At 44.6% G+C, this 57,671-nt stretch carries 54 protein-coding genes, 1 tRNA gene and 1 riboswitch (2 of these 56 cut by a window edge); of the genes, 12 read left to right on the plus strand and 43 right to left on the minus strand.

Annotation, left to right across the window (positions count from 1 at the left end; genetic code table 11):
• From cobS to DEHRE_RS07810, 3 genes are all read right to left on the minus strand, one after another.
• Positions 1–250: the 5' portion of an adenosylcobinamide-GDP ribazoletransferase gene (gene cobS / locus DEHRE_RS07800; protein ID WP_025205768.1), read on the minus strand. 524 nt of this gene lie to the left of the window's left edge; the window shows 250 of its 774 coding nt (coding positions 1–250); the start codon lies at positions 248–250; its stop codon lies off the left edge, out of view.
• Positions 234–788, minus strand: a complete 555-nt coding sequence (locus tag DEHRE_RS07805) for a bifunctional adenosylcobinamide kinase/adenosylcobinamide-phosphate guanylyltransferase (protein ID WP_025205769.1) — start codon at positions 786–788, stop codon at positions 234–236. Before DEHRE_RS07805 ends, cobS begins: the two co-directional genes overlap by 17 nt.
• Before the next feature lie 106 nt (positions 789–894).
• On the minus strand, positions 895–2,265 hold the full coding sequence (locus tag DEHRE_RS07810) for a cobyrinic acid a,c-diamide synthase CobB (protein ID WP_025205771.1): 1,371 nt from the start codon (positions 2,263–2,265) through the stop codon (positions 895–897).
• Between the two features lie 216 nt (positions 2,266–2,481).
• Positions 2,482–2,657, minus strand: a riboswitch (cobalamin riboswitch).
• 141 nt (positions 2,658–2,798) lie between these two features.
• Between DEHRE_RS07810 and DEHRE_RS07815 the strand changes: the two genes are divergently transcribed.
• The 3 genes from DEHRE_RS07815 (at position 2,799) to DEHRE_RS07825 (ending at position 6,402) form a co-directional block, all read left to right on the plus strand.
• Complete coding sequence (locus DEHRE_RS07815; RefSeq protein ID WP_025205773.1) at positions 2,799–3,785, plus strand: ABC transporter ATP-binding protein; 987 nt, start codon at positions 2,799–2,801, stop codon at positions 3,783–3,785.
• A 19-nt stretch (positions 3,786–3,804) separates the two neighbouring features.
• Complete coding sequence (locus DEHRE_RS07820; RefSeq protein ID WP_019226313.1) at positions 3,805–4,584, plus strand: ABC transporter permease; 780 nt, start codon at positions 3,805–3,807, stop codon at positions 4,582–4,584.
• Between the two features lie 261 nt (positions 4,585–4,845).
• Complete coding sequence (locus DEHRE_RS07825; RefSeq protein WP_019226312.1) at positions 4,846–6,402, plus strand: ABC-F family ATP-binding cassette domain-containing protein; 1,557 nt, start codon at positions 4,846–4,848, stop codon at positions 6,400–6,402.
• A gap of 286 nt (positions 6,403–6,688) precedes the next feature.
• Here DEHRE_RS07825 and DEHRE_RS07830 read toward each other — a convergent pair whose 3' ends face one another.
• From DEHRE_RS07830 to DEHRE_RS15635, 3 genes are all read right to left on the minus strand, one after another.
• Positions 6,689–7,129, minus strand: a complete 441-nt coding sequence (locus DEHRE_RS07830; RefSeq protein WP_019226311.1) for a putative toxin-antitoxin system toxin component, PIN family — start codon at positions 7,127–7,129, stop codon at positions 6,689–6,691.
• Positions 7,113–7,376, minus strand: coding sequence for an AbrB/MazE/SpoVT family DNA-binding domain-containing protein (locus DEHRE_RS07835; RefSeq protein WP_019226310.1), 264 nt, complete (start codon positions 7,374–7,376; stop codon positions 7,113–7,115). The genes DEHRE_RS07830 and DEHRE_RS07835 overlap by 17 nt, the downstream gene beginning before the upstream one ends.
• 613 nt (positions 7,377–7,989) lie before the next feature.
• Positions 7,990–8,154 carry an RHS repeat-associated core domain-containing protein gene (locus tag DEHRE_RS15635; protein WP_083221888.1) on the minus strand — a complete coding sequence of 55 codons (165 nt, stop codon included), beginning with the start codon at positions 8,152–8,154 and terminating at the stop codon, positions 7,990–7,992.
• A 221-nt stretch (positions 8,155–8,375) separates the two neighbouring features.
• Between DEHRE_RS15635 and DEHRE_RS07840 the strand changes: the two genes are divergently transcribed.
• Positions 8,376–8,603 (plus strand): hypothetical protein, encoded by a 228-nt coding sequence (locus DEHRE_RS07840; RefSeq protein ID WP_019226309.1) that lies wholly within the window; start codon positions 8,376–8,378, stop codon positions 8,601–8,603.
• A gap of 238 nt (positions 8,604–8,841) precedes the next feature.
• On the opposite strand, the gene DEHRE_RS07845 is transcribed toward DEHRE_RS07840, so the two are convergent.
• The 3 genes from DEHRE_RS07845 to DEHRE_RS07855 all read right to left on the minus strand — a co-directional run bounded on the left by DEHRE_RS07845 (position 8,842) and on the right by DEHRE_RS07855 (position 12,283).
• On the minus strand, positions 8,842–9,726 hold the full coding sequence (locus DEHRE_RS07845; RefSeq protein WP_019226308.1) for an ion transporter: 885 nt from the start codon (positions 9,724–9,726) through the stop codon (positions 8,842–8,844).
• 365 nt (positions 9,727–10,091) lie between these two features.
• Positions 10,092–11,297 carry an LUD domain-containing protein gene (locus DEHRE_RS07850; protein ID WP_019226307.1) on the minus strand — a complete coding sequence of 402 codons (1,206 nt, stop codon included), beginning with the start codon at positions 11,295–11,297 and terminating at the stop codon, positions 10,092–10,094.
• Complete coding sequence (locus tag DEHRE_RS07855; RefSeq protein WP_019226306.1) at positions 11,297–12,283, minus strand: (Fe-S)-binding protein; 987 nt, start codon at positions 12,281–12,283, stop codon at positions 11,297–11,299. The genes DEHRE_RS07850 and DEHRE_RS07855 overlap by 1 nt, the downstream gene beginning before the upstream one ends.
• Positions 12,284–12,516: 233 nt before the next feature.
• Here DEHRE_RS07855 and DEHRE_RS07860 point away from each other — a divergent pair, with 233 nt between their 5' ends.
• A complete protein-coding gene (locus DEHRE_RS07860; RefSeq protein ID WP_019226305.1) occupies positions 12,517–13,359 on the plus strand; it encodes a prohibitin family protein in 843 nt (280 codons plus the stop codon).
• Between the two features lie 148 nt (positions 13,360–13,507).
• Here DEHRE_RS07860 and DEHRE_RS07865 read toward each other — a convergent pair whose 3' ends face one another.
• The 4 genes from DEHRE_RS07865 to DEHRE_RS07880 form a co-directional block, all read right to left on the minus strand.
• The gene (locus tag DEHRE_RS07865) at positions 13,508–14,311 is read right to left on the minus strand and encodes a TIGR00266 family protein (RefSeq protein WP_019226304.1); all 804 of its coding nucleotides are present in this window, start codon (positions 14,309–14,311) and stop codon (positions 13,508–13,510) included.
• Positions 14,312–14,426: 115 nt separating this feature from the next.
• Entirely contained in the window at positions 14,427–23,072 is an 8,646-nt protein-coding gene (locus DEHRE_RS07870) for a glycoside hydrolase family 94 protein (RefSeq protein ID WP_019226303.1), read from the minus strand.
• A 376-nt stretch (positions 23,073–23,448) separates the two neighbouring features.
• Positions 23,449–25,758, minus strand: coding sequence for a DNA translocase FtsK (locus DEHRE_RS07875; RefSeq protein ID WP_019226302.1), 2,310 nt, complete (start codon positions 25,756–25,758; stop codon positions 23,449–23,451).
• A gap of 37 nt (positions 25,759–25,795) precedes the next feature.
• Complete coding sequence (locus tag DEHRE_RS07880; RefSeq protein ID WP_025205777.1) at positions 25,796–26,629, minus strand: PHP domain-containing protein; 834 nt, start codon at positions 26,627–26,629, stop codon at positions 25,796–25,798.
• A gap of 220 nt (positions 26,630–26,849) precedes the next feature.
• Here DEHRE_RS07880 and DEHRE_RS07885 point away from each other — a divergent pair.
• Positions 26,850–26,923 (plus strand) — tRNA-Trp (locus DEHRE_RS07885).
• Between the two features lie 165 nt (positions 26,924–27,088).
• Here the strand turns inward: DEHRE_RS07885 and DEHRE_RS07890 are convergent.
• Positions 27,089–27,316, minus strand: coding sequence for a hypothetical protein (locus tag DEHRE_RS07890; protein ID WP_019226300.1), 228 nt, complete (start codon positions 27,314–27,316; stop codon positions 27,089–27,091).
• A gap of 239 nt (positions 27,317–27,555) precedes the next feature.
• Here DEHRE_RS07890 and DEHRE_RS07895 point away from each other — a divergent pair, with 239 nt between their 5' ends.
• Positions 27,556–28,068, plus strand: coding sequence for a DoxX family membrane protein (locus DEHRE_RS07895; RefSeq protein WP_025205778.1), 513 nt, complete (start codon positions 27,556–27,558; stop codon positions 28,066–28,068).
• 99 nt (positions 28,069–28,167) lie between these two features.
• Here the strand turns inward: DEHRE_RS07895 and DEHRE_RS07900 are convergent, their stop codons facing one another.
• Complete coding sequence (locus DEHRE_RS07900) at positions 28,168–28,641, minus strand: MGMT family protein (RefSeq protein ID WP_025205779.1); 474 nt, start codon at positions 28,639–28,641, stop codon at positions 28,168–28,170.
• 182 nt (positions 28,642–28,823) lie between these two features.
• Between DEHRE_RS07900 and DEHRE_RS07905 the strand changes: the two genes are divergently transcribed.
• Genes DEHRE_RS07905 through DEHRE_RS07915 form a run of 3 tightly spaced genes read left to right on the plus strand, consistent with a single transcriptional unit; the run spans position 28,824 to position 30,872 of the window.
• Positions 28,824–29,318 (plus strand): DUF6323 family protein, encoded by a 495-nt coding sequence (locus DEHRE_RS07905; RefSeq protein ID WP_025205780.1) that lies wholly within the window; start codon positions 28,824–28,826, stop codon positions 29,316–29,318.
• Entirely contained in the window at positions 29,312–29,548 is a 237-nt protein-coding gene (locus DEHRE_RS07910) for a hypothetical protein (RefSeq protein WP_025205781.1), read from the plus strand. The genes DEHRE_RS07905 and DEHRE_RS07910 overlap by 7 nt, the downstream gene beginning before the upstream one ends.
• Positions 29,535–30,872: a DUF6179 domain-containing protein gene (locus DEHRE_RS07915; RefSeq protein WP_051408103.1), complete on the plus strand. Its 1,338-nt coding sequence runs from the start codon at positions 29,535–29,537 to the stop codon at positions 30,870–30,872. Before DEHRE_RS07910 ends, DEHRE_RS07915 begins: the two co-directional genes overlap by 14 nt.
• Positions 30,873–31,577: 705 nt before the next feature.
• Here the strand turns inward: DEHRE_RS07915 and DEHRE_RS07920 are convergent.
• The 20 genes from DEHRE_RS07920 to DEHRE_RS15290 form a co-directional block, all read right to left on the minus strand.
• A complete protein-coding gene (locus tag DEHRE_RS07920) occupies positions 31,578–31,892 on the minus strand; it encodes a TFIIB-type zinc ribbon-containing protein (RefSeq protein ID WP_019226295.1) in 315 nt (104 codons plus the stop codon).
• A 46-nt stretch (positions 31,893–31,938) separates the two neighbouring features.
• Entirely contained in the window at positions 31,939–32,481 is a 543-nt protein-coding gene (locus tag DEHRE_RS07925; RefSeq protein ID WP_025205783.1) for a nitroreductase family protein, read from the minus strand.
• A 96-nt stretch (positions 32,482–32,577) separates the two neighbouring features.
• Positions 32,578–34,533, minus strand: a complete 1,956-nt coding sequence (locus tag DEHRE_RS07930; RefSeq protein WP_019226293.1) for an LTA synthase family protein — start codon at positions 34,531–34,533, stop codon at positions 32,578–32,580.
• Positions 34,496–35,485, minus strand: coding sequence for a hydrogenase expression/formation protein HypE (gene hypE / locus DEHRE_RS07935; protein WP_019226292.1), 990 nt, complete (start codon positions 35,483–35,485; stop codon positions 34,496–34,498). The genes DEHRE_RS07930 and hypE overlap by 38 nt, the downstream gene beginning before the upstream one ends.
• 168 nt (positions 35,486–35,653) lie before the next feature.
• Complete coding sequence (gene hypD, locus DEHRE_RS07940) at positions 35,654–36,700, minus strand: hydrogenase formation protein HypD (protein WP_019226291.1); 1,047 nt, start codon at positions 36,698–36,700, stop codon at positions 35,654–35,656.
• Positions 36,690–36,914: a HypC/HybG/HupF family hydrogenase formation chaperone gene (locus DEHRE_RS07945; RefSeq protein ID WP_015042845.1), complete on the minus strand. Its 225-nt coding sequence runs from the start codon at positions 36,912–36,914 to the stop codon at positions 36,690–36,692. The genes hypD and DEHRE_RS07945 overlap by 11 nt, the downstream gene beginning before the upstream one ends.
• A gap of 140 nt (positions 36,915–37,054) precedes the next feature.
• On the minus strand, positions 37,055–37,705 hold the full coding sequence (gene hypB, locus DEHRE_RS07950) for a hydrogenase nickel incorporation protein HypB (protein WP_019226290.1): 651 nt from the start codon (positions 37,703–37,705) through the stop codon (positions 37,055–37,057).
• Positions 37,706–37,720: 15 nt separating this feature from the next.
• Positions 37,721–38,068 (minus strand): hydrogenase maturation nickel metallochaperone HypA, encoded by a 348-nt coding sequence (gene hypA / locus DEHRE_RS07955; protein WP_019226289.1) that lies wholly within the window; start codon positions 38,066–38,068, stop codon positions 37,721–37,723.
• The gene (locus tag DEHRE_RS07960; RefSeq protein ID WP_019226288.1) at positions 38,061–38,483 is read right to left on the minus strand and encodes a 4Fe-4S binding protein; all 423 of its coding nucleotides are present in this window, start codon (positions 38,481–38,483) and stop codon (positions 38,061–38,063) included. The genes hypA and DEHRE_RS07960 overlap by 8 nt, the downstream gene beginning before the upstream one ends.
• A gap of 10 nt (positions 38,484–38,493) precedes the next feature.
• A complete protein-coding gene (locus DEHRE_RS07965; protein ID WP_019226287.1) occupies positions 38,494–39,573 on the minus strand; it encodes a hydrogenase large subunit in 1,080 nt (359 codons plus the stop codon).
• A 15-nt stretch (positions 39,574–39,588) separates the two neighbouring features.
• Positions 39,589–39,951, minus strand: coding sequence for an NADH-quinone oxidoreductase subunit C (locus DEHRE_RS07970; protein ID WP_019226286.1), 363 nt, complete (start codon positions 39,949–39,951; stop codon positions 39,589–39,591).
• Positions 39,952–40,389 carry an NADH-quinone oxidoreductase subunit B family protein gene (locus tag DEHRE_RS07975; RefSeq protein WP_025205784.1) on the minus strand — a complete coding sequence of 146 codons (438 nt, stop codon included), beginning with the start codon at positions 40,387–40,389 and terminating at the stop codon, positions 39,952–39,954.
• A 30-nt stretch (positions 40,390–40,419) separates the two neighbouring features.
• A complete protein-coding gene (locus tag DEHRE_RS07980; protein WP_025205785.1) occupies positions 40,420–41,277 on the minus strand; it encodes a respiratory chain complex I subunit 1 family protein in 858 nt (285 codons plus the stop codon).
• Complete coding sequence (locus DEHRE_RS07985; RefSeq protein ID WP_019226284.1) at positions 41,274–43,166, minus strand: NADH-quinone oxidoreductase subunit 5 family protein; 1,893 nt, start codon at positions 43,164–43,166, stop codon at positions 41,274–41,276. Before DEHRE_RS07985 ends, DEHRE_RS07980 begins: the two co-directional genes overlap by 4 nt.
• Before the next feature lie 428 nt (positions 43,167–43,594).
• Positions 43,595–44,764, minus strand: a complete 1,170-nt coding sequence (locus DEHRE_RS07990) for a pyridoxal phosphate-dependent aminotransferase (RefSeq protein WP_019226283.1) — start codon at positions 44,762–44,764, stop codon at positions 43,595–43,597.
• A gap of 98 nt (positions 44,765–44,862) precedes the next feature.
• Entirely contained in the window at positions 44,863–47,403 is a 2,541-nt protein-coding gene (locus DEHRE_RS07995) for an ABC transporter permease (RefSeq protein ID WP_019226282.1), read from the minus strand.
• On the minus strand, positions 47,400–48,077 hold the full coding sequence (locus DEHRE_RS08000) for an ABC transporter ATP-binding protein (RefSeq protein WP_015042856.1): 678 nt from the start codon (positions 48,075–48,077) through the stop codon (positions 47,400–47,402). The genes DEHRE_RS07995 and DEHRE_RS08000 overlap by 4 nt, the downstream gene beginning before the upstream one ends.
• A 109-nt stretch (positions 48,078–48,186) precedes the next feature.
• Complete coding sequence (locus DEHRE_RS08005; protein WP_019226281.1) at positions 48,187–49,104, minus strand: sensor histidine kinase; 918 nt, start codon at positions 49,102–49,104, stop codon at positions 48,187–48,189.
• A gap of 1 nt (position 49,105) precedes the next feature.
• Positions 49,106–49,783, minus strand: coding sequence for a response regulator transcription factor (locus DEHRE_RS08010; RefSeq protein WP_019226280.1), 678 nt, complete (start codon positions 49,781–49,783; stop codon positions 49,106–49,108).
• Positions 49,784–49,831: 48 nt separating this feature from the next.
• On the minus strand, positions 49,832–50,101 hold the full coding sequence (locus DEHRE_RS15290) for an alpha/beta hydrolase (RefSeq protein WP_345787673.1): 270 nt from the start codon (positions 50,099–50,101) through the stop codon (positions 49,832–49,834).
• 506 nt (positions 50,102–50,607) lie between these two features.
• On the opposite strand from DEHRE_RS15290, the gene DEHRE_RS08020 reads away from it, so the two are divergent.
• Entirely contained in the window at positions 50,608–50,835 is a 228-nt protein-coding gene (locus DEHRE_RS08020; protein WP_019226278.1) for a helix-turn-helix transcriptional regulator, read from the plus strand.
• A complete protein-coding gene (locus tag DEHRE_RS08025) occupies positions 50,828–51,127 on the plus strand; it encodes a hypothetical protein (protein ID WP_019226277.1) in 300 nt (99 codons plus the stop codon). Before DEHRE_RS08020 ends, DEHRE_RS08025 begins: the two co-directional genes overlap by 8 nt.
• A gap of 170 nt (positions 51,128–51,297) precedes the next feature.
• Here the strand turns inward: DEHRE_RS08025 and DEHRE_RS08030 are convergent, their stop codons facing one another.
• The 8 genes from DEHRE_RS08030 to DEHRE_RS08065 all read right to left on the minus strand — a co-directional run.
• The gene (locus DEHRE_RS08030) at positions 51,298–51,558 is read right to left on the minus strand and encodes a hypothetical protein (protein WP_019226276.1); all 261 of its coding nucleotides are present in this window, start codon (positions 51,556–51,558) and stop codon (positions 51,298–51,300) included.
• 5 nt (positions 51,559–51,563) lie between these two features.
• Positions 51,564–52,475, minus strand: coding sequence for an Lcl domain-containing protein (locus tag DEHRE_RS08035; RefSeq protein WP_019226275.1), 912 nt, complete (start codon positions 52,473–52,475; stop codon positions 51,564–51,566).
• A gap of 357 nt (positions 52,476–52,832) precedes the next feature.
• Positions 52,833–53,546, minus strand: coding sequence for an SDR family NAD(P)-dependent oxidoreductase (locus DEHRE_RS08040; protein WP_019226274.1), 714 nt, complete (start codon positions 53,544–53,546; stop codon positions 52,833–52,835).
• 205 nt (positions 53,547–53,751) lie between these two features.
• Positions 53,752–54,516, minus strand: a complete 765-nt coding sequence (locus tag DEHRE_RS08045) for an ABC transporter permease (protein WP_019226273.1) — start codon at positions 54,514–54,516, stop codon at positions 53,752–53,754.
• Positions 54,513–55,430: an ABC transporter ATP-binding protein gene (locus tag DEHRE_RS08050; RefSeq protein ID WP_019226272.1), complete on the minus strand. Its 918-nt coding sequence runs from the start codon at positions 55,428–55,430 to the stop codon at positions 54,513–54,515. The genes DEHRE_RS08045 and DEHRE_RS08050 overlap by 4 nt, the downstream gene beginning before the upstream one ends.
• Positions 55,430–55,630 (minus strand): PLDc N-terminal domain-containing protein, encoded by a 201-nt coding sequence (locus DEHRE_RS08055; protein WP_019226271.1) that lies wholly within the window; start codon positions 55,628–55,630, stop codon positions 55,430–55,432. The genes DEHRE_RS08050 and DEHRE_RS08055 overlap by 1 nt, the downstream gene beginning before the upstream one ends.
• Complete coding sequence (locus DEHRE_RS08060; RefSeq protein ID WP_019226270.1) at positions 55,630–56,748, minus strand: helix-turn-helix domain-containing protein; 1,119 nt, start codon at positions 56,746–56,748, stop codon at positions 55,630–55,632. Before DEHRE_RS08060 ends, DEHRE_RS08055 begins: the two co-directional genes overlap by 1 nt.
• Before the next feature lie 244 nt (positions 56,749–56,992).
• Positions 56,993–57,671 carry the 3' end of an elongation factor G gene (locus DEHRE_RS08065; protein WP_019226269.1) on the minus strand. Its footprint extends 1,301 nt past the window's final position, so the window shows 679 of its 1,980 coding nt (coding positions 1,302–1,980); its start codon lies off the right edge, out of view; it ends in the stop codon at positions 56,993–56,995.

A 57,671-nucleotide genomic window follows, 5' to 3' on the forward strand; every position in this document is an offset into this window, starting at 1 on the left:
CGTCGAGGTGAATTCCGCCAGTAATCATGACGTTAATAAACACAGCTGCAGCAGCAAAGAAGACTGAACTGAGCTCGAAATATTGGAACACTAGAAACAAAAGATCAAGAATAAAGGCAATGACAGCCCCGACCACAGGAAAGAAGATAAAAGAATAACGCATATTCTTCTCGTTCCAGTCGATTTGAGGCATCGGAATCTTAGAATACATCGAAAAGGCTGCAACAAACGATTCAAACAAGATTTTCATAACCGGAAAGCTCCTTCATTCCTTTATGGATAAGCGGGATTGCGCAGACTGATTCAATCACTACATCTGCAGCAGCGGCAATTGCTGAATTTATTTCAGCCAGTACACGGATATAGCCGGCTGTAAAATCATCATAGGTTTTGAAATCCTCAAATATCGTACTGGTTACGATAACGGTGTTCGGTACGGTCACCGATAGCAACCGGATATCATTGATGATGCAGTCAATGGTATCCTGCGGGCTGCGCTCCTGCAGATACATTTCGTTGGCAATCAGGTTGCCCATGCACTCGAGTAAAGCGGTATGGCAGCCGCTGAGAACAGGGATCTTATCGAAAAGTCCGTAAGAAAACTCAAAGGTATCGAACCCTTTGCCGTCCCGCATTCGACGGTGCTTGACCACCCGGCTGCAGCACTCTTCATCTGAGGCAGCCATTGTTGCAATATAGGCCATTTTTCCTTTATTCAAACTGACAGCTAAGTTTTCTGCTATTTCAGACTTTCCGCTGGCAACGCCTCCGCTGACCAAAGCCAACATTTACTCACCGCCTCTTTCCTTTCACAAAAATATCCCTTTATCTATTATTATCTATCATCTATCGATCATCAAGCGATTCAAACTTTTCCAGCTTATACACGCCTGACTAACCCATCCTAGCGGTTCGAAAGCTACCGCATTTCCGGATAAACGAACGGGCAAACTCCGGATTCCCCCAGAGATGAAGGTGGGGATAGCCGGCAACGAGGTTCTCATCGGCATGGATGCAGTCCCACGTTTTGCTGCCGGATGAATTTACTGCCGTAAAATTGCTGCCGTTGGCCGTCGAATCAGAGTAATGAAATTCATGCGCATTGATCTTGCCGCCTTTGTCGCACAGCAAGTTGTCCTTTTGCGCCGTCAGTGTAATATAACCGAAACGGTTCAGTTTATCCGTCAGTACAGCATCCCCTTCTAAATATCCTGCCATTGGATAAGGTTTGCCGTCCTTGTCAGCAATACGTTCCAATAAATACATGAACCCGCCGCACTCAGCTATACAGGGAGTATTATTGGAGAGAACATGCCTGATGCTTGCCAGCATCGATGTATTCCTGGCCAGCTGTCCGGTATATAATTCCGGATAACCGCCGCCGAGAATCAGTCCGTCACATTCCGGTACAGCTTGATCATCAAGCGGACTAAAATACTGCAGTTCCGCTCCCAATGTTTCCAAAAGGTCGAGGCTGTCCTGGTAATAAAAACAAAAGGCTTTATCTCTGGCTACGGCGATTTTGACAGCAGAGATTTTCTCGATCGCGGCCTCATGATAGTCTATTTCCGCGGCCCTGCCTGCAATACGCAGCAGCTGTTTCAGATCGATGGATTCTCTGGCCTGTATGGCCAGTAATTTCATTTTTTGCTGCAGGTCTTCCACTTCCGATGCTGTAATTAATCCAAGATGCCTGCTTTCCAGCGCGCATTCTTTGAGCTTCGGAAAGTAACCGACCACCTGGATATCCGTCTCTTTTTCGATCATTTCCTTATACTGCGGGTATAGGGAAGGTGTAAGATTATTCAGAATAACGCCCTTGATCCCGTTGTCCGGTCTAAAATGGCAGAATCCTTGGATCAAGGCTGCAATTGAGATTGCTGAACCGGCACAATTGGCAATAAGGATAACAGGCGTTTGCGTTACTGCAGCCAAATGGTAAGAACTTGCCACGGTACTGCCAATGCCTAGCCCGTCATAATAACCCATTACTCCTTCTAAAACAGCGATTTGCGACTGTTCGGAATTCTTGACCAGCAAATACCGGCATACCTCTTCCGATAGCATAAACAAATCCAGATTCCGTGATTTTGTCCCAATGACTTCGGTATGAAACATCGGATCAATATAGTCCGGCCCACATTTAAACGCAGCAGGATTAACTCCTTGCTCCAGAAGGGCTTGTAATACCGCACAAGTAATTGTGGTCTTGCCGCTGCTGCTGCCTGCAGCCGCAAACATAATACGTGGAATAACTGCTTTCATGACTTGTTCTCCATTTCTATTGAAGCTATCAAAGCTGAGATGGCCCGTAGACATCGCCGCTCCTTGCCATCCTTGGCATCGCGGCATTCGTCCATCCATGAACATCAAAAAACCTCTCTAACCGGCGGTTGGAAGAGGTTTTACTTACACAATCTGCAAACAGTCTAAAACACTTCTGCACGATTCGTATGCTACACCTTTCATCCTCCGTGAAAACAGTGCAAAATGGCTCAGGCAGGTCTTCCGACTCGGTTTCAAAGCAAATTCAGCCTTCCCATTGTAAACAGTGGCAACTTTGAATCTGCTCCACCTTACGGCGGCGGGACCGTACAGGCATTTCACCTGTTTCCCTATTATTGCAAAATTATGCAACCTAAGCGATTACATTATACCAGAAGACATACAGTGTGTCCACCCATAATCTGCGGATAACCCTCTCCCTACCTGATATTTTCTCAGATGCTGCCTTGCTCTTCTGCCCCCCTTTTGATACGCTATGAAAAAGGAACAGCAATTCACGGAGGTACCTCTTCATGTCTTATTCTCTTCCAACCGATATCATTTCAGCCAGAAACCTGACCAAACGATTCGGAGATTTCACTGCCGTTAATGCAATCTCTTTTACTGTCCGGCAGGGAGAGTGTTTTGGACTTCTTGGTCCAAACGGCGCCGGCAAAACGTCCCTGGCCAGAATGGTCTTTGGCTTGTCACCCAGAACTGAGGGCCGCCTGACTGTTTTTAATCAGGATATTTCGGATCATTCCCGGGAAATTAAAGCACGTCTCGGTGTTGTTGCCCAGGAAGACAACCTTGACCCGGAACTGACGGTTCTGGAAAACCTGCTGGTCTACGCCTCCTATTACCGTCTGCCGCGTAGTATAGCCAGGGAACGGGCTTTTGAAATCCTGGACTTTATGGATCTTCGAAGTAAAGCCAATGCGGTCGTCGACGAGCTGTCCGGCGGCATGAAACGACGTCTGACAATTGGACGAGCGCTGATCAACCGTCCGGAGCTATTGATTCTCGATGAGCCAACCACCGGGCTTGATCCGTACGCCCGCCATATGGTCTGGCAGCGTCTGCGGCAGTTAAAAGAAAGCGGTACGACCGTGCTGCTGACAACGCACTATCTTGAAGAAGCCAGTCATCTCTGCGACCGACTGATCATCATCAATCAGGGCAAAATCCTCGAGCAAGGTGTACCGGAAGATCTTATTGATAAGCATGTCGGGCAATATGCGCTGGAACTCGGGGTAAGTCCGGATATGCAAAATAAGCTCCTGCACTGGAGCTCTGAGTGGCTGAAATCTTTTCAACAAATTGGTGATGATCTGGTCCTCTATTCTGATAACGGACCAGCCATGGCTGACGACCTGAATCAAAGAATTGCCGGTGAACACCTTCCTGTCAGCTATCAGCGCCTGAGACCGACGAATCTTGAAGATGTTTTTCTGAAACTGACCGGCGAAACGCTTCATGGTGTCCGTGGCGGGTTTGAGAAATCATATGAAGAGCGCTGATGATATGGAGGATAAGAGGATGAAAATAGTTAAACCTGATCTTAATCCAATACTGACTTTCAAGGTATTTCTGCGGAATCTGAAAGTTTTCGGCAAAACCTGGAAAGCCAATTTGATGTTTAATTTTCTGGAGCCGCTGCTTTATCTCTGGGCCATGGGCTTTGGTCTGGGCGTTTATATTACGCAGATCAACGGGCTTTCCTACCTTGATTTTCTGGCTCCGGGGCTGATCGCATCTTCAGCGATGTTTGCTGTGACTTATGAAATGACCTACAACAGCTATACCCGGATGTCCCAGGAGAAAATATTTCACAGCATGGTTGTTACGCCGGTAAGCATGGACGACATCGTCCTCGGCGAAATCCTGTATGGCACATTCAAAGGCGTTCTTTACGGTGCGGTTTTCTTTATTGTCGTCGCTTTGTTCGGCATTGTCCACTCCCTGTATGCCCTGCTCATCTTTGTCCCACTGATCCTCATGTCCGTCATTTTCTCCAATCTCTCTTTAATTTGGACGAGTCTCGCTCCCAATTATGACTCTTTCGGCTATTTCTTCACGCTGCTGATTTCTCCAATGTTCCTGTTTGCCGGGATCTTTTTCCCGATTGAAAGTCTGCCCGCCGCCATTCGTTTTCTTCCGTGGCTGACGCCGCTGTACCATGCCGTTGAAACGGTGCGTCCACTGGTCCTGGGACAGGTTACTCCGGCAATCACCGGCCATATCATCTGGCTCTTAGCCGTTACGCTGCTGACGCTGCCTTTCCCGCTGGTCATGGTTAAAAAGAAGCTTATTCAATAAACGAACTCTTTTTGGATTTTGGGGATCTAGACGGCTGCAACTTTCCATAAATACAGGCATATTTCTGACTTGCTCTCCTTAGGCAGATTTGATAATCTAATAAAGATATTGACCGCTATCACCTTGTCACCTCTAAAATGCATGGTAACCGCTGAGGAAAATCTTTGTATGCCAAGGTGAAGAAATGAGCAATACTGGCGGTTTTGCGATTGACTAATCGTATTTATTTACTAATTTATGTAAAAAGGAAGATAAGAAAACATGAGTATTCTGACTGTTAAAAACTTGAGCCACGGCTTTGGCGACCGAGCCATTTTTCAAAATGTATCTTTCCGCCTGCTGAAGGGCGAGCATATCGGCTTGATCGGGGCGAATGGCGAGGGGAAATCTACATTTATGAACATCATTACGCGCCAACTCGAGCCTGATGAAGGCCAGATTGAATGGTCTAAACGAGTCAGAGTCGGTTATCTTGACCAGCATACGGTTCTGGCCAAAGGAGCAACAATCCGCGATGTTCTTAAGGATGCTTTTCAGTATCTTTTTGCACTGGAAGCTGAGATGCTGGCGATTTGTGATAAAATGGGCGACGCTTCATCCGAGGAGCTGGAAGTTCTGCTCGAAGATATGGGCTTGATTCAGGAAACCTTGAACAACAATGATTTTTATATTGTCGATGCCAAGGTCGAGGAGACCGCCCGCGGCTTGGGCCTGCAGGATATCGGTCTCGATAAGGACGTAGATGACTTAAGCGGCGGTCAGAGGACCAAAGTGCTTTTGGCTAAACTTCTGCTGGAGAAGCCGGATATTCTGCTTTTGGATGAGCCGACAAACTATCTCGACGAACAGCACATTGAATGGCTGAAGCGCTACCTGCTAGCCTATGAGAATGCATTTATCCTGATCTCACACGACATGGAATTTTTAAACAGCGTCATCAATCTGATTTATCATATGGACAACCTGCAACTGAACCGTTATGTCGGAGACTATCAGAATTTCCAGAATTCCTACGAAACGAAAAGATTACAGCTCGAAGCGGCCTATAAAAAACAGCAGCAGGAAATCTCCGACCTGGAGGATTTTGTCGCGCGCAACAAGGCCAGAGTCTCTACCCGGAATATGGCGATGTCCCGCCAGAAAAAGCTCGATAAAATGGACCGGATCGAACTGGCCAAGGACAAACCCAAACCGGTATTCAACTTTAAAGAAGCCAGGACTTCCGGCAAGCTCGTGTTTCAAACCTCTGATCTGGTGATCGGCTATAACGAACCGCTCTCCCGTCCGATCAATATTTCCCTGGAACGCGGCCAGAAGGTTGCTTTGACCGGCGCCAACGGAATCGGCAAAACCACACTCTTAAAGAGCATTATCGGTGAAATTCCTTCCCTTTCAGGCCAGGCTGAACTTGGAGACTATCTCTTCCCCGGCTACTTTGAACAAGAAATCAAGGATGCAAATTATAAGACCTGTATCGAAGAATTCTGGTCGGACTTCCCCGGCTATACGCAGTACGAAGTGCGGGCAGCGCTGGCCAAATGCGGTTTAACGACGAAACATATCGAAAGCAAAGTCCTGGTCTTGAGTGGCGGTGAGCAGGCCAAAGTACGGCTCTGCAAGCTGATTAATAAAGAAACGAATTTTCTGCTGCTCGACGAGCCGACCAACCATCTCGATGTCGAAGCCAAGCAGGAGCTGAAACGGGCGCTTCAGACCTATAAAGGCAGCCTGCTTCTCATTTGCCATGAGCCTGATTTTTACCAGGATGTCGTTACGGAAGTTTGGAATTGTGAGAATTGGACGACCAAGGTCGTCTAAATATTGGCGAATTAAGAAAAAAAGCAGATTATTAAAGATTTTTCATATCATCAGGTAAGATGGTAAAGAAATCGGCAGCTTGTTCAAATTCGCCACCGATGGCGAGTTTGGGACAATCTATTTAGAGGATAACTAAAAAGCTTAATCTTAACCAAATATAACTATTCGGATTACTGGGCTAGATGTAAAACCAGTATTCTAATAATGTTAAAAAGCAAAAGGCTGATATTTCTTAATATAGAAAGCCAGCCTTGCATCTTATATACTATGTTTTAAGTTGATGTGATTAATGATTAAATTCACCAGAGAAAGCCCTCAAGAAATCAATTGGCATCATTATGGTAAAAAGCTCCTGAATTTCTGGCGTGTGGAAATCCAAATCACCGGTAACTACGATATCCGGCTGGGCTACTATAGCAGAAACTAAAATAGGTAAATCTTTTGGATCTCGTATATATGGAACTGTTACCGTGGAAAGATCTGAGGGAGTATAAGCTATCTCGAATTCAAGTGTTGTAAGAAATTTATCCCATTTACGGATTATCTTTGGGAATTTGCGTTCAATGACTTCTGAAATTTCCGTAATCGAGTAACTACAAATAATCAAGTGGTGTTGTTCAATAAGTAGAGTTAAAAGTTTACTGGCAATTGATGATTCTGATAAGACAGCAGATATCAGGATATTTGAATCAACAAATACGCGTAAGGCATTATTTTTTCCGCTCATTCCACATTTCCTCCCGGACTACTTCCAGTTCATTAAGAAGGTCTTGTTCGGTAATGCCTTTCTCTTGTGCTTCTGTACTAAGGGCATCTTGTAATTCACGTAAGGCAATTAGACTGGCCTTGGTAATTACAACTTTACCGTTGTCTTCCAGGAAAGCGATTCTATCACCTTCGTTTAATTTTAATAGGTCCCGAATAGGCTTCGGAATCGTGACTTGTCCTTTTGAGCTAATTCTTGATATTTCCATAACAGAACCGCCTTTCTATTTTTCTTTACATCTTTACTTTCTTTACTTATATTATACTACTGTAATAGGAACATGTGCAATTTACAAATTTCTCCTCATTCTCTTAAAATTTTTGTCGTTACCGTCTGATATTGATGATTTGAAAATAAAGCAGCAAATAAACTACCTATTTTCAAATCATCGGGCCCAGACGGTAACGACAATCGCTTACAAGTTTAGTGAGAGAGCCTTACATTAGGAAAAATCCTTGGGCCTATTGGCTTACCGCTCGGCATGGGGTGATTTGAAAAAGATAATTGCCTGTAATTCAAGCCTTTTCAAATCATGGCTATGGCGGTAAGCCAATAACTCTGAGGTATTTTTTTATCTTGCTGTCTTAAATATTTAAAATGTTTGCTTAAAAATCCAGCTTCAAATGTGCTTGTCTTTACTGTCTGAATGTTGGGCGATTTGAAAATAAGGAAGGCCAACTACTACAGCTTTTCAAATCGCCGGGACAGACAGTAAAGACAAGCTCTTAGGGGTTAACTACGAAAGTTTACATCAGAAAAATCCTTAGGCTTTTTGGCTAACCGCCCAGCATGGATGATTTGAAAAAATTATTGCTAATAATTCAAACCTTTTTCAAATCATTGGCCATGGCGGTAAGCCAATACTCTAACCTTGCTATTGAAGGGTCATACATTCTGGCATTCAGGTAGTACAGGCCGGATTCTTTATCATAATAGTAGCCGGCATAGGTAAACGGGTTATCGACTGTCCCTGTCTGCGAAGTAATATTGCCAAATGCATCATACTAATATGTTGCCTGAATTGTCCCTGTATTGTCAAGAAGGGATGTCACATCACCGTGACCGTTATACATATAGTTCAGTGTCTGTCCGCCGACTGTCCGGGCTAACAGGTTCGTTCCATAAACGTTTCTGGCGAATTGGTTTCCTTTGCCGTCCAGTTCAAGGACAACCTTATCACCCTCATAGATGAACCGGAGGATGAGAATTGGAAGTCGTTGGTGGCACGCAGACCATCGCCATAGTACGTGTACTCAACCATGGCATTGCCGGTGTTGCTCTTGATCATTTGGTTGAAAACATCAAAGTACTGGGCAAAGCTGACGAGATCTTCGGCATATTGCGTTGCGCCGTCTATCTCTTGTCCGGGTATGAACATCCCGAAATGCGGCGTTGGCGGGTTAACCGGGTCGATTTTTCTTATCTGTTCTGTTAGTTTGCTGGTATTATTGCCGTTATTGTCATAACCATATTTTGTGATTGTTTTGAGATCGCCTTCTAGCTTTTATAGGGTTAATGCCTTCATAGAGTTTGGCATGTCTATCATTCTTCTACTGTGAGAACTGGACGACCAAAGTCGTCTAAGGCCGTGAACTTTGACAGATTTTGCTTCATTTGCTCTATTTTTAAGGGTAGATTGTTTAAAAACTTGAACAATAAAGTATCCTATACATTTATACTTTATTGTTTTCTTTTTTTTCTAGTTGAAGGCCGCAATTTTTGCAGTAGTTGTCCCCTTCGTCCTGAATAACTAGGCGGCAGTTCGGACAAGTTCGTGTAGATGCTTTTATGTTTCTGTTTTTTGCTAGCTCTGCTGAGACAATGCCAGTAGGTACGGCAATTATGCCATAACCAAGAAGCATCAGCATGGAGGCAACAATCCTTCCCAAAGGTGTGACCGGTGTAATGTCGCCAAATCCGACGGTCGTAAGGGTCACAATCGCCCAGTAGATTGAGGCCGGAATACTGTCAAATCCGCTGGTTTCCCCTTCGATTAAATACATCATTGTCCCAACGATTACAACCACAACGAGGACCGCCTGCAGAAAGACAATAATTTTATAGCGGCTGGCCTTCAGCGCATTGATCAGCGAATATGATTCACCGACGTACCGGCCGAGCTTTAAGATCCGAAAGATCCTCAGTAGACGAAAGACCCTAAAAATCAAAGCAAACTGACTACCGGCGATAAAGATACTCAGATACGTTGGCAAGATTGCCAGTAAATCGGTTACGCCAAAGAAACTTTTCAGATATCTTAGTTTATTTCTTACGACCCAGATTCTGATGATATATTCAATTGTAAAGAGAAGCGTGATCACCCATTCCGCACCAGAGAGAATTGTGCGGTAATCCTGATTCAAATTGGGCAGCGACTCCAAACAGACAACGAGAATACTCAGCAGGATCAGCCAGAGCAGCGCAATATCAAAAGACCTCCCCGCATGGGTATCGTTCTCGAATACGATCGTAAATAATCTGTCTTTGAGCGAAAGATTTTTATTATTTTCCCCAGTCTTCACTTTTTCTGTCTTGTCTCTATGCGATTCTTTTACCATTTTTTATTCTCCAGTTATGATAAATTTAACCTATAATTTAAAAGAATAATTTTTTTGTATTATAGCATATTATTTTCCAAAATACGTCTTCCGTAGCTCTGTATGAATCTCTCTATTGTCCAAAATTAATCGAGGAAAGAATTTGGTTTACTTCTGCCAATCCTGCGCTATCCGAATAAGCAAGCTACTTTATATAACTCAAGGAAATTTTTACTGCTTACCAAAGTTCCGATTTTGCTGGATTGTGCGATAAATCCCCACTATAAAAGAGTAAGGTTTATCTAAGCCTTACTCTTAAACTATTCCATATTCTAATTTTTACAATACTCTCGTAATCGGATTTACTTTTTAAAACAATCTGTCCATTATTCTTCCGATGATACAACCCTGCTTCGCAGTTCCCCGACCATGCTCGGTACGTCGATCTGCATCGGGCAACGCTCCACACAACGTCCGCAGCGCAAACAGGTGTACAGCATCGGAGCAGCATCATCGGCTCCGCCTTCAACGAAGGCCGTCCAGACGGATCCTATGCCGCTTAAGTATGTCTTGCCATAATGCCCTGCTGTGACCTGGAATACCGGGCACTCATACATGCAGCCACCGCAGCGCAGGCAGTGCGAAGCTTGGCTGAAATGTTCCTCCGCCATCATTTTGCTTCGGCCGTTATTAACAAAAATAACATAAAATTCTTTCGGTCCATGAGCGCCGTAAGTCGTAACCTTCTCGATATCCCCGGTCTTGCTCGGGCCGCTGATAATATTGACATAGCTCGGTGCTCCGTACTGGGCGTATCTCCACGTTACCTCAGCTGTCATCATAGCCTCGAGGAAAGACGGTACAAGTTTTTCGATGCCCACAATGACAATATGTACCGGCGGCGCACCCGTACAAAGCCGGACATTTCCTTCATTTTCAATAATGACAACCTGACCGGTATCGGCAGCAACCACATTGGCGCCGCTGATTCCAATATCAGCAGTGAAATATTTCTCTCTTAAAAATTCCCGTACGACCCCAACTTCCTGAGCAATATCGGGAGGCACTTCTTTTTTGAAGAAATCGGAAAAGATCTCGGCAACCTGTTCTCTGGGTACGTGGATTGCCGGAGACAGAATGTGCATCGGGCGGTCATCCTTCAGCTGAAGAATGAATTCCCCAAGATCGGTTTCCCAAACCTCGTTCCCGGCTTTCTCCAGCCCGTGTCTGAGTTTAAGCTCTTCGCCCAGCATACTCTTGCCTTTCACGATCACCTTGCCTGTACCGACAATCTCATCGAGAATACGGAAAACTTCGTCCTTGTCTTTGGCAAAGAAAGCCTTGCCATGATTTCTTTCAATTGCTTCCATGGCTTGCTCCCTGAGCTCTCTGTTATGCTGCATCGAATATGCTTTAATTTCCCGGACTTCCTCGGCAAGCTTTTCCGTATGCGGATAGCGATCCATGGTTGAAGATACCGTCTCCCTGTAGGATTTTACAGCTCTGGTTATCGCCCGGTTAATATTAGGATCTTTACTTGCTTTATTCAAATTCTTGGTGTAGGCGCCAATTTCTTTATTCAAGTCAGTCATTAATCCTTAAACCCCCTAAATAAGAATTCAACCATATCATCCATGATCATCGGATGATTCTTATCGACACCGCTTTCCAGTGAAGATAAGCAGTACGGGCAGGATATCAAAGCCCGCTTTGCTCCAGTATCCGCCAATTCAACGACTCTGCGTTTAGAAATTGTTTTGGATATCTCGGGAAACAGCATTTTACTCGGACCTCCGCAGCAGGTTGTCCACTCTCTGCAGCGCAGCGGCTCAATATATTTTACACCGACTGCATCCAGAACATCTCTGATCTCCTGGGATATGCCAAGTTCCCTGGCCATCCGGCAGGAATCATGGATAACCACCGGATCCTTTTCATCAACAGCAGGAAGCAAATGCCTTTTTTCCCAGACCAATTCGATAAAAGTCTTCACCTGAATATCCGGAAAGTCAACCAGTTTGGGATAAATAAGCTTGAACATTTCCGCTGCATGCGGCGAAGTACAGACGACGACTTTTGCTTCGGTCTCTCTAATTCGTTCAGACAAGATCGCAGCATAGGACTTTAATTCTTGCCAAAAACCAAGTTCATCCAGCAAGGCACCGGTATACATATCTGCCCGAGGGTCATAACAAAGATCATAACCAAGCTTTTGCAAAATGATTGCAGCTTTATAATTTACAGAATAAAATCTTTCTTTGTCTTTGGCCAAGACAGAAGCATAGATCTTCTCCGCATTAATACCGGTCTTATTCACAATCTTTCTTGCTCCCATCAGCCAGGAGAAGAGGTTGCTGGACGAATCGACATAGATCAGTGTCTTGACAAGTGAATCAATATACGGCAAAAGCTGATATTCACTGCCTGTGTAAAACAGGATCTCACCTTTTTGGGGCAGCTTTAAATCTTTTACCCAGGAAGCTATCTCCTTTGGCTTCAGAGCCAGCGGGTTCTGATATTCAACAATATTATCTCTGATTAACGCCAAAACAGGCGGCAGTTTTTTCTTCTTAGGCAAAATCTCACAGCCCTTCTAATGAAATGGGTACATCAATTATTTAATACAAAAAAAAGATAATAGTAAATGCCCAGTAAAAATGTATTATGTATTCATAATTCGGGTAATACAATGATCTCTAACTTTAAAACATGTGAAGAAATAATACCCTGCATATTCTGGCCTTCACTCCCTTCTTATGATATGATAAGATAAAATTAATTTCCAGGCAAAACCAGAAAGAGGAGAATTCTATGGAAGAAAACATCACTCCGGCCAAACCCAGAAGAGGATTCTGGATAAAAATTATTCCGATTGTAATAATTATTGCGCTCATTGCTGCCATGATCGGCTTCAAAGGCTACATAATCGTTGAACCTGGCCACCGGGGCGTTATCGTCCAGCTTGGTAAAGTTATGCCGTACGTTTTAGACGAAGGGTTCCACATCATTGTACCATTTATCCAAGATGTTATTCCAGTTGAAGTCCGGCTTCAGAAAGACCAATCTGACCAAACTACCTCTTCCAAGGACCTTCAGGTCGTAAATACAACGATCGCTGTAAATTACCGGCTTAATCCGGGAAATGTCAACAAGCTCTTCCAGGATGTCGGCCTGGAATACAAAGAAAAAGTTATCGACCCGGCCGTTAGTGAATCGCTCAAGGCTGTAACCGCTCAGTATACCGCTGAAGAACTGATCTCTAAACGTTCGGAAGTCAGCGCCAAAGTCAAAGAGACGCTTGGTAAGAAGCTTGCAGTCTATTATATGGAACTGGATGACATCAATATCACCGAATTTGACTTCAGCGACCAATTCAATCAGGCTATTGAGGAAAAGCAGATTGCTGAACAGCAAGCCTTAAAAGCAAATCTTGATCTTCAGAGAATCCAAGTCGAAGCCCAACAGCAGATTGAACAGGCTAAGGCTGAAGCAGAAGCCCTGAAGCTGCAGAAGGATGTCATTACCCCTGAACTGGTAGAACTGCGTAAAATTGAAGCTCAGCTTGAAGCGATCAAGAAATGGGACGGCAAACTTCCGACCGTGACAGGCAGCGGCGCTGTTCCGTTTATCGATATCAGCAATCTGAACAAATAATTGTGATCGAATATTTAACTCTGTATATTTTAGATATTTAGGGATCTTAATGTCATTGTGTAAGGATGAAACAGCCCGCATTCTTTCAAAGGAATACGAGCTGTTTTTCTATTGAAAATCCGTTTGATTCCATAAAATAATTTTTCTTTTATCTGTCTCCATCCAGAAGGTTCCCAAGTCCTCCAAGGATACTCCCCTCGCCTTTCTGGGCCCCACCAAGCCTCGGCGCAGAAGCAATGATTCTGTCCGCGAGACGGCTGAACGGCAGAGACTGCAGCCAAACTTTGCCGGGACCGGAAACAGTTGCAAAGAATAGTCCTTCCCCGCCAAAGAAAGCAGTTTTGATGCCTCCGACAAATTGAATATCATAGCAAACGCTGCCGGTCATTCCGACGAGACAGCCGGTATCGACCCTGAGGGTTTCTCCCGGCCGAAGTTCCTTCTCGACAATTGTTCCGCCGGCATGCAGGAAAGCCAGGCCATCTCCCTCGAGTTTCTGCATGATAAATCCTTCACCGCCAAAGAATCCGGTTCCGAGTCTTTTGTTGAATTCGATGCCGATCGCTACCCCTTTTGCGGCACATAAAAAGGCATCCTTTTGACAGATTACTTTACCGTTATACGCAGTTAGATCAACCGGGATGATTTTCCCGGGATAAGGGGCCGCAAAAGAAGCATGCGCTTTGCCTGCCCCACTGTTGGTAAATAGGGTCATAAAAAGGCTTTCTCCTGTTAGCAGCCTTTTCCCTGCTCCAAATAGCTTCCCGGTAAGTCCCCTATTTTCTCCCTGTCCGGATCCGTCCCCAAAGATGGTTTCCATCTGAATGCCCGGTTCCATAAACATTAAGGCTCCTGCTTCCGCAATCACACTTTCAGCCGGGTCCAATTCAATCTCAACAAACTGCATGTCATCCCCGTAGATCTTATATTCGATTTCGTGAGCTTTTCCCATGTTATCTCCTCTCTTCCCTGCTTATCTATTACCAATTGTTTTCCATATAAATTATTTTCCATATAAATTGCTAAAATCCTGCTTACTTTTTCTTTTAACAGAAAATCTTGACGATTTACAGGGAAATTTCAATGACATGGTTTTTCCCGTCGTTGCTTAACGCAATTGGAAAATGATCCTGGACTTTATCATCGACTTTAATTTTGGTAAACGTCATACTTTCACCAGTTTCGGCACCTGCCGGCTGCCGGCAGGTTACCGTAATTTGATACGTTGAATTTTTATGCCGGTAGGTCAGGGAGTATGACTCCCAGTTAGACGGGACACACGGGGTTAACGACAGTTTATCCCCTGCAATCTGCAACCCGAGAATACCCTCCAGTGCCGCCTGATACATCCATCCGGCAGCGCCGGTGTACCAAGTCCATCCGCCTCTTCCGACATTCGGCTGAACCGCATAGACATCGGCAGCAATTACATAGGGCTCTGCCTTATATTGACTGACTTCAATACCGGTACGGGCATGGTTGACCGGATTCAGCATTTGAAACAGCTCCATCGCCTTATCCCTGCTACCAAGTTTACTGAACGCCAAAATTGCCCAGGCAGCCGCATGTGTATATTGTCCGCCATTCTCTCTGACTCCGGGAATATAGGCTTTAATATACCCGGGGTTTTTATCTGTTTTATCAAACGGCGGTGTCAACAGTTTTAACAAGGCTGCCTCCTTATCCCACAGATATCTTTCTACCGCCAGCATGGCATCTGCTGCTCTGCTCTTTAAGGCACTGCCGGACAGTATAGACCAGGACTGGGCAATCGCATCAATTTGACACTCGGAGTTTGTGATTGAACCTACCGGAGACCCGTCATCATAATAAGCGCGCCTGTACCAGGAGCCGTCCCAGCCATGTTTCTCCATATTAACCTGCAGCTCATCGAGGATTCCGGTATATTTTTCAACTCTTTCGTTATCATCCTTTCTGGCACAAATCGGGATGAACCTTTTAAGAACTGCCAGGATAAACCAGCCAAGCCAGACACTTTCTCCATTTCCTTCCCTGCCAATCGCGCTAAATCCGTCATTCCAGTCCCCGGTCCCAATCAGAGGCAAACCGTGCCCGCCAAATCGCAGGCTGCGGTCTATCGCCCGTACACAGTGTTCATATACTGAACCACTCTGCTCTGAGGTCTCTGGAACGGCATAACGTTCGTCTTCGTTTTCCCCAAGTGCTTCAAGTTTTAGAAAGCTTGTTTTCTCTTCTAAAATACTGAAATCTTCGGTATGTTCCAGATAGTCTGCTGTTACGTAAGGCAGCCACAATAGGTCATCTGAGAATTTTGTCCTGATTCCTTTGCCGGTCTCCGAATGCCACCAGTGCTGTACATCTCCCTCCGGAAACTGTCTGGAGCTGTGCAGGATAATCTGCTTGCGTGTTATTTCCGGTTTGATGACGGCCAGGGGCATGACATCCTGAAGCTGATCCCTATAGCCGTAAGCCCCCCCTGTTTGATAGAATCCTGATCTGGCCCAAATCCTGCAGACAATGGTCTGATAGAGCAGCCAACGGTTTACCAGTAGATCAAAGGACGGCTCCGGAGTTGAGATCTGAATACGTGACAAAACATCATCCCAATAGTGGCTCACATCCTGAAATGCCTCTTCGATTCTGTCCGGACTGCGAAAAGCTTGAACCAAGGAAAGTGCCTTTTCTCTATTTTGTTCATCCCCAAGCAGAAAATAGACCGTTTTTTCTTCTCCGGGATCCAAGGTTACTTGAAGCTGCAGGACTGCACAAGGATCAATATTCGTACCCATCTTGCCTGAAAGACAAGACAATATCCCTTTCGGTTTTGTCAGGCTGCCGCCTACACCAAGAAATTCAATACGGTCTGATGTTGACGATAGATAATCCGCACCGAAACCGGTAATAAAGGCTGCTCTTCCGGCAAACTCTTCCTGGTAGACATTCTGGCAGAAGATGGTTTTATCGTGCAGCTCGGTGAGCAAATAAGGCATGTTTTGTTCCCTGTTTACCCCCAGCACCCATTCCAAATAATAATAGAGTGAGAGACGTTTCGGCAGCGTATTTTTATTGGTCAGCCTCAACGCTGTAATTTTCAGATTCTGTCCTAGCGGGATAAAGACCCTCGTCTCCTGGTTAATTCTGAAGCTGGAATGTTCAAAGACCGTGTACCCCTGACCATGCCTGATAAGATAAGGCTGACTGTCCCTGACTGGCTGCGGCAGAGGTGACCAGTAGTCTTGGGAATCTTCATCCTTGATAAAGACAGCCTCCCCGCTGACATCGAGCAGCGGATCGTTTGACCACGGGGATAGTTTATACTCCCTGCTGTTTTGGGACCAGGTATAGCTCGCCCCTGCTTCAGAAATGATTGTCCCAAATTTTTCATTCGCGATAACATTGACCCAGGGCAACGGGGTTGGCTGATTTTCCTCATTGATGATTACATATTCTTTTCCGTTGTCCGTAAATCCGCCATAGCCGTTAAAGAACTTAAGGCCTTCTGTCTTTTTACTCTCCAAGACAGTGCGGTGCGTTTTACTTACATTCTGTACAGGCAGGCTGTCTTTTTCTAACCGCCCGTTGGTAATACGGTTGCCTGCGATTTGTTCTATTGTGATTCTTTCGCCAGAAGTTTGTTCACCGGCAGCCGGCTCGTCTATGATCTTTTCACCAGCTCGCAGACACTTCATGATCTGGTGGTTTAAAGATCCGTTTTCGCCGGAAAATATGACGCTGGCGACGGTATGAAGCAAAACGTCATCCTCCGCGGAAAGCTGATCTTTTTTCAGAAGAAATACGCCTCCGGGTTTATTGACAAGTTTCCGAACATGGCTGATGCTGATTTTTTCCATAATAACTTCCTGGATCGCCTGGAAGTATCCCGTTTCGTCCTCATTGAAAATAACCAAGTCGATGTAGAGGCCTTTGATTTTCCAATATTCATGAATGGTCAGGATTTGATCCACCAGCTTGAGCTGGCTGCTGTCCTGAATCTTCAGCATGACAACCGGCAGGTCTCCTGATATGCCATGAGACCAGAGAGAGGTTTGTCCAAGCTGATTAGATGCTGCGGGGCTTTTCTGGATTGGGCAGCCATAGATGACCTGCCCGGCCAGACTGGAAATCATATTGGCTTCTCCAAAAGACAGTTGAAGGTTCGTTAATTCCATCAGATTTTGCGACCATGCCAATTCCTTGGCTTGCGTGATCACATAGCCACTGCGGTATTTCTGGGCAAGCTGAAGGACAGATTCCAGCTTATTGCCGTATCCGGTCAGGAAATAGACAGATACCGTTCTTCCCGGATCAATTCTCACCCTGGCCCGCAGACTTAAGATTGGATCAAGAACCGCTCCTACCGAATTGGACAAAGGCTGGTTAATATCCATGACCCTAGGATCGGCCAACGTTCGTCCGCGTCCAATAAATTTGACTCTGTCTGTCTCATACTCGGTTTCCCCAAACATATTTCCTTCACTGAACAAGGTATGCATCATATAATGTTCAGCGTTGTGCAAATGCCGCGGCCGCCGAAAAGCGACAAGGGTATTATTTTCATACTTTGTCTGGATGAACAGCTTGCTGAAGGCGGGATGAGCCATATCCGCCGAGATTTCATCCAAAGCAACTTCCACATAACTTGTCAGCTGGAGATCCCTGGAATAACTGCTTTGATTGGTCAGCGTGATTTTCCTGATCTCTACAGTATCCTCAGGGGCGACGAATACATCTGTCTGCGTGATGATATTTCCGTCTTTGCGGATATACTTGACCGTATTCGGGAAACAGGTTACCTTGTATTCCTCAGGCTGCGTCTGTACCGGTTTGGCTGTAGCCGACCAAAGATTTCCCGAATTAAGATTTTGGACATAGAAAAATGTTCCGTACCTGTCCATGGCGGGATCTTTGCGCCAGCGGGTCAGAAAAAGATGATTATACTGACTGTAGCCTGTACCGGAAAGCGTAAGCATGACGGCATATTCCCGGTTCGAAATGAAACTGCAGCGCGGAACCCGGGTATTCGGACTCAGGTAGACCACAGGTTTCTCTCCGAGTTTGCAGGAAATAGCGCGGACTTCCTTTTCCCCGGTTTCTTCGATGATCGGATTAAACGTATATTCTTTCAACGGAACCTGCTCCTGCAGCAGCATTTCAATCGATTTAATGACCGGTTCCCGGTGGAAGCGCTCCTGCATCCTGTTTGCTTCAAGGACATTCCCTAAGGCGATCAGGCTCATCCCCTGATGGTGAGACATATAGCTCTTGACGATGCTGGATTCCTCATTATACGGAACTCTGCTTTTGGTATAGTCAATCGCTTCAAACAGTCCGAATACACCGTTATAACCTTTATTTTTCATCAAATGGAGGTTTTCCATACTTGCTTTAAAATCAATCGGCAGCGCCATAAAAGTCGAATACGGGGATATGACCATATCCTTGGACAATCCTCTTTTCAGGCCTAAGCCCGGAACGCCAAAAGCTTTATATTGGTAATTATTCTGGATATCAAAACAGAAAAATCCCGATTCGGATATCCCCCATGGCATTTTGGCCTTTTCCGCATGCGCCTGTTGAATCTTTACCACAGAGCGATAGGATTCATCAAGGAGCGTTCCACGATAGTTCTTAAACAGAATAGAAGGCATTAAAAACTCAAACATGGTTCCACTCCAGGATACCAGACAGCGCCTGCCGTTTATTCTGGTCAGCGGCCGGGCCATCTTAAACCAGTGGCTTTGAGGCACATCCCCTTTGGCGATCGCCAACAGACTGGTCTGCCGGGCTTCCGAGGCCAGCAAGTCATAATAAGATTTATCCCGTTTTCGCTCTGTTAAATTGTAGCCGATCGTAAACAGCTTGATCTGGTCGTCAAACAAGGGCTTGAAGTTCATTCTGTACACTAAATGATGAAGATCTTTCTGTAGCTTCCCAGCACGGAGCAAAGTCAAAACAGCTCGTTTAAGTCCGCGATAGAGATAAGGCTGTAATTCCTTACCGGTGGTTTCTGGATTGTTCAGCAAGCCCAGATATTCCCGAATAAGAGATTTGACCGGGTACTGTCCGAGCTTTCGCAAAGAATCAGGCAGGTTAGGCAGGGTCAGGAACGGGAAAAAATATTCCAGCGCATTTTTTTGGTCTTGAAGCATCCGAGCCAGAGCCTCCGGCCAAAAATCTTTTGTGATCAGCCTGAGGTCTGTTTCGGGTTTCTCAGCCGTATTTCCGTTTTGATCTGCGGAATTCCTGAAACGATTGCGCGTCAGTTTTGCCCATTTGTCTACGAATGCATAACAAGTTTGAAGGTCTGTTATTCCTGCGCAAGCTCCGACTTTTTCAGCTCGCTCGCTTGCCATGATAGCTTTCAATTCTGTGCCAAAAGATTCCCTGACGTCAGGATCAACCGTGCCGGCATTCTCCTGACTCAGCAGATAAGTATCCATGAACCCCTGCAGCATGTTTTGCCCGATCAGTGGTTTCCCTGAAATTTCGGCCAGGCCGTTTTTTAGCGCGATCATATAGCCTGCCATGTTGCCGCTGTCAACCGTTGAAATATAGATCGGGTGAAGCGGTTCCAGCGTCTGCGTATCGTACCAGTTATAGATATGCCCATTCCATTTTGGCATTCCTTGGATCGTCCGGAGCGTATTCCTGACCCGGCTCAGCATTCTTTCCGTGCTTACATAGCCGAGATCTCCGGCTGTAAGGTTAGCCAGCAGCGCCAGCCCGATGTTGGTAGGTGATGTCCTGCAGGCCTCTCCTTTATGCGGTTCCATCTGGATATTATCCGGAGGCAGATAATTGTTTTCCGCATTGACAAAAAGATCAAAATAAGCCCAGACCTGCCGAGAGAACATACGAAGCACCCGGCGGTCTTCGGAAGAAATCCCTGTGATAGAATCGGTATAGGGCAGACTCATTCGGTAGGCAAGCCATGGCGACGCCAGCCAGCTGATCAACAAGATTGTTAGGATTATCCCGGTAAGCAAGCTCACATAAAAATAACCGAATAGAAAGAAAAGGCTCATCACGATGCCGCGCACCATTCTATGATAAAAATTCCAGGGGTCTAACTGAAGATACGTTTCAGAATCTGCAGCCGTCTCCCATTCGAGTAAATTGCGTTTGGTGATGATTTGTCTCCCAAGACTCCTAAATACGGCATCCAGTTGATTATACGCTTGATACGGCAGCACCGCGATGCTGAACAGGATCTGGCTGATTCCTAGTTTTAGCTCAAACTTAAAGATCCTGAAGGTTATACTGCGGTCGATGAGGCGTCCGCCAATGTTCAGAAGCAGCGGTAAACTCAAACTCAGCAGGACTAAAATCGCCAGCTGGCTGAAGAACTGATGCAACACGGTAACGGCTAAAAAAAGAATAATTATCTGAAAAGGCGTTTCCAGGCTCCGTCTGAGATTGTCAAAAATCTTCCAGCGGGATACAGCGGAAAAGTCCTGCTGAAACATATAACGCGCAATTTGCCAGTCTCCCCTTATCCAACGATGCGCCCTTTTGGTATGCGACAGAAATTTGGTCGGATATCCGTCAAAAAACTCAATATCCGTCGCTAAGGCTGTACGCGCATAGAGACCTTCAATTAAGTCGTGACTCAGGATCCTATTATCCGGAAAGGCATTTTGGGTTACGGCGTGAAATACTTTCAGATCATAAATGCCTTTGCCTGTGAATATTCCTTCGCCAAAGAGATCCTGATAGATATCTGAAATCGCGCAGGTATAAGGATCAATGCCTGCTGTTCCGGTGAACACCCTGGCAAAAGGCGAAGCAAACGCGCTTGCCGCCGTGAGACCGATCCGTGGCTGAATAATACCATAGCCATAGGCGATACTTTTGCCGTTGTCAGCCAGTCTTGCTTCATTCATCGGATGCGCAATTGTACCAATCAGCTTGCGTGCAGAATCTCTGGGCAATATTGTATCGGCATCCAGTGTGATAACATAGCGGATTCCTTGCATGGCTTCCGGCTTTCCTGTCCGGATAAAGTAACTCGTCTCTCCTTCGTTCAGAAGCAGCCGGTTGAATTCAATCAGCTTTCCCCTTTTTCTTTCCCATCCCATCCAGACCTTATCTTTTTCGTTCCATTTTCTTTCTCTGTGAAAATAGAAAAAACGCTCCTCCCCATATTTGTCATTCAGTCTTGCCGCCGCTTTGACACCCGCCTGAATGATTTCATCATCCCCGGTCTGTTTGGCCGCAGGGGCATCTGCAAAATCACCGAGAACGGCAAAACACAGGTTCTGATCCCGGTTGCTTAAATAGTGTGTCTCCAGTTGTTTCATTTGCTGCCGGACTTTGGACGGATGATTGAAAATTGCCGGGATCACAACAATTGTTTTGTATTGTTCCGGTATCCCGTTATCCAGGTACAATTTCGGCAGAAAGTTCGGAGACAGCATCCTGCAGAACAGACGATTAATGAGACAGACAGCCATGCCATTGATCAGGATCAGCGCTCCAATCAGGCCCAGAAGCATACTGCCTGATAATACATTGCCAGAATTGTTTTTTGTCAGATCGAGAAAAATAAGAAAAGGTATCACTGTCGCCAGAAATATTAACCCAAGGTAGGACAAGGCAGGTTTTAATTTTAGATAACAGTATATGCCATGAAAGGACTTTTTTACCCTGCCCCAACTGTCGGCCAGCTCCTTTTCCAGGCGCACCTTGCCGGAACCAAACAAGTAATAACCAACGTGGCTAAAAGGCGCAGACTGGTTCTGGGCAGCTAATTTTTCCAATGTTCTGGCCACAATAATTTCTGTAACTTTATATTTTCCTGCCAGACCTTCTATTTCATGCCTGTATTTGTCCCGGGAATCAAAATCCATCTTGTCAAATATTTTGGCCGGATCCTTTTGAAGGGTTTGCTGTACCAGACTGACATTTTCGAAAAAAGCAGACCAGTTCTCAGCGTTAATCTGTTTGATATCCGTGACAAGTTTGCCCATGGCCGCTCCCTGGGCTGTCAGAAAATGATGTTCTGAATTTACGGCCTTCTCCACCGTTGTATTTTGTCTGCTGGCCGCATTATCAAGCCAGTTGTATAGTATTTTAGCTTCTAGGCCATGTTCCTTAAGCTTTCTGGCGATTCTTTCCATGAAAATTGCCGTGAGCACATCTTCCGGATCCTGCCCCGATGCAGGAGGCATCTCAGACGCAGGCATTTCAGCGTCCGTGTATCCCTCAAATACAGTCTTTAACCAATCATCAGCTTTTCTTCTTTCGGCCTGGATATAAAGAATACGCTCAACCTGATAGTAGACTTTTTCCAGCAGCAGTACTTTTAGCATCATTGGAACAGCCCATATCTCAGCAGATGAAAGTGGCGCCTCTTCCTGATACCCGGCAATAAACGCCTTTAACTGATCAAAATTCAATTCATGTTCGCACTGTTTTAGAAATTCAGCTATAATCAGATAAATTCTGGGGTAACCGGCGTTATCCCCTCCTTTTAAATACTGTAGCTTGCTTTCATATTCTTTGGAGATATCCTTGGTCAGTCCTGTGATCAATTCGCTGATAATGTAGTAGTTGTCCAGGTACCATTCTGCTGCGGGAATGACGTCTTCCGTTTCATAGTAATATTCATTGATTGGAGAATAAGCTTCACGGATATAGGCACTTTGTCTTTTAATAACCGGCAGCAGGCTCCGACCTTTAGGGGTAAGCCCCAGCCAGTTATGGAATTGAGCAAGTTCCGAGATCTTCATATTTCAACCCCAACATATTTTTTTCTTTACTCATTATGTCCATTTCTGCGGGCATAATTCGTAATTTGCAGCCTGCTGGGGCAAATCGCCGCTCTTCGCCATCCGTGGTACCACGACATTAGGCCATCCATGGCCGTCAACCATTGGAATGTCTTAACGCTTAGGCTTTCTGTTTATTGAACGCTGCTGTCACTAAAAGTTCGCTTGTGTATTTTGTGCAAGTCCGCAATATTTTGAGAAATAAGTAGAAATAATTACATCTTATAACAGAGACAGGGGTGTATCGAAACTAAAGTTTCGATACACCCCCTTGCTGAATTAAGCTTTGGCCTTTTTAAATTTACAGCGTTTGTTGTATTAGGCGAAAATAGTTATCTTAAGAAAAATAACCTTGAAAATCTTCGAGGGACATCAGTATCTCCCGTGGTTTATTGCCCTCACTGCGGCCAACGACGCCGGCGTCCTCCAGCATATCCATAAGGCGGGCTGCCCGGGAATACCCAACTCTCAGCCGCCTTTGCAGATAAGATACCGAAGCAATCCCGGATGTAATCACCAGCTCGCCGGCTTCAGCAAAACGCTCGTCAAGATCTTCATCTGGCTTTTCAGAGGTTGTGGTTTCTTCAAGCAGATTTTCATCGAGCTCATAAGCCGATCTGCCCTGTTTTTTCCAATGTTCAATGACATTTTTTGTTTCTTGCTCGTCGATAAAGCAGCCGTGAACTCTTTGGGGTTTATTTAGGCCAATCGGGGAATACAGCATGTCCCCTTTGCCCAATAATTTCTCGGCACCGCCCCCATCAAGGATCGTTCTGGAATCAATTTGCGAGGAAACGGCAAAAGAAATCCGGCTTGGGATATTCGCTTTAATAAGTCCTGTAATAACATTCACCGACGGACGCTGCGTGGCGATGACCAGATGAATCCCTGCCGCTCTCGCCATTTGAGCAAGTCGGCAAATAGCCTCTTCGATTTCATTGGCAGCTACCATCATAAGATCGGCCAGCTCGTCAATCACGACGACAATGTAAGGTAACGGTTTATCCATATTCCTATTGAAGTGATCAATGTCACGAACGCCACTGGAGGCAAACAGTTCATAGCGGTCTTCCATTTCCCTGACAATGAATTTAAGGTATTTGGATGCTTTCTTCGGATCGGTAACGACCGGTGAAAGCAGATGGGGGATGCCGTTATACTGGTTAAGTTCAACCATTTTGGGGTCGATCAAAAGCAGTTTGACCTGATCCGGTGTATAGGAAAACAGCAGCGAATTCAAAAGACAATTGATAAAAATACTTTTCCCGGAGCCGGTAGCGCCGGCAACAAGCAAATGCGGCATTTTTGCGAGCTCACCAATAACAGGCTGGTCCGCAATATCTTTGCCAAGCGCTATTTTCAGCTTACCGCCAGAACCCATAAATGATTCAGATCCAATCACTTCTCTAAAGTAGACGGTCCTGGACTTTTGACGCGGCACTTCAATCCCTACAGCCGCTTTGCCCGGGATCGGTGCTTCAATTCGGATATCTCTCGAAGCCATGGCCAAAGCAATATCATCTGCCAGATTGACAATTTTACTGATTTTCGTTCCCGGAGCAGGTGAGAGCTCATAACGTGTGATAACCGGGCCGACGGTAATATTGGTAACTTTTGCGGTCACTCCGAATGTGCTTAAGACATCCTCCAGAAGCTCCGGGTTTGTGCGTTCTGCCGCCGCGGTACTGTTTTCCCTGCGCCGCAATAATTCGATCCTCGGCAGTATCCAGGCTTTCGTTTTGATGTCGTCGTAGTCGTATTCCGCAGGGATATCTGCAGATACATTTACTGATGGTTTTGATTCATACGCCTTATAAAAATTTCCGTAAATTTTTTCTTCAGTCACAGGAGCCGCTGCCGTCACTTGCGTTACGGGAGCTACTTGCTGCCTTTCCTGAAAATAGTTGTTTCTCTGAAACAGAGTATCCTGTTTTTTCTCTTTATCTGCGCTTTCCAACGGAAATGTATTGTTTTTCCTGACATCTTTCTTACTCTCTTTGAAATAGTCTTTAAATCCATTCATACTGACCGTATTTTCTGAAATATAGAAACTTTTATTTCCTTCGCCAAAATACGAAGAGAAATTTGCTCCCAAATGTCCCAGGTGATCCTTAGTTGCGACCGGTTCGTCATTCACAAACAATCGCTCGGCAAAATAGGATGAAAAGCCATTTTCGCGCGCCAAGCTCACCGGTATGCCTGTCTCAGGTTCAGAAGCTGCCTTATTCCCCAACCGATTGGCCTGAACTTCTCTGGACCTGGCGGTACTGATCCTTTTCGACAGTTCATCTGATCTAGCTTGTTCAGTTGATCTGGCCTTGTCAACTGGCCGGTCCTTCATTATATTCTTTTTCCGCTTATATTCATCATATCTGTTATCATATTCATCATCTTCATCTTCATCATCGTCGTCATCATCGTCAAATTCCTGTTCACGCTTTGTTCCGGACATAAGCCAACAAACAACCGCAAAAATCAAACAAATTACCGGCAGACCAAGCGCGTAATTTCCGAGAAGTTCTTTAAAGAAACTAAAAACGTTGGTCGAAAACTCCTGGATCTCGAAATATCCCAGGATCCCAATCAGAAACATAAAAAAATACAGCAGCGAAAGTGCTTTTATAAGTATTCTTCCAACCAGCCTCAAGGTTTACCACTCCTAACATTTATCGATATCATTGATCTCAGTCGATCTGCAGATATTCCATAAGATTAAGCACGCATTTTTCCGGAACCGAGACCTCTCCAATTTCGACCTGACTGAAAAAGCCATGATAGTCGCTGCCACCTGTTGCGAGAGTCCTGTATTTTCGTGACAGTTCTTCAAAATAGGTAATCTTCTCTTCGCGTTGAGCCCAGTAACCGTAATAGACTTCAATTCCAATCGGCTTGTAACTCAAAAGATCCTCAGTCAGGGACTGGTCGATTAGTCCCGGATGAGCCAGGACAGGAAGCCCGCCTGTTTCGAGAATCAGATCAACCGCATCAGGAAAGGGGTTGCCTTCATAGGGTATATAGGCCGTTCCGCCGGGTCTGAGACAGGACGCAAGATTATCCCAATTAATAGTGAGATTTTGATCACGTTCAGTTTTATTCCAGATCGCGTAAATAATATGAGACTTGCTGACGACGCCTTCGAAACTTGCTGTATTTTCAATCTCCTGCCATTCGAGCACCAGTCCCAAATCTTTTAACTTTCCGAGCATTAATTTTGTAACAGCAGTTCTCTCTTTACGGATTTGCTGAAGCTTTTCCTGAAGATAGTCATTATTAATGTCTCGGTAATAGCCCAGCAGGTGAATCTCCTGGTTCTTGTAATAGGTATTCAACTCAAGTCCGGGTATAATCCGAATTCCGTAATCCGGCGCAATGTTTTGCGCCTTGGTGACACCGGATGTTGTCTCATGATCGGTAATGGCGACAATATCCATCCCTTTTAAAGAAGAAATTTGCAAAATCTCTTCAACCTTGAGACTTCCGTCAGACTGATTGGTGTGAATATGAAGGTCAGTTTTCAATCGTAACGATCCTCTCGCCAAGATTTGCTATAATGTTTTCTTTTATACTATTTTATTCGTTTTTTACGGCAAAAATCCTTCAAAATAATTTGAATGATTGTTATATGTATGATCTGCCATCAATTTAAATGCAGACTGAAATGTTAACTGAAATGTTATCGTTGACACAATCAAGTAATTCCGATATAATAGCTTTCGTCGTCAACTGTAGGAAACACCTAGGGGATTAGTTTAATGGTAGAACAGCGGTCTCCAAAACCGTCAGTGAGGGTTCAACTCCTTCATCCCCTGCCAAGTAAATTTGAGGCTCAGAGGCCTTTTTTTATTTTTGTATTTATGCTTTGGGGCAGACTTTTGGATAGATTTTTTTAACCGAAGAAAAAAATAAGGGAATCGGAATTATCCGACTCCCTTATTTTTATTTCTGTTTTTTTAGGTTATGATCTTTTTGATTTCAGATCATTTTGAAAGATATGTATCACTTGATTTATTGTTTTTCTTTAAGCCTTTACTATTAAGTCTAAGATGAAATAGCACTAAAACAACTAATAAGAAACCTGGAATAACATGGACGCTTTCAAAGATTTCCTTGGGAATCATTTCATTTGTTAACGCAGTAATCACCAAGATCAGAAGATCAATACAAAGCAATACATTAACAATTTTATTTCCTTTATCCGTATCCAATTCTATCACTCCTTTCATTAAATGTAGGTAATATGTTAACAATTGATTATGTCATTTATGTGAAATAATGGTGACAGTTATGTGAAATTTGAATGGACAAAGTACATTCAAATTTTATATCGTCCTGTTTCTTTTAATTTGCAATTTTTCTGTGTTTTTGATTACTTGGGAACATCTACAAGATTGAAACGGTATAAAAAGATTTTGTAATCCCATACTAAAATTAAAGGAGGGTTAATATGAGCTGGAGAGAATCGCGATTTATGCAAGTTGTGTGGACCGTCATTCGCGTATATATTGGCTGGGAGTGGCTGAGTGCCGGTATCAGCAAAACTTTTGGAGCAAGTGCTGCAGCCTGGGTAGGCCCGAACGCGGGAGCGGCCGTTACAGGTTTTTTACAAGGAGCTCTGACCAAAACCGGTGGCCAACATCCTGATGTATCCTGGTGGTATGCATCATTTATTCAAAATATTGCTCTTCCGAATGCCAAAGTGTTTGGTTATGTGATTGCCTGGGGAGAACTTCTGGTTGGCTTGGGATTGATCCTCGGTTGCTTCACGACCATCGCTTTACTTGCGGCAGTCTTTCTGAACATGAGTTATCTACTGGCTGGTGCTGTCAGCACCAATCCAATGTTATTATTCTGGGAAGCTTTACTGCTTTGGGCCGGGGCAGCTGCCTACTACTGGGGAGTGGACAGGATACTTATACCCCAGTGGAAAAAACGACGACTCAAGCAGGGTATTGCGTAACAAAGTTTAATATCATGCTGCTTCATAATGTTAAAGACACGGGGAAAGCCCATGTCTTTAACATTTTTTTCGTTATATTTTTTCGTAATATGTTTCCCTCTATAACAAAAACAAAGATTTTTCAAATTCTTTAACAAAATACTTCTTCCCTTTGGGGATCACTGTATGTCCCTCAGACTCCAGCAAAAACTTCTGATGATCCAGACCACCGGGAAACTTATCATTCAATTCTCCGCCTTTCTTAAGCGTCCGCCAGTACGGGGTAATATCCGGATTACCGGCATCCTCTCTTTCTTGCGAAGCATTGGCGGCGGTATTAATAAAAATCCCTGCCGTCAGCTGACAGGTGAAATCGGCTTGATGTTTTTTGGCCAGATAAGCTCTGATCTCATCGGAAGTAATCAGTTTGCCCGGAGGTATCCTTTTCATGACTTCATCATACTCCAGCGGAGCGGCAATCAACATATTTCCAGCACCAAACCGCTTGGCCATCTTCTCGTCATAGCCAATAAATTCTATTCTGGGCATATCTTTTGCCTGATGCAGCTTTTCATCAAACGTTTTTCTAGCCATTTTTTTCCTCATAAAAACCATTGACTCCTCAAGAGATCAATGGTATATTTAAGTTTAATTAGATTTTATTTATATTTTAATATAACTTCTCTACATTACTATATCACACATCTTTCTGATTGTCAATATCCTCTTGCATCATCCTCTAATCAAATCAATGCAACAGTGAAAGGATGTCGGAAATGGAACCATTTATGCTGCTCCCTCCTGCCATGATCAACAAGATGTCCGTGCATGAGATCCTGGAATGCAACGACCAGACGGCCCGCTTTGGTTTACAGCTTTCAGCATCAGAAGCCTTAGAGCTTGTAGAAACACGCGCTCATTCTCTTCGCAGCTTCGGACGGGTTGAATTTGCAGGCGGCATGATTAATAAGCTCATTCTCCGCTTTTGTGATTCCCCTTTTCTCTCCTGTCATAATTATGCCGCTGCCCTAAATGACCTGATCGAGGCATTTTATTATTTTAAGAATGAGACGCTTGATGAAATAAGCGACGACGAGTTGATCGGACTGATGAAGGTTTATTTTGACGGGAACTGTCAGGGCTCGCTTGAGTTGCTGCAAAACCGCGAACTGGAAACGCTTGCCCGTAATATCCGCTATGGCCTGACGGATTATTGGAATGTACACCCCAACGAAGATGATCCGGACAATGAGGAGGTGGACGTATGGTGAATTTACTCAGAAAACACGCGGTATTGAATATGTCTCTTCCTGAAAGCGCTGTTCTTCAGTCACTTTTGGAACAGGCTTTTCAGCATGGACTGCTGACTGACGTTGAACTTCAGCATATGCAAACACAAATCGTTAAACTCCTGACAAAACAACTGAAACGGTTTACACATGGCGACAGCTGCTCCGTAAAGTCGGAAACAGCGCAAAGTATTGAATATGTCTCTTCCTGAAAGCGCTGTTCTTCAGTCACTTTTGGAACAGGCTTTTCAGCATGGACTGCTGACTGACGTTGAACTTCAGCATATGCAAACACAAATCGTTAAACTCCTGACAAAACAACTGAAACGGTTTACACATGGCGACAGCTGCTCCGTAAAGTCGGAAACAGCGCAAAGTATCATGCTGTCCATCCTGTATACGATCGGTATCTATCTGAAGAGCCTTTCTAATCCCAGTCTCTGTCTGGATTGTCTCAAACAAGACCAAATCAATGATCTGTTTCAGGAAGGCAGAAACATTATTAATCTTCGCATCAGTGAAGCCAAAACACTTCTGTCTGTAATTAATCATGACGGTTTGACCTTTGCTAACCAGGCCTATAGCGATACGCTCGAAAATGGCATTCCGGCATTTTTTACAGCTTATGATCCGGAATTCGCCGCGCACGAAACACCCGGTTCAATCGATTACCCGCTTAGCAATGATCAGATGGATTTAACAGGGATTGTCTATATTCATCATTACTTGCAGCAATTATACCATGAGGATACGTTCTGCCTGAATTTCCCCGATGAAGACATCCAATGTTTGCTGCGTGGGTATCACGATCATTCCGAGGACTTGCTGCTGAATATTTTTGAGCTGGTATTAGCCCAATCACTTGGCTCAGTACTGGCCGGCAAGTCTGCGCGTCAATTGAATATCAGTCAACAGGATCGGGAATACCTTCAGCAGAAATTATCAAAGCTCCCCGACCAGGAATTTGATGTTATGCTGCAGAATGCTTTGACCCAAGTCAGCGATGAGCTCGCGTTTAATGACAGGAGTCAGGTTCAGCTGCTTCAAGAAAGTATGGCTTCTTTTGCTGTCAGGCTCAAAAATGCTTTGCATAATGGGCGGTTGGAAGCAGTCTTTATTACTTTAAAAGCGCAACCGGAGCGCCCTGCGATCATTTTTGAAGACGGACCGGGCTTAGCAGATGACATATTCCGAGACATTGCCGAAGAAATCCGACAATGCCGCTATATTGAAGATAAGCTTGCAATCATCCGGAGGGAAATTCACAGCGCTGCCGACCTGGCAGATATTCTCGAAGCATCCTGCCTTTTGGAAGATGAATATGACAGTATTTATCATTCCTTAACCACGCTGGAACTTGCGCTGCTGATCAAATCACTCCCGGCGCCCGATCCATCATTTTTTATCCATTCCGGGTACGCGGCCTCTGAAGAAATGAAAGAGTGGCAAATCCGGCTGATTTCCTTTGTTGACCAGCTTGTGCCGTCTGAACGAGCTAACCTGCTTCATCTTGTCAAAGGTCTGACGATTATATAAAAAATGTACCTCTGAGATACCGTCCACTTCCTAAAAAATATTTTAAGCCTTTTATTCATAAAACTAGGCCCATACTTATCTATGGAAAGGAACCTTTATAGAAAATAGCAAAAAAAATATATAGAATGACTCAGCAAAAAAACAGAGTCGTTGCTCTGCTTTTTCGTTTTATTCTTCATCATTCTTTTTCTGCTATGTATTTTAGTCTGAAAAGAGCACGCAATGATCTACCTTGCACCACCATAGATGGTTGATTACCTAGCCATGATCTTTCGACCATAACCAAGCAGGTCGCCACCTATGATCATGGTTTGTTCGACCATGCAAGATATCTTAACAGCTGACAGCAACCTCACGGCTGCAGCCAACCATTAATTCTATAACTTTGTAACGAACTTACAAACTCATAGAATATACGACACCCGGCATAATCTTAGCTCGACCCTTAACGATAGGTTGGAACCCTAAAACAATAAAAATTAATCGACTGCCTCAAAGCTTTTCCCAACCGTTAAAAATCTTCCCTCCGACTATTTGAAAGCCTTTGACCTTCAGATAATCTTTGGCCGACCCGGTTACACCCCCGAAAGAGCATAACAGAGTCTTGGCTCAACCATTACGTACCCTTTTACAATCTTAGAATTTGCATTTTTGCTGTTTTTTATCCCAGGCAATAAATTCCTCACTTTTTCGTTGAGGCATGGATCAGTCACCGCCAAAATCGAATAGATCACTTAAAAAAGATCCCCTGCGTTGCTTCGAATTTTTGCCGTAATGGTCCCGATCATACGCATGCTCATGTTCACGATCATGATGTTTGTTTTCATGCTCATAATTTCCGTATTCATTCACATATCCAGGTCTGCGTTCCTGAGTACTGCTCTCGGATTGAGATTTTTCGATAATTTTGTCCAATTCGCCGCGATCGAGCCAGATCCCGCGGCACTGTGGGCAGTAATCAATTTCTACTCCTTTGCGTTCCGTCATCTGCAATTTCACATGACACACCGGACAATCCATGAACAACACCTCCACAAGAATTTATTTATAGGATAAGCTTATATGCTTAATATTTGTTTAGAAATTCTGTTCCGTATTGATTGACAAATATATTTTGATACTGCAAATCTTGCTCCGTCCTGCGTAATTTTTGTTCAGCAGGATATCCAAGCCCAATCATACATTCCACTTTTAAGCCTTGAGGTATATTCAGCACTTCCTGGATATATTCTTCCGTGGTCTTTCCCTCGGACTGATTTCTGTTTCTGACCTGAACCCAGCAGGAGCCTAGTCCCATCGATTTTGCGGCCAATTGAATAATGATCGCAGCTATGGATGCATCTTCGGTCCAGACATCGGTTAGACTGCTGTCCGCCAGAACCACAATGCACAAAGGGGCTCCGCTTAAGAAAGCTGAGCCGTGCTCTCTGGCCAAGGAAAGTTTCTGAAGCAGGTCATGATCTTCCACAATGATGAAACGCTGCGGCTGAATCCCTCTACCAGAAGGGGCCAACAAAGCAGCCTTGACCAGATTTTGGATTTTATCTTTTTCTATTGCGGCCGGACTATATTTACGGATACTTCTTCTATCATATAACAAATCAAGCATTTTTATCCCTCTTTCCTGTATATTCATTGGCTTCTAATACACAAACTACGATCTATCAACTCTAGCTAAAAACTTTACCCGTCTCAAACGCTCACCTTATTTTTTTGAATATTGCTTTCCAAATAACAAGTCATATTCCAGCAGCCAGTAATCTTTTTCTGCTTCCTGAAATGATGAAGGAAGCTCGTCGTACGTCTGCCCATATTGGTCAACGAAGACCGATTTGCCATAAACGGGCAGTACATCTGCCATCCGACCGGTATACTCAAAAATAGTATTCCCTGGATAATTCAGCTGTTTCAACAAATAGGCCCCTAGAAACGACGGACTGATAAGTCCCAAATCTGTGGCACTTCGTATCGTTTTGGCTGCGTCCGCAGAACTTGTATCTGTATCTGTATCTGTATCTGTATCTGCATTTGCATTTGTTTCAACAGTGTCCTGCTGATCGTTTGACCAGATGATCAGCGGGACCGATTTCATTTTTAAGGTGTCCCCCGTTGACCATTCGTTTTCATTCCCGGTAATATAGCCGGTTTCTTTATAGACCTGATAATCCTTGCCCAAAAAAGGCAGGTGGTCCCCAAAATAAACGACGATTGTTGGCCTGTCCGATTTCCGCAAATAGTCAGTCAGATAAGCCAGCGACGCATCTGCATCCCGTACGCCTTCCGCATAGGTGTCTAAAATCCCTTTTCCTTCGGATGTAAGACTGCCGGATGTACTGACCGTATGATCACTGTAACGGTCCGCCGGATAAGGACCGTGATTTTGCATCGTTACAGCAAAAATGAATTCCGGCTGATCGGCTGTTTGAAGCTCTTGAATAATTCTTTTACTGACTTCGATATCTGCAATATATTCACCGTCAATTTTGGCCCCGTTGAAATCTTCCAGACTATAAAAGTGCTGAAAACCCAGCAGCGGGTAAATCTTGTCCCTGTCATAGAACCAGCCGTGGTAGGGATGAATGGCCGTCGTCTCGTAGCCGTAACGCTGAAGCAAGTTCGGCAAAGCAGGCAGGGATTTTGTGACATACTGCTGGTAAGCAATCGCTCCCTGTGGCAGGAAATTGGTCGATAATCCTGTCAAAAACTCAAATTCCACATTAGCCGTACTTCCTCCAAACACCGGGGATAATATCTCGCCAGAAGTGCCCTCGTTGCTTAATTCTCGAAAATTCGGCAGCGGATCTTCAGAAAAAGCAACCTTCGGAAGCCTGGTAGGATCCCAGAAAGATTCATCCAGAATGACAACAATATCCGGCTTCATTCCGCTGTCCTGAACACCAGCAGCCGCCGCTGACGAACCGGCTTTGTCCTCGGCTGTGATCTTGCTGATGGTTTCTTCACTATAGCCAGCTGGCTTCAAAACCATGATATATTCCGTGTTCATCATGAAACCCAGAAGAAAACCGTTCTGTAAGCTGTTTTGGGTTTGGACCCAGTAGATATGTTCGATTTCGGCCATTTTAAACAACGTCTGTAGCGGCGTATGCCGGTAAAAAACCAGCAATGGTATCAGAATAGCGACGCCCGCAAGAACACCCATCCTGGTCCTTAAGCGTAGGCGATATTTCGGAACAAAGAATACCCCGGCCAGAATAAGGACGATAATCATCACGCCAAGAAAAAAAAGGACCGGCAGCACTTCTCCAGAAATCTTAGGCAACAGATTATAAACCTGATCGAATCTCCCAAAATCCCAGGGAAATAAAGGATCCCCTAAAAACTGTTTCTTTACCATATTTGTTAACGAAAGTAAAATCAGCAGGACGGATGAAGAAATGACCGTAAGCCGCAGATTCCCTGTAAGAAAAAGAAAAAAACACAGAAGTACAATTGCCAAAAAATCGTTCATTAAAAATACCAGGAGATTGGAATAGATCCATACAAGAGCTGATTTAAAATCTCCCCGTTGGATCATTTCAGCAATAATGACCTGGACGAATGCTGTAGCTGCAATCCAGATCAGGAAGCCCTTAGCTGACAGCTTCCTGGTTCTTAAAGGGCTTCTAACAAATCCTTGGAAGGCCTTCACCATATAAGACATCGATAACCCTTTTCCCTCCGAGTCTTGTTTTCACTGTTACGAGAGGTTTTCCGGTCTCTGTGACGCTGCCAATCAGCCTCGCCTTGGTGCCAAGAGGATTTTGCTTTAGAATATTCAGAGCCCGTTCCGCATGTTCCTGAGCAGTGATACAGAGAAACTTTCCTTCATTGGCCATATAGAGCGGATCCAGGCCTAAGATATCACAGAAGGATTTGACTTCCGGATCCACAGGAATGCTTTTCTCCTCGATTTCTACGGCATGGTTTGAAGCTTCGGCAATCTCATTCAGAACCGTGCCTAAGCCCCCCCGGGTAATATCCCTCATCGCGCGGACCTCAATGCCTGCCTGAAGCAAATCTTCAACCATTGGTCCAAGATTTGCACAGTCACTTTGGATTGAATTGACAATCTCCATGCGCTGAGACATGATGCAGGCGTGATGGTTGCCCAAATCACCGCTAACGATGAGCGCATCTCCCTCACGGATCACATCTGTGCCAATGTGCCTGCCGCTTTTTCTGAAACCAAGACCGGCTGTGTTGATATACAAACCGCCATTTCCCTGAACGACTTTGGTATCTCCGGCAACAATTTTGATGCCTGCTTCCTTAGCCGTTCTGCTCAGTGAAGCGACGACGCGGTCAAGCAAATCCAGATCGAGGCCTTCTTCGAGAATAAATCCCGCTGTCAGATACTGAGGCTCGGCTCCTGCCATCCAGAGATCGTTTACCGTTCCACAGACAGCAAGCTTGCCGATATCCCCGCCCGGGAATTCCAGAGGCGTGACCACAAAAGAATCGGTGGTCATCGCCAGAGGGTATTCGGAAACAGGCAGGATTGCCGAATCTTCCATTTTATCAAGGTAATCGTTGGCTAAATATTTATGAAAAAGATCTTTGATAAGCTCCCTGGTAGCATTGCCGCCGCTCCCATGCGCCATTACAATCTTCATTTACTCACCTACTCATTTTTCATTACAGGCTGCTTAGCCTGCCTGAGTCCATCTGTAAACTATCTTACTGTATCTATCTTATCTATCTTATCTATCTTCTTAGTATATTTTCCCGACTTATTTTCTCATAGGCAACATTTAAACGTTGATTACAAATTTATGAATGGATTACTTTCTGGTAAACCGAAACCAAATGCCGCAGGTGCCCTCAGACGATACCATACAGGGTCCCTGCGCTTTAGCCGGTGTACAGACCTTCCCAAACATCGGACACTCATCAGGGTTGATCTTACCAAGGATAACCTCGCCGCAGCGGCAGTTCGTCGTTTTTTGAGCAGTATCACCGGCAAGGTCGGCCGAACCGGCATCGTATTTCCGGTATTTTTGATTCAGATATAAACCGGAATCCTCAATAACGCCGATCCCACGCCAAAAAGCCTGTCCAGACTCAAAATAATTGTTGATATAGGCTAAAGCAACCGCGTTCCCCTCGGGCTTAACCACGGAAGGATAAAGATTATGCACTTCGTGTTTATGATTTTCGACTTGTTTAACCAAATCGTAAATGGCGATCAGGATATGTTCCCCTTCAAAGCCGGCTACGGCAAAAGGCTTCATATACTGCTCCGTCAAACCTGCATAGGCCTGCGAACCAAGAATCGTGCTGACATGCCCCGGCGCAATAAACGCTGATATTTCATTATCCGTGGCGCAGATAAAATCAAGAGCCGGCATAACCCTGCGCAGTGCAGTCAAAAACTTAATATTCGTCAGACCGGAACGCTCCGTTTGCTCAATAACCAGTGCATAAGACGGAATCGTGGTTTCAAAGCCGACGCAGGCAATCACATACGTAAGTTCCGGGTTAGCTGCGGCCTTTTTAAGCGCTTCCTGCGGTGAGTACATGATCTCGACCCTTGCCCCGTCCGCCTTGGCCTCACTTAAAGATTTCTCCGAGCCCGGCACTTTCATCATATCGCCAAAGGTAAGCAGCACGTAGTTCGGGGTCATGGCCCATTCAATGGCTTTATCAATATAGGAAGCCGGAGTTACGCACACCGGACAGCCCGGGCCGGATATAAGCCTGATCTTTGGCGAAAGCAGACTGCGTATACCGTTCTTAAAGATTGAGGAAGTATGAGTTCCGCATACTTCCATGATTTTAAGCTCTTGATGATCTCCCGCAAGCTCTTTCAGTATATGATCAAGATTCATATTTCAGTGACTCCAATTCTGCAAATAGCTCCAAAATTTCATCGGCAGTGTCCTTCTGAATAACTTCAATGGCGCATCCTGCATGAACCAGTACGTAATCACCTGCTTGGGCATCCACCAGGGCCATATTAACATCAATAATATTCCCCTGGAAATCAACCTTACCGGTAAAATCATTTACTTCCACTACTTTCCCGGGAACAGCCACACACATTTCGTTCACCACCCTGTTCAAATGCCGCTAGTATCTATTAGTACCTTGTCAGCTCAAAATTGTGATATACAGGATTTAGGGTTGACATCATACTAAAATTATTTTATTACGGTTGACCTAAAAAAGCAAAGAATGACCTTTTAGCTTTTTCTTTGCAGCAGCCATCCCGCAACATCTTCAAAACCTTGTCCGGTTTTGGCGTTGACTTCGAACACCGGTGCAGTTTTATTCAGTGCTCTAACACCTTTAAGGAAAAATTCATCGTTAAAATCAACATACGTTTTTAAATCACATTTCGTAAGCAGAATCACATCAGCTTTTTCAAAAGCCAGAGGATATTTGTACGGCTTATCGCTGCCCTCGGCTGCTGAACAAATCAGCATTTTGATATGCTCACCAATTTGGAATTCTGCCGGGCAGACTAAATTACCAATATTTTCAATGAACAACAGGCCGGGCTTGTCGAAAGACAATCCGTCCAAGGAACTCTGGATCGTAGGCGCATCCAGATGACATGCTCCATTCGTGTTGATCTGGATCGCTTCAATACCTAACTCTTTGAGCTTGACCGTGTCAATATCCGATTCGATATCTCCTTCGATCACATATACTTTATTTTCAGAAAGCTGCTGAATTAGATTAATAATGCTCGATGTCTTTCCCGCTCCGGGCGCCCCCATGATATTAACAACAAAGACTCCCATTTTGCCCAGTTTTTCCTGCGTCGCAAAGGCTATCCTGTCATTTTCATCAAAAATGTTCTGGACAACCTGAATTTCTTTTTCAGCCACTTAAGGCCCCCCTTTTTATTCTGTTTCTATTTCTATATCTTTAACATAGAATTCTTTTCCAATGTTTGTTGGCATGCCATCATTGCCGCAGTCAGGGCAGGCAAAAGAAAACGGCTGACGCGCATAATGAATATTGCAGTCCGGGCAGTACCACTTGGCTTTAATATTCTCCATTTCGAGAACAGCCCCCTCGCAGAGCGTGTCTTTCGAAATAATGTCAAAATACATCTGAATGGATTCGCCAATAAAGCCGGACTGTTCTCCGACAACCAAGGTAATGCGCGTAATACTACGCGCATTATTCTCTTTGGCTTTTTCAGAAGCAATTTTTATGATTTGTTCAGTAATCGGAAATTCATGCATCTTCTTCTACTGTTTCCACCTGTGTAGGATTATCCTGAGCTGCTGTCCCGGAAGCAACTTCCTGGACGACAGGCCCATATGCAGTAAACAACTTACTCGATTTATCTCTCATTGGTGCAGTATAACTTCTTTGGGTATTCAGGCAGTTTTTCGGGCATACCTGAACACAGAAATTGCAAACAATACAGCGGGTACGATCGATTTCCCACTTTTTATCGGATTTACCGACCGCAATAGCTGTGGCCGGACATCTTTTAGAACAAATGCCGCAGAACGAGCAATTTTCTATCTTAGCCATCTCAATGCTGCCGCGCGTATTGGGATAAAACTCATTTTTGATGACCGGATACATCGCTGTAGCAGGTTTGCTGAATAAACTTTTCATAATCGTTTTGTTAATTACATTAAAAGCCATGCGTCTCTCCCTACCTTTCCGTACAGCTGATACAAGGATCGATGGTCAATGCCAGCACCGGAACATCTGCAAGGTCTGCGCCTGGCAGTATTTTCAACAGCGTCGGGATATTCGCAAACGTTGGTGTTCTGACTCTGAACCTCTCCAAGTATTTTGTACCGTTGCCTTTAGCGTAGTAGAAAGTCTGACCGCGGGGCTGCTCCATACGTGAAATATATTCTCCGCTCGGATTGCCTTTTATCTTCATATCCACCTCGCCGTCAGGTATTTTCTCAATACACTGGCGAATGAGATCCAGAGACTGGTATACTTCACGCACCCGAACCACGGTGCGGGCGTAGCAGTCGCCGTCTTTTTCGACGATTGGCTCAAAATTCAGATCACCGTAAGCGGCATAGCCTAAGGTACGCATATCCTGAACAACACCACTGCCTCTCAGGGTTGGACCAGCGGCACCCAGATCGATCGCTTCCTGATAAGTCACGACGCCTATGCCTCTGGTTCTCTTCTGAACGGAATAGTCCCGTACAAATACATCCGTCACCGTTTTGGCTTCCTCCGCGATGTCTTTGACAATAACCTTTATTCTATTCAATGTGTCGTTGTCAATATCCTTCCAGACCCCGCCAATTTTACATACACTAAATATAACCCTGCCACCGGTGGTCTCTTCAAAAATATCGAGTACTTTCTCCCGGATCCGCCAGCAATGCATAAACAGGCTTTCAAAGCCATAAGCATCGGCCATGAGACCGAGCCAGAGCAAGTGGCTGTGTACCCTGGAAAGTTCCGCCCAGATGGTACGCAGATATTTGGCACGGGGCGGAATGTCCACGCCCATCATGCCTTCCAGCGTCTGGGCATAGGACTGTCCGTGAATAAAACTGCAGATCCCGCAAATACGTTCAATGACATAAATCATTTCATTAAAATCTCTTTTTTCAACCAGCTTTTCCAAGCCCCTGTGCACAAACCCGATCGAAGGAACTGCGCCAACTACTTTCTCATCTTCCATAATAAGATCGAGATGGAGCGGTTCAGGCAGTACCGGATGCTGAGGGCCAAATGGAATTATTGTTCGCTCACCCATATTACCATCCCTCTCCTATTCTTTTATATCTGCGGCAGCTATATTGAAAGGCTGTTTAACTGCCGTCTCGTAAAATGTCCCCTGAAAATCAACCGCCATTCCACTGACATTAATACCATAGAGATCATGAATCTCGTTTTCATAAAGAAACGCGGCAAAATACACATCACTGATACTCGGAATAGTATCGCCAGACTGGACATCCAATCTCAGATTTTCCAAAGTCAAGTCCAGCTTTTCAAACGAATAAAGCAAATACATTTCCGATGGCGTTTTTGTACAGCAGATTTGGATCAGGCGATACCCATTCTGCAGATACTGCTTCGCACGATCAACAAGCTCTTCAGCTGTAACCGGATTAATGATACGTTCCGTCATCTATTTCGCCACATTCCTCAAGTTCTGATATTTTTCCTCAAGAACTCCCAAAGCCTGAACAACACCGTCAATGATTGCTTCAGGTCTGGCAGCACACCCAGGGACATACACGTCTACCGGAATGACGTTATCGATTCCGCCCTGGACATTGTAGCATTCACGGAAGATTCCTCCGGAAGTGGCACAGGCTCCGATCGCCACAACAACTTTCGGATCCGCCATCTGGTTATAAATATTTTTAATGACCTCTTTATTTTGTTCATTGACAGATCCTGTCACGACGAAAATATCGGCATGCTTTGGATTGCCAATATTGAGAACGCCAAAACGCTCGACATCATATAAAGGCGTCAGACAAGCCAGTACTTCGATGTCACAGCCATTGCAGCTGGAGGCGTCGTAATGGACCAACCAAGGAGACTTCGGCAAGTATGACAAATCATTTCACTCCAATCAGTATAAGGTTTTTCATCTGAGTGCCAGATAGGCGATGTTGCCTACGCCGAGCACAAGTGCAACGATCCAGGCGCTTCCGAGTACGGACTGCCATTTAAGACGGGAATAGTTGTTATCGATCCAGATCTCCAGGAAATAGACGACGATCGCCAGGATTAAGGCAATGATCGGGCTCGACGCGAAGAACAGACAGACAATACCCAGCAGGAAGACATTTTCATACCAGTGGGCAATCTCAATCAGCGCCAGATCCGTCCCGGAAAATTCCGTGATAATCCCACGGACAATCTCCTGATGCGCATGATGAGACATCGATATATCAAAAGGTGATTTACGGAATTTAATGGTTAGGATAAACAGGAATCCAAGAAAAATACCTGGCAGACTGTAAAGCAGCGGTTGGTCATACATTGCGATGTCCCAAACATTAAAACTTTTCGTCACCATGTACATTCCTACAGTCGTTAAAATGACCATCGGCTCATAGGCCATGATCTGCAGCATTTCTCTCTCTGCACCGATATAGGCGTACGGCGAAAAAGTAGAGTAGGCCGCAATGATCAGGAAGATACTGGCCAGCGTCAAAGCGAAAATCGCCAGCAGCAAGTCTCCGCCGCCAAAGAATATCGCTCCCGAGATAATTACAAAAACGATAAAACAGATGATGTACAGCCTCTGCTGCGGATTTACCGCAATACTGCTTTTGTTCATCAATTTAAAAATATCATAGAAAGGCTGCAGAATCGGCGGACCGTATCTGCTCTGCATCCTGGCAGATATTCTGCGGTCCACCCCGGCAATCAAACCACCGATGAACGGGGCCAGAATGATATAGAGAATGACCATTAACCATGCATAATTTCCACTCATATGATCCCCACCCCAAACATTATGATGATTAGAACAATACTGATCACAACACCAAGTTTAAACAGTTTGCTCTCACCGAAAATATTTTCCAGATAGAAACTCCTCATCGTTATTTCTCTTGTAAGACCCAGAGAACCATAAAACTTCTCTTTTTCGGGAGTATTGAGTCCCGCCAGGTACTGCGGTTTATACTGATAATTCTTGTGCGTGAACGACAGACCCACAGGCAGAACGACCATCAGACCGACCATAATCAGCAGAATAATGACATTTCCCTGATCCAGTAGGTATGTCTGATTATAGATGGACGCAATAAACGGCTCCAGAGAATATTTCGAGATGAGCGGGAACAGCAGACAAATCCCAACTGTCAAAACAGCAAGCGTAGTCAGCGTAAAGCGTTCTGTCCCTGGGACCTTTGACTGGAATTCCAGCGGTCTTTCTTTCACCATCAAAAGCTTACCGAGCCACTTTGTCCAGAAGAATAAAGTTGCGGCACTTCCAAAGGCCACAAATACCGTGAGTACCGGATTTGCTGTAACCAGCCCTTCGAGCGCTGCCCACTTACTGATCAGCATACCGAATGGAGCAAGAAACATTCCCGCAATCCCGATGACCATACCAATTGCAATCTTCGGCATTTTGGTAATCAGTCCGTCCATGGACTCGATGATACGGTCACCGATGTTATGCTCGACTGTACCAACAGACAGGAAGAGCAAAGACTTGGCAATCGCATGGAAGATCATAAGCATGATCGCAGCCCACATCAATTGATAGGTTCCAATGCCGGCGCAAACAATAATCAGGCCAAGATTGGAAATCGTTGAATATGCGAGTACACGTTTGGCATCCGACTGGGAGATGGCCATAAAGGCTGTCAGGACAAATGTCACCGCCCCAACCATCGCGACAAACAGTCCGACCATTGAACCGCCGTCAACAAAAGCAAAAACCGGTGAAAGTCTGATGATTAAGTACACACCAGCTTTAATCATGGTACTGGAATGGAGCAGTGCGGAAACAGGGGTCGGCGCAACCATCGCTCCAAGCAGCCAGGAAGAAAACGGCATCTGGGCAGCTTTTGTTAACCCGGCAAACGCAAGTAACGCTGTCGGCAGAAGCACTACGGTAGACGCAAGCTCCGGCAGCATGTTCAGCTCAATCGTATGCGCATTGATAAATAGGTAGACAATGGCGATGGAAAAACCAAGTCCACCAAGCAGGTTCATGTTTAAAGCCCTGAACGCATTCTTAATCGCAATTTCTTCGCGGCTGTAGCCGATCAGGAAGAATGAACTGAATGTGGTGATTTCCCAAAAGAAATAAAGCCACATCAGATTGTTGGCAAAAACAACCCCATACATCGCTCCTAAAAAGACGAAGATAACAAAAAAGAAAAACGGGGTCCTGTCTTTAACTTCCTTGTGATGATGATGATAATCCTTCATATAGCCAACAGCAAATATCGCTATCAAACTACTGATGATACCAATGATCAGTGTCATGATCAGAGAGAGATTATCAACAAATAAATTATACGATGTCTGGATCTCTTCCCCATAAGAACCTTCAAACCATATCATAATTGCAGCACTGGTTAGCATCAAAAGCCCGGCCAGATACTGTTTGTATTTCAGCGAAATCCCAATGACAATGACTGCTAGAATGACCTCAATTGCAAATATTCCAAGATCAATATATTGATTATCCAGATTAAAGAATACTGCCCCTGTGTTAAAATACTGAACAGCCAGATTGACTGATGCTACAGTCAGAATGATTGTTGACAGCACCACAATGCCTTTCCGGACAGCCGGCTGCGGCAAGATAAGCAAAAGCAGTGCAACAACAATTGGAAACAAAATAAGAAATAGCACTGTGTTCATAGTGTCCTCTTTCCCCTCAATTATTAAATCGTTTATTAACCTCAATCATGAACTTGATAGCAAAATAAGGTGCCCAGTTCTTATTCTGCTTTCTGAGAATTATTATGTCCCCCTTTCCAAATAATATAAAATATGGTTTCATACTCATTTCAAACCAAGTTTAGTATTTAGTATAAGGACTTGCTTCGATAATTTCAACAATATTGCAACAATTTTCTAAACTTTTTTGAGAATATATTAAATTATTCAGAATTTTCCGCCTTTTCACGTTCCGATATATCCCTTGGAATCTCGCTGCTATCTTCTGGATCCTTCCGTATGCTTTACTATGCTATTTCATGCTCTTCTCTTCAGTTACCCGAAATACAGGGTGAACCAAACTAACGGTGCAGCCTCATACTGCACCGTTGATTGTTTTTAAATATCTATTATAACTTTTTCAGAGCAATATCAATTTGGCTTACGGCTTTTTCAAGATTTTCCAAGGAATTCGCATAGGAAATCCTCAGATATCCTTCGCCGTATTCCCCGAACGAACTGCCCCAGAGGGTCGCAACACCTGCTTCGTTTAACAGGTACTCGGCCATCTCCTTGCTAGTTTTTCCAAAAGCTTTGATATTCGGAAACACGTAAAAGGCACCGCGTGGTTTCAGACAGGTAACCCCACTGATGGCATTCAGTCCGTCAACGATCCGATCCCTTCTGATTCTGAACTGCTCTGCTCTTCTCAAAACTTCATCCTGCGGTCCTGTCAGAGCCTCAATACAAGCCATCTGTGTAAAACCTGCCAGACAGGAAGTACTGTTCACAACGAGCTTGCCAATTTGCTGGGCGGCTTCCTTCGGCATAATGCCATACCCGGCGCGCCAGCCGGTCATCGCATAGGTCTTCGAGAATCCGTTCAGTATGATTGTCTTTTCTCTCATATGCGGCAGCGAAGAGATCGAAAATGACGGCTCTTCATAGACGACATTTTCATAAATCTCATCCGAGAGAATCACAATATTACGGTCGGCCAGAAAATCAGCGATTTCCTGATAGTCTTCTTTCGTCAGCATCCCGCCGGTTGGGTTTTGCGGCGAGTTGATAATCACCATTTTGGTTTTGTCTGTCACGAGGGATTTGAATTCCTGGATATCCATTCTGAACTCATTCTCTTCACGCAGCGGGATCGGTACCGGTACCCCGCCAACGAACTTAATGACGGATTCATAAATCGGGAAACCCGGATTCGGATAAATGACCTCATCTCCGGGGTTAACCGTAGCCAAAATGGCGTAAAACATGATCGGCTTTCCACCCGCCGTCATGACCACTTCCTGAGGGTCGATTTCATAGCCTCTTTTTTTGCCCGCATAATCCGCAACGGCCTGTCTTGCCTCCAGCAGGCCTGAAGAAGGTGTGTATTTTGTCATGCCGGCCCGCAGGCATTCCATTCCTTTTTCTATGATATTGGGCAACGTCGGAAAATCCGGTTCACCAATCTCAAGGTGAATAATTTCCCTTCCCTGCGCTTCCAAAACATTGGCCTTAGCCAGCATTTCAAAAGCCGTCTCACTGCCCAGTCTATTCATCCGGTCTGCAAATATCATACGCATAATACTATATCTCCATCCTCAAGTTGATCATTTCATTATATTTTACCTGAAAAAGCGGGATGAAATCAACCTAAAAAAGTATGCTCATCATACAAATACTATTCCGCTTCCCTCAGCCGCTCCACGATACTTTGCTTGTCCGTCATGGCATACGATACCAAAGGAATCATCATACCAAGCATAAACAGGAAAGGAAGTACGATCAAAAGCGGCCACAAGATAAAATGATAACTAAAGAACCACAGCAGACCACAAAAAGATTTGACAATTAAAAGTGAAAATAACGTGCTAAATACGAGCGACAGTGCGCAAGTGCCAAGCGTATAATAAAATCCTTCAAACATTAATATACGGCGCAGCTGCCTTCGTGTCATGCCTATGCTTTGCAGCATGGCAAATTCTTTGCGTCGGGTCAAAATGCTGGTGAGAATGGCATTGACAAAATTGAGAATGCCAATCAACCCGATGATAAAGCTGAGTGCGCCGCCAATCATCACAACGGTGCTCTGCATACCGGAAAACTCCTTGAGAGAGGTGAACTTCGAGACGTAATTCATGACTGGTTCCACTGAATCCGTGTAGCTTTGCAAAAAACGCTCCATTGCCGCCTCTTGATCTTCGGAGACATTGAAGGCATAGCTCATTACGGCGGGCTGTACTACCATTGTTTTATAGACATCCGCGGGGAGATAGAAGTTATAGTCCCATCCGGTACGGTCGGAATTGGAATAATGTTTGATGGCCACATGACCCAGCATGATAAACTCCTGCGTCGTGTACTCCCTGCCAGCAAATGTTTCCGACGTTCCTTTATAGTTGTGAAGTATTACCGCGTCACCAATCTCATAATGCTTGTTCTCCATTTCCGGTATACTGTTATCGTCCAGCGGGACTCCCTCCAGAATGTACTTACCAGTAGCCAGCTTTGCATCATCAAGCTCACCGTCGATAAGCTCCAGTCGCTGAAGAGGCATACCCTCAAGACCATAGACCGCAGCCATCAAATCGCCGTAGGGATTCCTGTTATATTCCTGGGTGGTGTTCTTTTCGTCCTCTGCCGCAAATCCTTCCGCTCTGCCGCCATACAGTCGCCCACCCGCCTCAAAGCCGGGCTGTGTTTCCACCGCCTGAATAAAGCTCTCGCTGGTCTGGTTTTCGGGACCGGAGTAGTCATTTTGAAAGTAATCGGCATGGGCAATCAGAAAATCGGTATCCACGAATTTAGAAAGGAACTTATTCATATCAATGCTCTGAGATAGCGTAAACACCGTGTTCAGCAAAACAAGGCTCAGGGACAAGCTAATGACTACTAAAACGGTACGTCTTTTGTTCCGCCCTAAATTAGCCAGGGCCATACGGGGCATTTTTCCGCCATCAGTGGATTTTTTCGGTTTGCAGTTCTGCTTTGTATTTCCATCCGTATACCGCACTGCCTCCACCGGTGAAACAGAGGCGGCTATCCTACCCGGTTTGAAGGTACTGATGAGCACGGTGACCAAAGCAAACAGCGCCGAACCAATAAAAATCCATGGGCTTGGCGATACAGACACCGCACTTCCGGCATAGGTGGAATTGTTTATGAGGAGAGGAACAAGGGATTTACCAATAGAGAAACCTAAAATCAATCCGATTGGAATTCCTATGGTGGAAAGGATCAGTGCCTGTCTGCGGATAATCCGGCGTATCTGTCTCCCTGTTGTTCCAATGGTTTTCAAGAGTCCATAAAAACGAATATCCCGAATGACGGAAATCTGAAAAATGTTGTAGATAATAAGATAGCCGGTGAATACGATCAATAGCAAGCCCGAAAGCAGTGCAATCAGCGTACCTGCGTCCATACCAAAATTCGTGGAGAGATATGCCCAACTCACATTATGCTCCAAGTAATTCGGCGCTTTTTCATCCAGAGAATAGCCACTGTCGGTAATGACCTTTGCCAGCTTCCCCTCCAAATCGATGCTGTTTTTGAACATAATAGACGCGTTGATAACCCCGGTGAGAGAATTGTCCACCTTATAGCTGTTTTGCAGTTCGGCCGGATGAGCATCTACATAGGCACGGGAGGCCAAGATCTGGCCCACGTTAAAAACGGGGTCGCTCTCCCACCAGCCTGCAAGGACAAAATCCCGCTGTACTTCTTCGCCCCGGATGTCAAGTGTGAGCGTAAGCGGCGCGCCAACCTCAAGGGGAACGCCCATCAGCTGCAAGGTCTTGGTATCTGCAATGACTTCGTTTTCAGCTACAGGTTTGTGTCCGCTTGTTGGTTCGCAAAATCCGAGCTTCATCCCGCCATCATCATCATACCAAAACTCGGCACGCCGTTTGAGAAATTCCTTGTTTTCCACCCCGTCGCATAGCATTCGGTTATAGGAAATTTCTTTAATAAGTACATGATCTTTGATGTTGTTGAATTCCTCGTCAGTGATATATTTAAGCACAGCATGGCCGTCGCCGCCCGCCTGCCTCATCGTGGCCTGCTGAAGACCCTCCACCGTACCGATCCCCATGGTGAAAAGCGTGGTGAAAAGCACCGCTGTCAAGGCAATGGCGATGATCGCAATCAAGTTGCGGACTTTATTTGCCCGATAGCTCTTGTCGGCCAGATTGCGAATCGCTTTTTTGTTTTTTACTTTGATCATTTACTTCCACCACCCACAATTTTTCCATCTTCAATTCGGATGATGCGGTCTGCCAACTGGGCAATTTCCTCGTTGTGGGTAATCATGACAATGGTCTGACTGAACCTTTCGCTTGTAACCTTGAGCAGTCCCAGGACATCTTGGCTGGTTTTACTGTCGAGGTTTCCTGTCGGCTCATCCGCGAGAACGATAGCAGGCTTAGCAGCTAAGGCTCTGGCAATTGCCACCCGTTGCTGCTGACCGCCGGAAAGATTGTTGGGCAGATTGTTCAGTTTGCTTTCAAGCCCCAATGTGCCGATGATTCTGTCCACATAGCGTTTATCCGGCTCGTTCCCGTCGAGCTGAATAGGCAGGACAGTATTCTCGTACACATTCAATACAGGAACAAGATTATAATTTTGAAAGACAAAGCCTATTTTTCTTCGGCGGAAAATCGTCAGTTCTTCGTCTTTCAGTGCAAAGATCTCCTTTCCATCGACAGTGACCGTGCCACTTGTGGGGCGGTCAAGCCCGCCCAGCATATGTAGAAGCGTAGACTTGCCGCTGCCGGATGTGCCTACGATGGCTACAAACTCCCCACTCTCCACGGTGAGGTCGATGCCGTCTAACGCTTTAACCGTTGTATCTTCGCTGCCGTAATATTTTTTTAATTTTGTTGTTTCAAGTATCGTCATTTTGTTTTCCTCCCCAAAGAAAATAGTCAGTATCGCAGTTGCCTGCAATATTGACTATATCACAACAATCTTTCCACAATCTTTCTAGAATCTAACAGTCTTGAAAGATTTACTTTTCTATTGGCAAAAATACTGAAAAGGTAGAACCACTGTCCGGCTGTGATGACACCTTGATATAACCTCCCTCGGCTGAGATGATCTCTCTGGTCAAAAACAGCCCAAGACCAACACCTTCTTGATTACCAGCGGTTCCCGAGCGGTAGAACCGGGTGAATATTTTGCTTTGCTCATCCTCGGAAATACCCATCCCATTATCGGTTATATCAATACGGCAGAACAACTCATAGGGTATGGCTTTTATGGTAATACACCCGCCGCTTGTGGTATATTTTACGGCGTTATCCATGATATTATATACGGCTTCTGTCGTCCATTTCAGATCAAAATGGGCACAACTCTCCGTATCTTCCATGGCAACAGAAATGCCCTTGGCCTCCGCCTTTGGCCTGATCTGTATCCGAACTTCATCCAGCAACCTTTGGAGGGCTTCCTGTTTCGGTGAAACAGTAATAATACCCGTTTCCAGCCGTGATATTTTCACCAAAGCATTGATGAGGAAATTCAGCTTTTCCGCCTGTGCAGACAAGGCTTGCACACAAACTTTACAGTCTTCCGGCAATTCGTGTTCACTGAGCAGCTGTGAATAAAGCAGGATATTGGCAACGGGTGTTTTGGTCTGATGGGAAATATCAGAAATCAGCTCTTTTATTTTATCCTTTTCCGCAAGCAAATTCTTGGAGGATACCGCACATTTGGAAAGATACCGTGCAAGCTTAGCTTCCACCGCGGATAAAGCAGATTCATCAAAAACATCTTGGGCAAAGCTACCGTTTATGGCTGTGTCCAACATATCTTCAATTTTTTCAAACGTTTTCTTTGTTCTTTGACGGTTAACGACAATCACCATCACGGCCGCGCATACCGCAGCAATGGCAATCCCGATACAGGTGTAATCAAGTGTATTCATCTCACTGCACCGCCCAGGTGTAGCCAATCCCATAGACCGTTTTGATATATTGCGGTGCAGACGGAAGTTCTTCCAATTTATCACGCAGTCTTTTTATCGTAACCGACAAGGCATTCTCGTCAACATACTCGGCTCCATCTGTCCAAATCCTGTCCACCAAATCTGTACGAGAAATGGTTTTTCCCTTGTTTTCTATTAAGACCCGAAGCAGTTTCTGCTCGGTTTTGCTGAGTTCAATGGGTTTGCCGTCTCTCTTGAACTCCATCCTTGCAAAGGAAAAGGAAAACCCATCAATCTTTACGGTATCGCGAACCTGATACCTGCCCTTCCGCAGTTGGACGCCCACTCTGGCCCGCAGTACCATCAGACTGAAAGGTTTTGTGATATAGTCATCCGCCCCAAGCTCAAACCCGGTTACAATATCAGTTTCCAAATCATTGGCAGTCAGGACAATTACAGGCAAAGCCAATTTCTTACGGATCTCAGCTAGAAGGTCAAGACCGTTTCCATCCGGTAAATTGACATCGAGTATCACCAAATGAAAGAAGTTGGTTTTTAGCTGTTTCTTGGCCGCGGCAATGTCATACGCCTGCACAAAGGTGCAATGATCTTCTTTAAGGGCCAGAACAATACCATTGCTCAGGGCCGTATCATCCTCGACAATTAAAATGTGATTCATCATGCACCTCCTGTCTGTCGACTTGCATCTTCGAAGGGTTAATGGGTTCTACCTTTTGATCAATACTTTCGGTCTAAAATTAATTGATTGGTCTTGCATGAAATCTGCAACGCATCGTAGTACCTGTTCCGCCATCGGACTCAGAAGGATCAAATGACCACCTTCATGAAAATATTTAATCGTTTTCTTATCCGAAGACACGTGTTTATTGATATAATCCACGCTCTTTTTTCTTACGGTGTCATCATCTTCAGCTTGAATGATTAGGATAGGACAATTTATTTTCTCTAATTTTGGCTTTGTTTGGTGTAATCGTATTTGTTTGGTGTAATAGTAATAGAAATTGGATCATAGTCAAAAATGGCGAGATTTTTTTTGCTTGTAGGTATCTCTTAATATGGTTACACTTCTTTATGTAGCGAATCAAGGCGCTACTTTCATTCGGTATATGTCCCGATATAACGGTATGGCGTATCCAAACTTTTGCCCTTTTTTGGGCTGCTGCTCCCAGTCTTACCAAACGTCCTGATTTTCCACATGGTTTACCAAAGGAGATGTGATTAAATTTATTCGGCAAACATACGATGATCGCCTCCAAATGCTTCAGCAGATCAAAAAATTATTTTTCTTTCAGTATATTACTGAACCTATCTTAGATTGGTTCTTACAAATGGGATTACAGGCATACTTTAAGGCAAACTTTAACTTTAACTACTTTAGACACATATTACGATAGCTCAACAGACAAGTATACTTATTATTTTGACAAGTATACTTTACATCACCGTTTGAATATGTTACTATGTATTCGTGGAGGTGATAGTTTGAATGAGAATATTCAGCTAAAAAACCGATTAAAAGTTGCCAGAGCGGAAAAAAATCTTTCACAGGAACAGCTTGCAATTCTTGCAGGCGTAACCAGACAAACAATTAGTTCTATTGAAACAGGTCAATATTGTCCAACAGCAAAATTAGCATTAATTTTATCAAAGGTTCTAAATAAACAGTTTGAGGATTTATTCTATTTTGAGGAGGCTATAGATAATGATTAGTAAAATGGTCGAGAGAGATGAAAGAACGACATTTATCGAAAATATTAGTTATAAATTTGGATATGTCTTCATTACTTTTGCATTACTTCTTGATACTGCATATAGATCGTTATATTCCAATGAAGCACCATGGGATCTACTTGCAATTATTATTATAAGTGGTGTTGTTATGTCAATATATCAATACAAACAAAGAATTTTAGGAAACACTTGGCTAAGAACATTTATTTTTACATTTATCATTGCCTTTATTATTGCAATTATAATGGTATTCGTTAGAAAATTATTCTAAACTTTTCCGGCGTATGGAGGCGCGGCCGATACGTACGGTCTCGCATAACGTCTCGTAGGTTCCCACCGCGTCTCAACCGCATCCATATTTTCTAAGTGGCGGACGAAAGCATACCAATAAAAATCTCCGTCCGCGCCATGAATGACGGCCCCTTAAATTACTTCCTATCTTTATTGGATCCCCTTTTCTACCCTTAAGGATGCAGCATAATTAGGGTTTTGCCTTTTTATATTTTGCATAATGGCAATCAATAATTCTTGAAGCAGCGTTTTGGAAATAAACTCATATCCAGGCAGCTTGGCATTCCAGGTGTGCACTAATTTCTCAAACAGTTCCTCAACCGCGTAGAAATCCGTTAAATTTTGTACAGGCTGCAGAGGGAGGGTTTCAACAGCCTCCGTTATCTCATGTTTTCCATCATTTAAAACCACATAAGCTAATTGATCTCTTTGACAGCTCTAAAACTCATATAATCTTGTCGATCGATCTTCCTTTTATCAAATATACCTCCATGATAGACAATGATATATGCCTGTTGTTCATCCTTTACTGATGTATCTGAAGTCCAGTAATAGATTACCTTGGAATGTACATCCCATAAAGGTGTTTCTTTATCTGGTGTTCTATCATAGACGTCCTTCTCTTCTTCCGGATACCAGACTCCACCTGCATTTTCGTCGTGGAGCATCATAGAACGAACTGCTTCATCCACTGTTGGCAAGCGCCAAATATTTTGCTCTTCCTTCATAGTGGTTGTACCATCCTCTGATAAATACTTGCATATATCTTGTGCCTCTTTCCAGGAGGTCCCTTTGTCCGGCCAGCCAGGCCCTCTTGGTGCCCAAGCCAGAGTTACACCATTCCCTTCTACTATTCTCATACCAAAATCATTATCATTAATTCTTTGGGAAACTTTAATACCTTGAGGAATTGAAATAGCTAAAGTAATAACTAAAGGAACAATTATGATTAACCTATATGCCCATTTCTTAGGCTCAGGCTCCCCAAAATAATAAAGTAGCCCAAGAACAGCAAAAGGTATAATAATCAATAATCCTAGCACATTAAAACTGGCACCGGAAAAAAAATAAATACAAAAGCCACCAAAAATTAGATGTAGTAGAAAACCCATCCTTTTCCATCTTAATATAACTAATGCTAATAATACAAAAATGATAGCAAATACCATATATTGGAGTAAAAACATACAGAGGTTGTCTCCGATGGAAGTAGCGTACCAGCCTTCATGGAAATTTTCAAAAGCTCCCCAATAAGCCCATACACTTGACAATATAACAGTTATGGACACACCTATCCATCCGATAATTACCTTCTTGTTTTTTTCCATCCTCAATCTCCTCAATTAAATCACCGCTATAATCTATGTGGATACTCAAACAAAATGTTTCAATGTTATTTCTTTCAGAGTCACGGTAGAGATGCCGGTGTACGGAACTACCGCACCGGGCTCCTCATGAGTATTCGCTTTCGTAATTGACAGATACCTGTCTTAGCTTTTCCCTTCAGTGAGGTTTGCATCTGTTTTCCGGTCCTACACGTCCGGCAGATGAGTTTCCTGTGTAGGCTGTAGCCGAAAACATATGCAATATTCAAATACAAACAAAGACCTTAATGTTAGCCGTTGGGGCTTCTCTCATCAAGCCCATCAAATAAATCGCTTGGTTTTTAACGTCTAATATCAGACTTAGAGTTTGTTATAAAGCCAATTTGGCATGATTTTTAACAACCACGCTATACTCCGCCAACGCTTACTGATATAAGCATGCTTTTTCTTCACCACAATCTTCTTATATATTTGCAATGCAGCCTTCGCTGGTGAGGCTACCCAAAAGAGACCCTCACCCTGAGCCATAGCCGTATCAACAAAACCAGGTTGTATGTCTGTAATAATTATAGGTATTCCTAATTTATATGCCTTTTGACGTAACCCTTCTAGATAGTTGGATACAAAAGATTTTGAAGCATTATATGCTGGGGCACTTCCATTACCTCTAAGAGAAGCAATTGATGATATACCTACAATATGACCTACGCCTCGCTTAACAAAGTATTTAAAAGCCACATTAACCATCGCTACGAAACCGGACACATTGACATCAATTGTTTTTTTCTCTTTATCAAAATCAAGATCAGGATTTATAAATCCACAGCCTGCGCTGATGATAATTATTTCTACTTCGTTCATTTCCTGAATTAAGTCTTCTAATAATTTCATGGCTTCTGTAGAAGAAACATCAAAGTTTTTAATATATGACTCAGTAATAATTTCTTTCTGGAGCTCATGTAGAAGCTCCATTCTTCTACCAGTAAGCCCGACTATATAATTATTTTCAGCTAATATCTTTGCCAATTCTCTTCCTATCCCAGATGTAGCTCCAATTACAATAGCTTTCTTCATAGCCAGGCACCATTCCTTAATTTATTAAAACTAATAAATAACCGCACCTAAAAACACAAAAAAGAAAACCCCGAAACAACTTTATATAATTCAACATAATTAAATATATTCCTTGTTTTTCCATAACATCCTTATGGGAAATTGAAAACTGCTGCCAAAATAATTTGTCAGCGGTCCATGGAATAATGCATCATCGTGCTTTGTCTTACAGTTTCTTTTTCTTGAACACCAGGAGTGAGAGAATCAAGCATAACACAATCAGCAGCAGCGCCGTCCAAGCTGTTACGGACATGTCGCCAATTGTTTCCGCATTTGTAAGTAGCGTGATGTTATCCGAGGCAAGCGCGACGGGATTCCATTTTTGAAACACCGGAAACACATTGGCAATCAGCAGGAGCATCATGATTGCGGCTGTCAGAAGAAGTCCTCCGTAATTCCCCGATGCAAGTGTGCTGGCCAGCAGAAGGACTGCCAGGAGAAAAGCACCGAACAGCCATAGGCAAAACAACGAGAAAAACAGATGAGGCAAGGAGAAGCTCCCGAACAGATAAACAGTGTATCCGTAATCGGTGATCGCGGCAAGGACATAGCTCACCGTCCACAAAATCAAAGCCGCCAAATATTTTGACATGATGACCGCAGATCGGGACAACCCCTTGGCAAGAAGGATGACCAGCGTACCGCGTGTCACTTCCTGGGAGAGTATAACGTTGAAGACAAGCAGCAGGATGATCAAACCCATTTGGCTCATGTTCTTGAAGAATTGGCCATAGGCATCCAGGACTGTCGGCTCCGGCATGCTGATGGATATTCCCTGAACGGTCAGCTGGGCAAAAATATCGGGCATCATCTTGGCCAGTAAGGGGCTCATCATGCCGAATAAGAACAGTACCGAAACCATGATAACGGCTTTATAGCTGCGGATTTGCTCCAGAAATTCTTTTTTAGTAAAAGCGATTAAACCGTTCATTGAATAACCTCCAAAAATACATCTTCCAGCGAAGGTTCAAGCACTTCATATTTCAGAACGAAAACTTGTTCCCTGAGCAGCAGTTCCAGAATTTTTAGCCCTTCCGTAGCCATGTCCTCAAGGCGGACGGTCAGGGAATTTTCTTTAGCCTCCACTGCAGATACGAAGGGGAGATTTGCAAGCTTCCCGGCAAGAACAGCAGCGCTGTCTTGATCCGCCAATGCTATCCGGAGGGAACTATGGCGATAGCTATTTTTGATATCGGAGAGTTTCCCTTGTAAAACAAGCTTGCCATCGTCCAGAATCCCAATATGATCACAGAGCCGTTCCACATCGGATAAAATATGGGTGGAAATTAAAATGGCGGTCTGCTTCCCGGCAATGGACAAAATGTCCAATATTTCTTTTCTGCCAACGGGGTCAAGCGCCGAGGTCGGTTCATCGCAGATCAGGAGCCGTGGCTCGTTCATCAAAGCCTGCGCAATCCCCAGCCGCTGTTTCATTCCTCGGGAAAAACCGCTTATTTTTCGGTTACTGTTCTCCAGCCCTACAAGGGCCAGCAGTTCTTCCGTCTTTTTCCGGATTGGGCGGGGCTTCTGCCCGGAGATTTCCCCGCACAGTCTTAAATATTCGACGGGTGTCATGTAACTGTAAAACTCCGGCACATCCGGAAGATAACCCACATGCCTGTTGGTTTTTGTGTCTCCGTAAGCGACTTTTTCCCCGCACACTTTGATTTCTCCGGCGTCAGACTTTAAAAACCCCAAAAGCATTTTCATGGTGGTTGTCTTCCCTGCTCCGTTTTTTCCTATCAAGCCAAAAACGGAGCTTTCGGAGACTGAGAAGCTCAAATCCTGTATGACCGGAAGACCCCCGAAGTTTTTCTTGACATGTTCCAGCTTCAGAATTTCCATTAGTCGTCACCTTTGCCTAAGGTAAAATACAAGATAGGGCCGATAATCTGGAACAGGACGACGACAATTACCCAAAGCACCTGATTGCCGATGCGGTAAGTCCTGTGCCGGAAAATATGAACGAGCGCAGCTGCTGCCAGGGCAACTTCAATCACCATGATCGGAATTAGAAAAGGTAAATAAGACATTAGATCTTCCATCAGACTTCCTCCTCCATCGATTCAAGTCGTCGCCAAAGTTTCTGATAACGCTCCTCCGATTTAAGACTTTGAAACGCAGGATTATCTACAACAACGCTCTTTAAATCTTTACGGATGAGTTTATCGCTGCGCGGAGCATCTCCTCCCAAATTGAGAGATTCAAAATACGGCTGCAGCATGTCAAAAAACGAATTTCCTTTTAGTTTTAACGGGAATGTATTCTTTTGAAAAATGATATCCGCGTATGCTTCCAACATATCCAGCGCTTTTTCATTACGGTTCTGCGCTGAGTAAAGCGCAGCTGCCGTGAGATACACCGTGAAATAATGGGACGGCTGCATCTCTTTGAGCTGAAATACCTCTCCAAGACTCAGCACTTTTTGCAGACAGGCATCCGTTTTTTCCGGAGCATCTGCATAAAGTGCCATGAGGTCGGGAAAAGCCCCGAAAAGACTGGCTACATTCGTATAAATAAATTGCTGGAGATAACGCTTGGCGCGGTCGCTGTCACCTTTTATTGCATAGGCTTTGGCCAGCAGTATTCCCGTTGATACCGGTCCTTCCTCGGTCCCTTCGAGCAGGTCGATAGCTTGGGCAGGCTCCTGCAGGGCCAGGCAACAGTAGGCTCGCAAGGAAAGTGCCTCTCTGGCCAGTGCCGCGTCACCGCTGTTCTTTTCCACACACTCAAAATATCCCGAGGCTTCCCGCAGAACCTCGTTCATCCGGTCTGGTCCGCCAGCAAGCGGTGCGTGGTTAACCAGCAGCTGCGCGATGGAATATACCAGATTCCAGCACGAATGATACTTCTTGATAATCGCCAGGCACTCGGCATAGGTTTGGTCAAAGGACTCAGCAGCAAAAGCATTTGCCAATCTGCGGTACAGTTTTCTTATATCCTCCTTTGTCATTTGAGCTTCATACCCCAGAAGCTCATCAACGCTTACGTTGAAGAAGGCTGCCAATACAGGCAACAGCATAATATCCGGATAGCTTTGTCCTGACTCCCACTTGGAAACCGCCGGTTTGGATACCCCAAGATATTCGGCCAGTTCTTCCTGGGTGAGCCTTCTTTCTTTTCTCCGGGCTGCAATTATTTTTCCAATGTTGATTTTGGTCATAGATCCCACCTCATTTTTAATTCTTAAGTTTTGATTTTCAAGTTCATTATAGTCTGCTTATTTTTTTTACTCAACGGAATCGTCGTTAACAATTGTAAAAAAAGTTAACTATGAGTTAACTTTCTGCAGGTCTTATCATTGGCGGGAATGTTGGCGCGGCAAACGACAAAAAACCGCTGACAAAATCATTCGTCAGCGGCTTTAGCTTACCTACAATCATTCAGCTTTATTCGTGCATTCAGCGTTACTCGTGATGCTGGTGCTCTTTCTTGAGCTGGGCGACCAGCGCGTCGGATAATCTTGCCGGAACTTCCTCGTACCCGATGAACTGGGTCGTGAACGTGCCTCTCCCCTGGGTCATAGCTTTGAGGTCAATGGAATAGCGCATCATTTCGGATTGGGGCACATGGGCTTTGATCACCTGGCATTTGCCGTTGGGTTCCATGCCAAGGACCTTGCCGCGTTTGGAGTTCAAATCTCCGATGACATCACCCATGAATGCTTCAGGAACCTTGACCTCGGCCTCAACGACTGGTTCCATCAATACCGCGTTGGCCATTTCAGCACCTTTCTTGAAAGCAAGATGTGCCGCAAGTTTAAATGCCATTTCTGACGAGTCTACGCTGTGATAGGAACCGTCATACAACGTGAATTTCACATTCGTCATCGGATATCCGGCTAGAAAACCATCAGCAACTGCTTCACGCAGACCTTTTTCAACAGCAGGGAAATAGTTTCTCGGAACCGCTCCGCCGAAAACTTCTTCGTTAAATTCAAAGTCTTTTTCCGGGTTTGGCTGCATCTTAATCCAGACGTGTCCGTATTGGCCATGGCCGCCGCTTTGTTTCTTGTGTTTGCCTTCAACTTGCACCAATTTTTTGATGGTTTCTCTGTAAGGAACTTTCGGTACTTCGGTCTCGACG

The sequence above is a fragment of the Dehalobacter restrictus DSM 9455 genome (assembly GCF_000512895.1).
Lineage (GTDB): Bacteria > Bacillota > Desulfitobacteriia > Desulfitobacteriales > Syntrophobotulaceae > Dehalobacter > Dehalobacter restrictus.

Bases quoted from the DNA above. Each gene is read 5' to 3' on its own strand.
- DEHRE_RS08050 (WP_019226272.1), bottom strand. From the start codon at position 55,430: ATGGAAATTCTGAAGCTGGAACATGTCAAGAAAAACTTCGGGGGTCTT.
- DEHRE_RS07945 (WP_015042845.1), bottom strand. From the start codon at position 36,914: ATGTGTGTGGCTGTTCCCGGGAAAGTAGTGGAAGTAAATGATTTTACC.
- DEHRE_RS08000 (WP_015042856.1), bottom strand. From the start codon at position 48,077: ATGACGATACTTGAAACAACAAAATTAAAAAAATATTACGGCAGCGAA.
- DEHRE_RS08040 (WP_019226274.1), bottom strand. From the start codon at position 53,546: ATGAAGAAAGCTATTGTAATTGGAGCTACATCTGGGATAGGAAGAGAA.
- DEHRE_RS08025 (WP_019226277.1), top strand. From the start codon at position 50,828: ATGATTAGTAAAATGGTCGAGAGAGATGAAAGAACGACATTTATCGAA.
- DEHRE_RS07910 (WP_025205781.1), top strand. From the start codon at position 29,312: ATGGTGAATTTACTCAGAAAACACGCGGTATTGAATATGTCTCTTCCT.
- DEHRE_RS07990 (WP_019226283.1), bottom strand. From the start codon at position 44,764: ATGCGTATGATATTTGCAGACCGGATGAATAGACTGGGCAGTGAGACG.
- DEHRE_RS07930 (WP_019226293.1), bottom strand. From the start codon at position 34,533: ATGTCTTATATGGTGAAGGCCTTCCAAGGATTTGTTAGAAGCCCTTTA.
- DEHRE_RS07900 (WP_025205779.1), bottom strand. From the start codon at position 28,641: ATGGCTAGAAAAACGTTTGATGAAAAGCTGCATCAGGCAAAAGATATG.
- DEHRE_RS07835 (WP_019226310.1), bottom strand. From the start codon at position 7,376: ATGGAAATATCAAGAATTAGCTCAAAAGGACAAGTCACGATTCCGAAG.
- DEHRE_RS07865 (WP_019226304.1), bottom strand. From the start codon at position 14,311: ATGGGAAAAGCTCACGAAATCGAATATAAGATCTACGGGGATGACATG.
- DEHRE_RS07960 (WP_019226288.1), bottom strand. From the start codon at position 38,483: ATGGCTTTTAATGTAATTAACAAAACGATTATGAAAAGTTTATTCAGC.
- DEHRE_RS07870 (WP_019226303.1), bottom strand. From the start codon at position 23,072: ATGAAGATCTCGGAACTTGCTCAATTCCATAACTGGCTGGGGCTTACC.
- DEHRE_RS07920 (WP_019226295.1), bottom strand. From the start codon at position 31,892: ATGGATTGTCCGGTGTGTCATGTGAAATTGCAGATGACGGAACGCAAA.
- DEHRE_RS08005 (WP_019226281.1), bottom strand. From the start codon at position 49,104: ATGAATACACTTGATTACACCTGTATCGGGATTGCCATTGCTGCGGTA.
- DEHRE_RS07845 (WP_019226308.1), bottom strand. From the start codon at position 9,726: ATGGTAAAAGAATCGCATAGAGACAAGACAGAAAAAGTGAAGACTGGG.
- DEHRE_RS07895 (WP_025205778.1), top strand. From the start codon at position 27,556: ATGAGCTGGAGAGAATCGCGATTTATGCAAGTTGTGTGGACCGTCATT.
- DEHRE_RS08010 (WP_019226280.1), bottom strand. From the start codon at position 49,783: ATGAATCACATTTTAATTGTCGAGGATGATACGGCCCTGAGCAATGGT.
- DEHRE_RS07810 (WP_025205771.1), bottom strand. From the start codon at position 2,265: ATGAAAGCAGTTATTCCACGTATTATGTTTGCGGCTGCAGGCAGCAGC.
- DEHRE_RS07995 (WP_019226282.1), bottom strand. From the start codon at position 47,403: ATGATCAAAGTAAAAAACAAAAAAGCGATTCGCAATCTGGCCGACAAG.
- DEHRE_RS07820 (WP_019226313.1), top strand. From the start codon at position 3,805: ATGAAAATAGTTAAACCTGATCTTAATCCAATACTGACTTTCAAGGTA.
- DEHRE_RS07915 (WP_051408103.1), top strand. From the start codon at position 29,535: ATGTCTCTTCCTGAAAGCGCTGTTCTTCAGTCACTTTTGGAACAGGCT.
- DEHRE_RS07905 (WP_025205780.1), top strand. From the start codon at position 28,824: ATGGAACCATTTATGCTGCTCCCTCCTGCCATGATCAACAAGATGTCC.
- DEHRE_RS08045 (WP_019226273.1), bottom strand. From the start codon at position 54,516: ATGAACGGTTTAATCGCTTTTACTAAAAAAGAATTTCTGGAGCAAATC.
- DEHRE_RS08060 (WP_019226270.1), bottom strand. From the start codon at position 56,748: ATGACCAAAATCAACATTGGAAAAATAATTGCAGCCCGGAGAAAAGAA.
- hypE (WP_019226292.1), bottom strand. From the start codon at position 35,485: ATGAAGATTGTAATGGCGCATGGGAGCGGCGGCAATGCTACCAGGGAG.
- DEHRE_RS08055 (WP_019226271.1), bottom strand. From the start codon at position 55,630: ATGGAAGATCTAATGTCTTATTTACCTTTTCTAATTCCGATCATGGTG.
- DEHRE_RS07860 (WP_019226305.1), top strand. From the start codon at position 12,517: ATGGAAGAAAACATCACTCCGGCCAAACCCAGAAGAGGATTCTGGATA.
- DEHRE_RS07970 (WP_019226286.1), bottom strand. From the start codon at position 39,951: ATGACGGAACGTATCATTAATCCGGTTACAGCTGAAGAGCTTGTTGAT.
- DEHRE_RS07965 (WP_019226287.1), bottom strand. From the start codon at position 39,573: ATGGGTGAGCGAACAATAATTCCATTTGGCCCTCAGCATCCGGTACTG.
- DEHRE_RS07830 (WP_019226311.1), bottom strand. From the start codon at position 7,129: ATGAGCGGAAAAAATAATGCCTTACGCGTATTTGTTGATTCAAATATC.
- hypA (WP_019226289.1), bottom strand. From the start codon at position 38,068: ATGCATGAATTTCCGATTACTGAACAAATCATAAAAATTGCTTCTGAA.
- DEHRE_RS07850 (WP_019226307.1), bottom strand. From the start codon at position 11,297: ATGACTGACTTGAATAAAGAAATTGGCGCCTACACCAAGAATTTGAAT.
- DEHRE_RS07985 (WP_019226284.1), bottom strand. From the start codon at position 43,166: ATGAACACAGTGCTATTTCTTATTTTGTTTCCAATTGTTGTTGCACTG.
- DEHRE_RS07815 (WP_025205773.1), top strand. From the start codon at position 2,799: ATGTCTTATTCTCTTCCAACCGATATCATTTCAGCCAGAAACCTGACC.
- DEHRE_RS07980 (WP_025205785.1), bottom strand. From the start codon at position 41,277: ATGAGTGGAAATTATGCATGGTTAATGGTCATTCTCTATATCATTCTG.
- DEHRE_RS07825 (WP_019226312.1), top strand. From the start codon at position 4,846: ATGAGTATTCTGACTGTTAAAAACTTGAGCCACGGCTTTGGCGACCGA.
- hypD (WP_019226291.1), bottom strand. From the start codon at position 36,700: ATGAATCTTGATCATATACTGAAAGAGCTTGCGGGAGATCATCAAGAG.
- DEHRE_RS07925 (WP_025205783.1), bottom strand. From the start codon at position 32,481: ATGCTTGATTTGTTATATGATAGAAGAAGTATCCGTAAATATAGTCCG.
- DEHRE_RS08035 (WP_019226275.1), bottom strand. From the start codon at position 52,475: ATGGAAAAAAACAAGAAGGTAATTATCGGATGGATAGGTGTGTCCATA.
- DEHRE_RS07805 (WP_025205769.1), bottom strand. From the start codon at position 788: ATGTTGGCTTTGGTCAGCGGAGGCGTTGCCAGCGGAAAGTCTGAAATA.